This is a genomic window from Amycolatopsis sp. NPDC051071 (assembly GCF_040682875.1).
In the GTDB taxonomy this organism is placed as follows: Bacteria; Actinomycetota; Actinomycetes; order Mycobacteriales; family Pseudonocardiaceae; genus Amycolatopsis.
The window spans coordinates 57,153-106,398 of the sequence record NZ_JBFBBY010000008.1 but is presented as its reverse complement, the minus strand read 5'-3'; the positions used below and the strand labels follow the sequence as shown (position 1 = coordinate 106,398).

General features: G+C 68.0%; 50 protein-coding genes and 1 riboswitch (1 of these 51 running past the window's edge). Of the genes, 29 read left to right on the top strand and 21 right to left on the bottom strand.

What is annotated here, in order from left to right; all coding sequences use genetic code 11:
* Positions 1-212 precede the first annotated feature (212 nt).
* The 3 genes from AB0M65_RS04825 to AB0M65_RS04815 are packed head-to-tail and all read right to left on the bottom strand — an operon-like array spanning position 213 to position 2,157.
* On the bottom strand, positions 213-899 hold the full coding sequence (locus AB0M65_RS04825) for an ABC transporter permease (protein WP_364021455.1): 687 nt from the start codon (positions 897-899) through the stop codon (positions 213-215).
* Positions 896-1,783, bottom strand: coding sequence for an ABC transporter ATP-binding protein (locus tag AB0M65_RS04820; protein ID WP_364021453.1), 888 nt, complete (start codon positions 1,781-1,783; stop codon positions 896-898). The genes AB0M65_RS04825 and AB0M65_RS04820 overlap by 4 nt, the downstream gene beginning before the upstream one ends.
* Positions 1,780-2,157: a GntR family transcriptional regulator gene (locus AB0M65_RS04815; protein ID WP_364021450.1), complete on the bottom strand. Its 378-nt coding sequence runs from the start codon at positions 2,155-2,157 to the stop codon at positions 1,780-1,782. Before AB0M65_RS04815 ends, AB0M65_RS04820 begins: the two co-directional genes overlap by 4 nt.
* A 163-nt stretch (positions 2,158-2,320) precedes the next feature.
* Here AB0M65_RS04815 and AB0M65_RS04810 point away from each other — a divergent pair, with 163 nt between their 5' ends.
* Together AB0M65_RS04810 and AB0M65_RS04805 are read left to right on the top strand one after the other, a co-directional pair.
* A complete protein-coding gene (locus tag AB0M65_RS04810) occupies positions 2,321-2,644 on the top strand; it encodes a PadR family transcriptional regulator (RefSeq protein ID WP_364021447.1) in 324 nt (107 codons plus the stop codon).
* A complete protein-coding gene (locus AB0M65_RS04805) occupies positions 2,641-3,906 on the top strand; it encodes a hypothetical protein (protein WP_364021444.1) in 1,266 nt (421 codons plus the stop codon). The genes AB0M65_RS04810 and AB0M65_RS04805 overlap by 4 nt, the downstream gene beginning before the upstream one ends.
* Positions 3,907-4,016: 110 nt before the next feature.
* Here the strand turns inward: AB0M65_RS04805 and AB0M65_RS04800 are convergent, their stop codons facing one another.
* On the bottom strand, positions 4,017-4,541 hold the full coding sequence (locus AB0M65_RS04800; RefSeq protein ID WP_364021441.1) for a general stress protein: 525 nt from the start codon (positions 4,539-4,541) through the stop codon (positions 4,017-4,019).
* Positions 4,542-4,769: 228 nt separating this feature from the next.
* Here AB0M65_RS04800 and AB0M65_RS04795 point away from each other — a divergent pair, with 228 nt between their 5' ends.
* The 10 genes from AB0M65_RS04795 to AB0M65_RS04750 all read left to right on the top strand — a co-directional run bounded on the left by AB0M65_RS04795 (position 4,770) and on the right by AB0M65_RS04750 (position 17,397).
* Positions 4,770-6,134, top strand: a complete 1,365-nt coding sequence (locus AB0M65_RS04795; protein ID WP_364021438.1) for a glutamine synthetase family protein — start codon at positions 4,770-4,772, stop codon at positions 6,132-6,134.
* On the top strand, positions 6,115-6,828 hold the full coding sequence (locus tag AB0M65_RS04790; protein WP_364021435.1) for a gamma-glutamyl-gamma-aminobutyrate hydrolase family protein: 714 nt from the start codon (positions 6,115-6,117) through the stop codon (positions 6,826-6,828). The genes AB0M65_RS04795 and AB0M65_RS04790 overlap by 20 nt, the downstream gene beginning before the upstream one ends.
* A complete protein-coding gene (locus AB0M65_RS04785) occupies positions 6,825-8,228 on the top strand; it encodes an aldehyde dehydrogenase family protein (protein ID WP_364021432.1) in 1,404 nt (467 codons plus the stop codon). The genes AB0M65_RS04790 and AB0M65_RS04785 overlap by 4 nt, the downstream gene beginning before the upstream one ends.
* Positions 8,228-8,995, top strand: coding sequence for a 3-oxoacyl-ACP reductase (locus AB0M65_RS04780; protein WP_364021429.1), 768 nt, complete (start codon positions 8,228-8,230; stop codon positions 8,993-8,995). The genes AB0M65_RS04785 and AB0M65_RS04780 overlap by 1 nt, the downstream gene beginning before the upstream one ends.
* 269 nt (positions 8,996-9,264) lie before the next feature.
* A riboswitch (glycine riboswitch) is annotated at positions 9,265-9,367 on the top strand.
* Positions 9,368-9,410: 43 nt separating this feature from the next.
* Positions 9,411-12,242 carry an aminomethyl-transferring glycine dehydrogenase gene (gene gcvP / locus AB0M65_RS04775; RefSeq protein ID WP_364021426.1) on the top strand — a complete coding sequence of 944 codons (2,832 nt, stop codon included), beginning with the start codon at positions 9,411-9,413 and terminating at the stop codon, positions 12,240-12,242.
* An 8-nt stretch (positions 12,243-12,250) separates the two neighbouring features.
* Positions 12,251-13,342 carry a glycine cleavage system aminomethyltransferase GcvT gene (gcvT, locus tag AB0M65_RS04770; protein WP_364021423.1) on the top strand — a complete coding sequence of 364 codons (1,092 nt, stop codon included), beginning with the start codon at positions 12,251-12,253 and terminating at the stop codon, positions 13,340-13,342.
* Positions 13,343-13,359: 17 nt separating this feature from the next.
* Positions 13,360-13,737, top strand: coding sequence for a glycine cleavage system protein GcvH (gene gcvH / locus AB0M65_RS04765; protein WP_364021420.1), 378 nt, complete (start codon positions 13,360-13,362; stop codon positions 13,735-13,737).
* Between the two features lie 3 nt (positions 13,738-13,740).
* Positions 13,741-15,009, top strand: a complete 1,269-nt coding sequence (gene glyA, locus AB0M65_RS04760) for a serine hydroxymethyltransferase (protein ID WP_364021417.1) — start codon at positions 13,741-13,743, stop codon at positions 15,007-15,009.
* The gene (gene lipA / locus AB0M65_RS04755; protein WP_364021416.1) at positions 15,006-16,007 is read left to right on the top strand and encodes a lipoyl synthase; all 1,002 of its coding nucleotides are present in this window, start codon (positions 15,006-15,008) and stop codon (positions 16,005-16,007) included. Before glyA ends, lipA begins: the two co-directional genes overlap by 4 nt.
* Positions 16,008-16,023: 16 nt before the next feature.
* Entirely contained in the window at positions 16,024-17,397 is a 1,374-nt protein-coding gene (locus tag AB0M65_RS04750) for an L-serine ammonia-lyase (RefSeq protein WP_364021414.1), read from the top strand.
* Positions 17,398-17,496: 99 nt separating this feature from the next.
* Here the strand turns inward: AB0M65_RS04750 and AB0M65_RS04745 are convergent, their stop codons facing one another.
* Complete coding sequence (locus AB0M65_RS04745; RefSeq protein ID WP_364021411.1) at positions 17,497-17,871, bottom strand: hypothetical protein; 375 nt, start codon at positions 17,869-17,871, stop codon at positions 17,497-17,499.
* A gap of 22 nt (positions 17,872-17,893) precedes the next feature.
* The gene (locus AB0M65_RS04740) at positions 17,894-18,562 is read right to left on the bottom strand and encodes a DUF433 domain-containing protein (RefSeq protein ID WP_364021408.1); all 669 of its coding nucleotides are present in this window, start codon (positions 18,560-18,562) and stop codon (positions 17,894-17,896) included.
* 130 nt (positions 18,563-18,692) lie between these two features.
* On the opposite strand from AB0M65_RS04740, the gene AB0M65_RS04735 reads away from it, so the two are divergent.
* Positions 18,693-19,415, top strand: coding sequence for a GntR family transcriptional regulator (locus AB0M65_RS04735; protein WP_364021405.1), 723 nt, complete (start codon positions 18,693-18,695; stop codon positions 19,413-19,415).
* A 168-nt stretch (positions 19,416-19,583) separates the two neighbouring features.
* Positions 19,584-21,533 carry a transglycosylase domain-containing protein gene (locus AB0M65_RS04730; RefSeq protein WP_364021402.1) on the top strand — a complete coding sequence of 650 codons (1,950 nt, stop codon included), beginning with the start codon at positions 19,584-19,586 and terminating at the stop codon, positions 21,531-21,533.
* A gap of 93 nt (positions 21,534-21,626) precedes the next feature.
* Here AB0M65_RS04730 and AB0M65_RS04725 read toward each other — a convergent pair whose 3' ends face one another.
* From AB0M65_RS04725 to AB0M65_RS04715, 3 genes are all read right to left on the bottom strand, one after another.
* Positions 21,627-21,896 (bottom strand): hypothetical protein, encoded by a 270-nt coding sequence (locus tag AB0M65_RS04725; RefSeq protein ID WP_364021399.1) that lies wholly within the window; start codon positions 21,894-21,896, stop codon positions 21,627-21,629.
* A 233-nt stretch (positions 21,897-22,129) separates the two neighbouring features.
* Positions 22,130-22,786, bottom strand: a complete 657-nt coding sequence (locus tag AB0M65_RS04720) for an O-methyltransferase (protein WP_364021397.1) — start codon at positions 22,784-22,786, stop codon at positions 22,130-22,132.
* A gap of 28 nt (positions 22,787-22,814) precedes the next feature.
* Positions 22,815-23,642, bottom strand: a complete 828-nt coding sequence (locus AB0M65_RS04715; protein ID WP_364021394.1) for an ABC transporter ATP-binding protein — start codon at positions 23,640-23,642, stop codon at positions 22,815-22,817.
* Between the two features lie 128 nt (positions 23,643-23,770).
* Here AB0M65_RS04715 and AB0M65_RS04710 point away from each other — a divergent pair, with 128 nt between their 5' ends.
* Positions 23,771-25,099, top strand: coding sequence for a PLP-dependent aminotransferase family protein (locus tag AB0M65_RS04710; RefSeq protein ID WP_364021392.1), 1,329 nt, complete (start codon positions 23,771-23,773; stop codon positions 25,097-25,099).
* Here the strand turns inward: AB0M65_RS04710 and AB0M65_RS04705 are convergent.
* The 3 genes from AB0M65_RS04705 to AB0M65_RS04695 form a co-directional block, all read right to left on the bottom strand.
* Positions 25,096-26,904, bottom strand: a complete 1,809-nt coding sequence (locus tag AB0M65_RS04705) for a hypothetical protein (protein WP_364021389.1) — start codon at positions 26,902-26,904, stop codon at positions 25,096-25,098. The two genes, AB0M65_RS04710 and AB0M65_RS04705, sit on opposite strands and share 4 nt — an antisense overlap.
* A 110-nt stretch (positions 26,905-27,014) precedes the next feature.
* Positions 27,015-28,988, bottom strand: a complete 1,974-nt coding sequence (locus AB0M65_RS04700) for an SDR family oxidoreductase (RefSeq protein ID WP_364021386.1) — start codon at positions 28,986-28,988, stop codon at positions 27,015-27,017.
* A 58-nt stretch (positions 28,989-29,046) separates the two neighbouring features.
* Positions 29,047-29,265: a hypothetical protein gene (locus AB0M65_RS04695; RefSeq protein WP_364021461.1), complete on the bottom strand. Its 219-nt coding sequence runs from the start codon at positions 29,263-29,265 to the stop codon at positions 29,047-29,049.
* Positions 29,266-29,460: 195 nt separating this feature from the next.
* Here AB0M65_RS04695 and AB0M65_RS04690 point away from each other — a divergent pair, with 195 nt between their 5' ends.
* Positions 29,461-30,684 carry an FAD-dependent oxidoreductase gene (locus AB0M65_RS04690; protein ID WP_364021383.1) on the top strand — a complete coding sequence of 408 codons (1,224 nt, stop codon included), beginning with the start codon at positions 29,461-29,463 and terminating at the stop codon, positions 30,682-30,684.
* On the opposite strand, the gene AB0M65_RS04685 is transcribed toward AB0M65_RS04690, so the two are convergent.
* Positions 30,668-31,924, bottom strand: coding sequence for a Bcr/CflA family multidrug efflux MFS transporter (locus AB0M65_RS04685; protein WP_364021380.1), 1,257 nt, complete (start codon positions 31,922-31,924; stop codon positions 30,668-30,670). The genes AB0M65_RS04690 and AB0M65_RS04685 overlap by 17 nt on opposite strands.
* 241 nt (positions 31,925-32,165) lie before the next feature.
* Here AB0M65_RS04685 and AB0M65_RS04680 point away from each other — a divergent pair, with 241 nt between their 5' ends.
* From AB0M65_RS04680 to AB0M65_RS04655, 6 genes are read left to right on the top strand one after another with little or no spacing between them, the layout of a single operon-like run.
* Complete coding sequence (locus tag AB0M65_RS04680) at positions 32,166-33,026, top strand: fumarylacetoacetate hydrolase family protein (protein ID WP_364021377.1); 861 nt, start codon at positions 32,166-32,168, stop codon at positions 33,024-33,026.
* Complete coding sequence (locus AB0M65_RS04675; protein WP_364021375.1) at positions 33,026-34,330, top strand: enolase C-terminal domain-like protein; 1,305 nt, start codon at positions 33,026-33,028, stop codon at positions 34,328-34,330. Before AB0M65_RS04680 ends, AB0M65_RS04675 begins: the two co-directional genes overlap by 1 nt.
* On the top strand, positions 34,323-35,081 hold the full coding sequence (locus AB0M65_RS04670; RefSeq protein ID WP_364021372.1) for an SDR family oxidoreductase: 759 nt from the start codon (positions 34,323-34,325) through the stop codon (positions 35,079-35,081). The genes AB0M65_RS04675 and AB0M65_RS04670 overlap by 8 nt, the downstream gene beginning before the upstream one ends.
* Before the next feature lie 49 nt (positions 35,082-35,130).
* Entirely contained in the window at positions 35,131-36,162 is a 1,032-nt protein-coding gene (locus tag AB0M65_RS04665) for a sugar ABC transporter substrate-binding protein (protein ID WP_364021458.1), read from the top strand.
* A complete protein-coding gene (locus AB0M65_RS04660) occupies positions 36,159-37,685 on the top strand; it encodes a sugar ABC transporter ATP-binding protein (protein ID WP_364021369.1) in 1,527 nt (508 codons plus the stop codon). The genes AB0M65_RS04665 and AB0M65_RS04660 overlap by 4 nt, the downstream gene beginning before the upstream one ends.
* The gene (locus tag AB0M65_RS04655) at positions 37,678-38,697 is read left to right on the top strand and encodes an ABC transporter permease (protein ID WP_364021366.1); all 1,020 of its coding nucleotides are present in this window, start codon (positions 37,678-37,680) and stop codon (positions 38,695-38,697) included. The genes AB0M65_RS04660 and AB0M65_RS04655 overlap by 8 nt, the downstream gene beginning before the upstream one ends.
* A gap of 116 nt (positions 38,698-38,813) precedes the next feature.
* Here the strand turns inward: AB0M65_RS04655 and AB0M65_RS04650 are convergent, their stop codons facing one another.
* On the bottom strand, positions 38,814-39,524 hold the full coding sequence (locus tag AB0M65_RS04650) for a FadR/GntR family transcriptional regulator (RefSeq protein ID WP_364021363.1): 711 nt from the start codon (positions 39,522-39,524) through the stop codon (positions 38,814-38,816).
* Positions 39,525-39,630: 106 nt separating this feature from the next.
* Between AB0M65_RS04650 and AB0M65_RS04645 the strand changes: the two genes are divergently transcribed.
* The 4 genes from AB0M65_RS04645 to AB0M65_RS04630 are packed head-to-tail and all read left to right on the top strand — an operon-like array spanning position 39,631 to position 43,012.
* Positions 39,631-39,933: an L-rhamnose mutarotase gene (locus tag AB0M65_RS04645; protein WP_364021361.1), complete on the top strand. Its 303-nt coding sequence runs from the start codon at positions 39,631-39,633 to the stop codon at positions 39,931-39,933.
* Complete coding sequence (locus AB0M65_RS04640; protein WP_364021358.1) at positions 39,930-40,901, top strand: aldo/keto reductase; 972 nt, start codon at positions 39,930-39,932, stop codon at positions 40,899-40,901. The genes AB0M65_RS04645 and AB0M65_RS04640 overlap by 4 nt, the downstream gene beginning before the upstream one ends.
* Complete coding sequence (locus AB0M65_RS04635) at positions 40,898-41,731, top strand: amidohydrolase family protein (protein WP_364021356.1); 834 nt, start codon at positions 40,898-40,900, stop codon at positions 41,729-41,731. Before AB0M65_RS04640 ends, AB0M65_RS04635 begins: the two co-directional genes overlap by 4 nt.
* A gap of 42 nt (positions 41,732-41,773) precedes the next feature.
* On the top strand, positions 41,774-43,012 hold the full coding sequence (locus AB0M65_RS04630) for a DUF222 domain-containing protein (protein WP_364021353.1): 1,239 nt from the start codon (positions 41,774-41,776) through the stop codon (positions 43,010-43,012).
* A 156-nt stretch (positions 43,013-43,168) separates the two neighbouring features.
* On the opposite strand, the gene shbA is transcribed toward AB0M65_RS04630, so the two are convergent.
* From shbA to AB0M65_RS04610, 4 genes are all read right to left on the bottom strand, one after another.
* Positions 43,169-43,825 (bottom strand): RNA polymerase sigma factor ShbA, encoded by a 657-nt coding sequence (shbA, locus tag AB0M65_RS04625; protein ID WP_364021350.1) that lies wholly within the window; start codon positions 43,823-43,825, stop codon positions 43,169-43,171.
* 250 nt (positions 43,826-44,075) lie between these two features.
* The gene (locus tag AB0M65_RS04620) at positions 44,076-44,372 is read right to left on the bottom strand and encodes a hypothetical protein (RefSeq protein ID WP_364021347.1); all 297 of its coding nucleotides are present in this window, start codon (positions 44,370-44,372) and stop codon (positions 44,076-44,078) included.
* A 13-nt stretch (positions 44,373-44,385) separates the two neighbouring features.
* Complete coding sequence (locus AB0M65_RS04615; RefSeq protein WP_364021344.1) at positions 44,386-44,736, bottom strand: DUF202 domain-containing protein; 351 nt, start codon at positions 44,734-44,736, stop codon at positions 44,386-44,388.
* A gap of 10 nt (positions 44,737-44,746) precedes the next feature.
* Positions 44,747-45,202 (bottom strand): GtrA family protein, encoded by a 456-nt coding sequence (locus AB0M65_RS04610; RefSeq protein ID WP_364021341.1) that lies wholly within the window; start codon positions 45,200-45,202, stop codon positions 44,747-44,749.
* Positions 45,203-45,500: 298 nt separating this feature from the next.
* Between AB0M65_RS04610 and AB0M65_RS04605 the strand changes: the two genes are divergently transcribed.
* Entirely contained in the window at positions 45,501-45,812 is a 312-nt protein-coding gene (locus AB0M65_RS04605) for an iron-sulfur cluster biosynthesis protein (RefSeq protein ID WP_184893960.1), read from the top strand.
* A gap of 11 nt (positions 45,813-45,823) precedes the next feature.
* On the opposite strand, the gene AB0M65_RS04600 is transcribed toward AB0M65_RS04605, so the two are convergent.
* Both AB0M65_RS04600 and AB0M65_RS04595 read right to left on the bottom strand, forming a co-directional pair.
* The gene (locus tag AB0M65_RS04600) at positions 45,824-46,954 is read right to left on the bottom strand and encodes a glycerate kinase (protein WP_364021338.1); all 1,131 of its coding nucleotides are present in this window, start codon (positions 46,952-46,954) and stop codon (positions 45,824-45,826) included.
* Positions 46,951-47,916, bottom strand: a complete 966-nt coding sequence (locus tag AB0M65_RS04595; RefSeq protein ID WP_364021335.1) for a D-glycerate dehydrogenase — start codon at positions 47,914-47,916, stop codon at positions 46,951-46,953. The genes AB0M65_RS04600 and AB0M65_RS04595 overlap by 4 nt, the downstream gene beginning before the upstream one ends.
* A 164-nt stretch (positions 47,917-48,080) precedes the next feature.
* Here AB0M65_RS04595 and AB0M65_RS04590 point away from each other — a divergent pair, with 164 nt between their 5' ends.
* Positions 48,081-48,443 carry a hypothetical protein gene (locus AB0M65_RS04590; protein WP_364021332.1) on the top strand — a complete coding sequence of 121 codons (363 nt, stop codon included), beginning with the start codon at positions 48,081-48,083 and terminating at the stop codon, positions 48,441-48,443.
* Here the strand turns inward: AB0M65_RS04590 and AB0M65_RS04585 are convergent.
* Entirely contained in the window at positions 48,440-48,688 is a 249-nt protein-coding gene (locus tag AB0M65_RS04585; protein WP_364021329.1) for an alpha-galactosidase, read from the bottom strand. The two genes, AB0M65_RS04590 and AB0M65_RS04585, sit on opposite strands and share 4 nt — an antisense overlap.
* 297 nt (positions 48,689-48,985) lie before the next feature.
* On the opposite strand from AB0M65_RS04585, the gene AB0M65_RS04580 reads away from it, so the two are divergent.
* Positions 48,986-49,246: the 5' portion of a CoA transferase subunit A gene (locus tag AB0M65_RS04580; RefSeq protein ID WP_364021327.1), read on the top strand. Its footprint extends 549 nt past the window's final position; 261 of the gene's 810 nt are visible here — the first part of the coding sequence; the start codon lies at positions 48,986-48,988; the stop codon falls past the right edge of the window.

Here is a 49,246-nt window from a genome sequence, read left to right as displayed (position 1 = left end):
CTAGGGCGTGTCTGGCAAATCTGTTCGATGGGGTTCGTGATCCAGGTGGTTCCTGGTGGTGTGGGCCCTTCGGCCTCGTACTGGGCGTACTCGGTCGAAGGGCCCACGCCGCCAGGGGCCACCTGGGCGCGAAGACCGCGAACGAGATTTGCCAGACACGCCCTAGCTTGAGACGCGATCTTCGCCACCCCCAGACGGCGAAGATCGCGGGGTCAGACGGTGACGCGCCGCATCGTGGCGAAACCGCCGACACCGGCGAGGCAGACGAGGATCGCGAGCACCGCGGTCATCCCGCCAACGGTCAGCGTGCTGAAGAAGGTGCCGAGCTTCGACCAGGAGCCGGTCCAGGTGAGCAGGAGCACGATGCCCAGCAGTACCAGTACCTGTGCGGCGCTGAACAGGACCACCCCCACCACCGCGGCGCGCCGGTAGATCAGGCCGTACCACATGCCGTACATGAACATCAGCGTGAGCAGGACGAACGACGTGAGCAGGGTCAGATACCAGGGCCCGTTGAGCAGCCAGGGCACCCGGAAGTAGTTGAGGTTGAGCCCCCAGCCGCCGGTCGCCTCCTCGATCGCCTGTAATACGACGATCCCCACCGAGTACAGCGCGGACAACCCGGCGACCAGCAGGACCGTGCCCAGGTAGTACGACCGCCTCGACACGCCCAGCGCCAGGCCGAACGGCAGCGACTTCGTCATGCTCAAGGCCCCGCAGACGAGCATGAACACGAAGAGCGTGAACAGGCCGCCGGAGTAGTTCTGGTGGTCCTCTTGCAAAGTCGCGAAAATGGCGAGATTCACGCCGAAGGCGAAGAAGGTGACGCCGACCGGGAGTACCAGGAACTGAAGCCGGTCCACCAGGTGGTAGCGCGCGATAGTGACCAAAGTGTTCATGCGGACGCCTCCTCTGCGGTCTGTCCGTTGGAGGTGTGCACCATCAATTGCTGCAGTGACAACGGTTCCAGCTTCAAGTGCAGGGCCTGCGCCCGTGCCTTGGCCGCCGCGTCGAGCGCGTCGGCGACGGTGACGGAAGCCCGCGAACCGATCTTGCGGCGGTGCAGCACCCGGCGGCCGTCGACGAAGGTCTCCACCGCCGCGGCTGGTCCGGTGACGGTGGCGGCCGTGCCACGCAGTTCGTCCGCCGGGGCGTCGAGGACGACGCGGCCCTTGTCGATCATCACGACATGCTCCAGCAGGTCGGCCACCTCGTCGATCAGGTGCGTGGAAAGCAGCACCGTGCGCGGGTGGTTCGAGTAGTCGTCGAGCAGCCGGTCGTAGAACAGCTGCCGTGCGACGGCGTCGAGACCCGCGTACGGCTCGTCGAGCAGGGTGAGTTCCGCGCGCGCCGCCAGCCCGAGTGTGATCGACAGCGCCGAGCGCATCCCGCGTGAGAGCTTCTTGATCGGGCGCTTCAGCGGCAGGTCGAAGTCGCGGAGCAGGGTGTCGGCCAGTTCGGCGTCCCAGTTCGGGTAGAACCACGAGGCCGCGGCGAGCGCGTGCTTCACCTTGAAGTCCGGGAACTGCTGGTCCTCGCGGACGAGTACGAGACGCCGCAGCACCCGCTCGTTCTCCACCGGGTTCTCGCCGAACACTCCGACGGTGCCGCGGCTGGCGAACTCCTGGGCGGTGACGATGCGGAGAAAGGTGCTCTTGCCTGCCCCGTTGCGGCCCAGCAGGCCGGTGATCTTGCCTTCTTCGATGTCGATAGAGACGTCGTCGAGTGCGAGGTGGTCGCCGTAGCGCCGGGTCAGGCCGGTGGTGGAAATGGTCGGCGTCATGCGGCGGGTCCTCCGTTCTGATGTCCGTTCCCGCGGATGAGCGAGATCAGGGTTTCGTCGTTGATGCCGAGGCGCCTCGCTTCGGCCAGCATCGGCTCGAGGTACTGCTCGGCGAACCGTTTCCGCCGGTCGGTGAGCAGTTTTTCCCGTGCTCCGGCGGCGACGAACATGCCGATGCCCCGCCGTTTCTCCAGCAGGCCGTCGTCGGCCAGCACGTTGATCCCCTTGGCCGCCGTCGCCGGATTGATCCGGTAGAAGGCGGCGAGTTCGTTGGTTGACGGCACGCGTTCCCCCTCGGAAAGGCTTCCCTCGGCGATGTCGTCGGCGATCTGTTCGGCGATCTGCGCGAACAGGGGTGTTCCTTCGTCGAGCACGACACCTCCGTCCCCAGAGTCGTGCACCTGAAGTCAGGTGCGGTGGTTCATTACTGGACTAAGTAACCCATGAACCTTCGCCGTACGCAAGTCGCCTCTGCCGTGCGCACTACTGTGCAATGCGTGGTACCTTCTGTTGCGTAAGACTGGGAGGGACGCGACTGTGGAGATCAGTCAGCTACTTAAAGGCGTGCTGGACCTCGCCGTTCTCGCGGTGCTTCGCGGAGAGGACGGCTACGGCTACGACGTACTCCGAAGACTCCGGATCGCGGGGTTGCAGGAGGTGGGCGACGCATCGGTGTACGGGACGCTCCGGCGGCTGTACAAGGCAGGCCTGCTGACGTCGTACGTGGTGCCGAGCGAGGAAGGCCCGCACCGGAAGTACTACAGCCTCAACGAACCGGGTCGCCAACGCCTCGAAGAATCGGGGCAGACCTGGCGGACTTTCGCTTCGACAATGAACAGCCTGTTGGGAGAGGCAGCATGAGCACGCAGAATCCGACCGCCGTGCGGGTGTATCTGGCGAGGGTCAGGAGCGCGCTCGCCGACCTGCCCGAAAGCGAAGTCGAGGAAATCCTCGAAGACGTCCGTCCCCATCTCGCCGAAATGGAAGCGGAACTGGGGGAGAACGCCAAAGTCGACGCGCTCATCGAGCGACTGGGCAGCCCCGAAAGCTACGCCGCCGAACTGCGGGCGTCCGGCGGCTATCCGGCTCGTCCGGCCGACGCGGGTGACAAGACCACCGTGGTGAAGGTGAAGACCGGGATCGGCGGGGCGCGTTTCGCGTTCTGGGGACTGATGTTCTCGGTGGGCGGGTTCGCGCTGTTCGGCTTCACGGCCGCGGTGTGGGTCCGGGTGGAACCGTTGGTGGGCGTGCTTCTGGTGGCCCCCGTGTTCGCTATCAGCGTCGCGTACGTGGTCCGCAAGGGCGTCGGGCCGATCGCGGAACTACCCGAGGTCGTCAAGTTTCGCGAGACCGCGACGTCGTTCCAGGCCAACCGGAACGGCAAGGGGCTGACTTACTTCCGCTCGCTCAAGCCGGCGTGGTGGATCCTGTGCGCCGCGGTGCTGGTCATATTCGGCCTGCTGCTCGTGGTTCGCGACACCGGGGCCGTGCTGCTGCTGCCGCTGATGCTGCTGGCGGCCATCGCGGTGGTCTGGGCTGGCCCGAAGCTGAAGGCCGACCGACGGCTGCTGTGGCTGGCCTTGCCGATCTCCGCGTTCGTCATCGGCAGCATGCTCGGCGGTGCCGGCGCGGCGGTCGACCTGATCGCGAAACGGTCGTACGGCAGCGGTTCGTACGACGGCTACCCGCCGAATTACAACGACACCTACGGCAATCCGCAGCTGATGTACGGAAATCAGGGCGTGGACAACATCTACGCGTTCGACGCCGAGGGCAAGCCGCTGACCGAGATCTACCTCTACGACGAGAACGGCCGTCCGCTCAGCACGACGCGCTACGCCTGCGAGAAGAGCTCCGGTGAGAAGCGGACGGCCGGTAACGACAACCGGTATCCGCGGCCGCGGCTCGAGCGAGGCGTGCAGGACAACTACGGGAACCTCAACGGCTACAACGGAAACCGCTCCTACTGCGAGGAGAAGACCGACGTCCCGTTCAGCGCGGCGATCCCGAAGGGTTCACCCGTGACGCCGTCCGCCACGCCGCAGGCACCGCCTTCCACGCCGCAGGCACCGCCTTCGTCTTCCGCGGTGCCGCCGTCGAGCCCCACCCAGCCGACGCGCTAGGTGGCCGGGGCGGGGGCGGACCGTCGGGGGCCGTCCCCTTCCTCAGTACATGAAGGCCCCCTTCCTTGCGTCTAGCGCAAGTAAGGGGGCCTTCATGTACTTCAGGCGGTTCAGTGGAGGAACGCGCTCCTGGCTGCCAGGTCGGCCAGCAGGGCGCGGCCCTTCTCGGCGTTGCGTGGCTGGGCCAGGACGTCGTAGCGCCGGGCGACCAGCTGGCTCTGCGAGATGAAGCCGCGCTTGTTCTTCGAAGCCGCGTACCCCAACGCCCCGAACAGCAGGTTGAAGCCGATACCGCCGACGAGGCCGACGAGGATCGGCACCAGTCCGGCGCCCGGGTTCAGCAGGCTTAGCACGAGGCCGAGGAACATACCGAACATCGCGCCGGACAGTGCCGAGCTGGTCAGCACCTTGCTCCAGCCCATCCGCCCGGCGATCCGCTCGACCAGCATCGGTTCGACCCCGACGATGGTGACGTCGGTGATCGGGAAGTCCGTCCCCGCGAGGTGGTCGACCGCACGCTGCGCATCGGAGTACGACTCGTAGGAGCCGATCGGCCACCCGCTGGGCAGCGTCGGAAGCTGAGCCCGTCCCTGGGACTCGGTGAACGTGGACTGCTGCGTGAATGCCTGTGTCATTCCTTCTCACCTCTCTTGATCCGTACAACGTTCCGGAGGTGCGGATCTCCTCCCGGTCCGGCGGGATTCACAGCATCTTCTCAGCCGGGCAACACAGACAATCCGCCCAGGGATCAACTACAGTCCGCAATGGATAGCGAACTAGACCATTGGCCAAGTTGACCGGCTCCAGTCGACCCGGTAGGAAGAAGCCGTAAAGGTACCGCTTCGAACCTTTAGGTGAGGCTGATGGCGAACAGGCGCGGCATGCTCACACTGGCTCGGCTCCGGGAACTCGTCGAGGACGGCACCGTCGACACGGTGCTGGTGGCCATCACCGACATGCAGGGCAGGCTGCAGGGCAAACGCTGCGCCGCCGAGTACTTCCTCAACGAGGTCGTCGAGCACGCCACCGAAGCGTGCAACTACCTGCTCGCGGTCGACGTCGACATGAACACCGTCGACGGCTACGAGATGTCGTCTTGGGAGACCGGCTACGGCGACTTCGTCCTGCGCCCGGACTTCGACACACTGCGCTTGCTGCCGTGGCAGGAGGGCACCGCGCTCGTCCTCGCCGACCTCGAACGGGTGCAGGGCGGTGCGGTGGCCCCGTCGCCCCGTCAGATCCTGCGCGGGCAGCTCGATCGGCTGGCCGCGCTCGGTCTCGGTGCCCACGTGGGCACCGAGCTGGAGTTCATCGTCTTCGACGACACCTTCGAGTCGGCATGGGACAAGCGCTACCAGGGTCTCCGCCCGGCCAACCAGTACAACGTCGACTACTCGATGCTCGGCACTTCGCGGATCGAACCGCTGTTGCGCCGGATCCGCAACGACATGGGCGGCGCCGGGTTGTACGTCGAGTCGGCCAAGGGCGAATGCAACCCCGGCCAGCACGAGATCGCGTTCCGCTACGCCGACGCGCTGACCACCTGCGACAACCACAGTATCTACAAGACCGGCTCCAAGGAGATCGCCGCGCAGGAGGGCAAGAGCCTCACGTTCATGGCGAAGTACAACGAACGCGAGGGCAACTCCTGCCATATCCACCTCAGCCTGCGCTCCACCTCGGGCGAGGCCGTGCTGGCGGGCGACGGCCCCGGCGGGTTCTCGCCGCTGATGGAGCACTTCCTCGCCGGTCAGCTCGCCGGGCTACGCGAACTCACCTACTTCCTCGCGCCGAACATCAACTCGTACAAACGTTTCGTCCCCGGCAGCTTCGCGCCGACCGCGGTCGCGTGGGGTACCGACAACCGCACGTGCGCGCTCCGCGTCGTCGGGCACGGCGAATCACTGCGCACCGAGAACCGTGTCCCGGGCGGCGACGTGAACCCGTATCTCGCGGTCGCCGCGCTGATCGCCTCCGGGTTGCACGGCATCGAGAACGAACTCAAGCTGGAGCCGGAGTTCCATGGCAACGCCTACGGCTCCGGCAAGCCGACCGTGCCGACGACGCTGAGGGAGGCCGCGGCGCTGCTCGACCAGAGTGAACTCGCCAGGACGGCGTTCGGGGACGAGGTCGTCGACCACTATCTGAACGCGGCGAAGGTCGAGAACGCCGCGTACGACGCCGCCGTCACCGACTGGGAGAGGATCCGTGGGTTCGAAAGGCTCTGACCCTCTGATCGGGCTCACCTGCTACCTGGAGCCCGCGAAGTTCCTGGTGTGGGAGACCGAAGCCGCGTTGCTGCACCGCGTCTACGTGGACGGTATCGCCGCGGCGGGCGGTGTCCCCGTGCTGTTGCCGCCGGTGAGTGACGCGCACGACCGGCTGGTGTCCGCCGTGGACGGTCTGGTGCTGGTCGGCGGCGCCGACATCGAGCCTGCGCGTTACGGCCAGGAGCAGCACGCGACGACGTACACCCGGCCGAACCGGGACGCCTTCGAGTTCGGGCTGCTCAAGTCCGCTTTGGCCGCGCGCAAGCCGGTTTTGGGGGTATGCCGGGGGTTGCAGGTGCTCAGCGTCGCGCTGGGCGGGACGCTCGCCCAGCATCTGCCGGACACTTTGGACAGTGCGGATCACCAGCCCGCGCCCGCGACCTTCGGCACCACGACGGTGACCCTCGCCGAGGGCAGCCGGGCCGCGTCGATCCTCGGCACCGAGGTCAAGGTGCCGTGTTACCACCATCAGGCGATCGACAAGCTCGGTGACGGGCTGGTCGCGACGGGCTGGGCCGCCGACGGGACCATCGAGGCGGCCGAGCTGCCCGGTGACGATTTCGTACTCGGCGTCCAATGGCATCCCGAACAGAATCCTGACGAAGCAAGGCTTTTCGAGGCACTCGTAACAGCTGCGAAGGAGCGCGCATGACCGAGTACGACGCCGCCTCCGAGGGAGGGAACACGTCGGCGGTGTACGAGGTGATCAACCCCGCCACCGAGGACGTGGTGAGGTCGGTCGCGCTGACCTCGGCCGAGGAGACCGACGCGGCGATCACCCGCGCTCAGGCGGCCTACCCGGCCTGGCGTGCGGTATCCCCCGGAGACCGGGCGCGGCTGCTGCGCCGGTTCGCCGACGCCGTCGACGCCGACATCGAGAACCTCGCCCAGCTGGAGGTCGCCAACTCCGGGCATACGATCGGCAACGCGCGCTGGGAAGCAGGCAACGTCCGCGACGTGCTGACGTACTACTCCGCGTCGCCCGAACGGCTGAACGGCACGCAGATCCCGGTATCCGGCGGGGTGAACATGACGTTCCACGAGCCACTCGGCGTGGTCGGCGTGATCGTGCCGTGGAACTTCCCGATGCCGATCGCGGGCTGGGGCTTCGCACCCGCACTGGCCGCGGGCAACACCGTCGTGCTCAAACCCGCGGAACTCACCCCGCTGACCGCGATCCGCCTCGGCGAACTCGCGCGCGAGGCCGGGATCCCCTCGGACGTCTTCCAGGTGCTCCCGGGTAAGGGATCCGTGGTGGGACAGCGGTTCGTGGACCATCCGGCGGTACGGAAGGTGGTCTTCACCGGCTCCACCGAGGTCGGCAAGCAGATCATGGCGGGCTGCGCCGCGCAGGTGAAGCGGGTGACGCTGGAGCTGGGCGGCAAGAACGCGAACATCGTCTTCGCCGACGCCGACCTGGAGAAGGCCGCGGCCACGGCGCCGTACGGCGTGTTCGACAACGCCGGTCAGGATTGCTGCGCACGGTCGCTGATCCTGGTGCAGACGAGTGTGTACGACCGGTTCATGGAGTTGCTGGAGCCCGCCGTGCGGGGCGTCGTCGTCGGGGATCCGCGGCTCGAAGTGACCGAGATGGGGCCGTTGATCTCCGCCGGGCACCACGCGAAGGTGTCGTCCTATGTGGACGACAGCACGCCGGTGGCGTTCCGGGGCAGCGCGCCCGCCGGTCCCGGCTACTGGTTCGCGCCGACCGTCGTCACCCCGCCGGACCTGCGGCATCCGCTGGCCTCGGACGAGATCTTCGGCCCGGTCGTCGCGGTGGTCCCGTTCGCCGACGAGGCGGACGCGGTGACCATGGCGAACCACACCGAGTACGGGCTTTCCGGTTCGATCTGGACCCGCGACGTCGGCCGCGCCTTCCGCGTCGCACGCGGCGTCGAAGCGGGGAACCTGTCGGTGAACTCGCACTCGTCCGTCCGGTACTGGACGCCGTTCGGCGGATTCAAGCAGTCCGGGCTCGGCCGCGAACTCGGCCCGGACGCCCTCGACGCCTTCACCGAGACCAAGAACGTCTTCATCAGTACGGAGGAATAATGGTTCAGCGTTTCGAGGGCCGCGTCGCGGTCATCACCGGCGGCAGCAGCGGTATCGGGCTCGCGACCGCGCGGCGTCTGGCGAGCGAAGGCGCGAAGGTCGTCATCGGCGACATCTCGGCCGAGGCGGGCAAGGCCGCGGCCGAGGAGGTCGGCGGCCTGTTCATCCAGGCGGACGTCACCGACGCGGACCAGGTCGAGGCCCTGTTCCAGACCACAGTGGACGAATTCGGCTCGGTCGACGTCGCGTTCAACAACGCCGGCATCTCCCCGCCCGAGGACGACTCGATCCTGACCACCGGCATCGACGCGTGGGAGAAGGTGCAGAAGGTCAACCTGACCTCGGTGTACCTGTGCTGCAAGGCCGTGTTGCCGCAGATGCGACGGCAGGGGAAGGGCTCGATCATCAACACGGCGTCGTTCGTCGCGGTGATGGGCGCGGCGACGTCGCAGATCTCCTACACCGCGTCCAAGGGCGGGGTGCTGGCGATGAGCCGGGAACTGGGCGTGCAGTTCGCGCGGGAGAACATCCGGGTCAACGCGCTGTGCCCGGGGCCGGTGAACACGCCGCTGCTGAAGGAACTGTTCGCGAAGGACCCCGAGCGGGCCGCGCGCCGCCTGGTGCACGTGCCCGTCGGGCGGTTCGCCGAACCGGAGGAGATCGCGGGCGCGGTCGCCTTCCTGGCCAGCGACGACGCCTCGTTCATCACGGCTTCGCAGTTCCTGGTGGACGGCGGTATCTCCGGGGCCTACGTCACCCCGCTGTAATCCACGAGTTCCGCCTCCAAGCACGCGTGTCACGCCTTCAAGCACGCGAGTCGCGCCTTCAAGCACGCGTGTGCGGCATCCCGTCCGGCCGGACGGGACAAAAGTGACGTGCCCGTCCTGAAGTAGACGCGTGCCGAACGCGGCAGGTACGGTATGCGCACAACTGCAGACAGGGCCGTTGAGCTGGAGCGGGAGAGCCCCCACGAACGTGGTGGGGCACCGAAGGAGCAAACTCCCCGGAATCTCTCAGGTACCCACTACCGCTTCCGCGAGGCCACTCTGGAAAGCAGGCGCGCAAGTGCGCCTCACCCAAGGTGAAAGTCGTCCTCCACGGGCGGTGAAACTCTCAGGTGCCATGACAGAGGGGGAGTTCCCAGCGCACCGGTCTATCCGGCGCCTGAGTAAAGGAGCTCCCTTGACCAGTACGTCCTTCGACGACCGGCACATCGGCCCCTCGGAGTCCGAGCAGGCCAAGATGCTCGCCGAGGTCGGCTACAGCAGCCTCGACGCCTTGGTGCAGGCCGCCGTCCCGTCCGCGATCCGGGTCACCCGTGACCTCGAACTTCCCCCGGCCGCGTCCGAAGAAGACGCCATCGCCGAGCTTCGCGCGCTCGCCGCGCTGAACAAGCCGATGACGCAGATGATCGGTCTCGGCTTCCACGACACGGTCACCCCGGCGGTCATCCGCCGCAACGTGCTGGAGAACCCGGCCTGGTACACGGCGTACACGCCCTACCAGCCGGAGATCTCGCAGGGCCGTCTCGAAGCCCTCCTCAATTTCCAGACCATGGTCTCCGAGCTGGCCGGTCTCGCCACCGCGAACGCCTCCCTGCTCGACGAGTCCACCGCGGTCGCCGAGGCCGTCATGCTGATGCGCCGCGTGTCGAAGGCGAAGTCGAACAAGGTCGTCCTCGACGCCGAATGCCTGCCGCAGACGATCGCCGTCGTGCGCACCCGCGCCGAGGCGATGGGTGTCGAGGTCGAGGTCCGCGACCTGCTCACGGGCCTGCCGGAGGAGTTCTTCGGCGTCGTCGTCCAGTACCCGGGTGCTTCCGGCGTACTGCGCGGCGCGGGCTTCTACTCCGCCATCTCCGAGACCGCGAAGGCCGCCGGTGCGCTGTACACGGTCGCCGCCGACCTGCTCGCCCTCACGCTGGTCACCGCGCCGGGCGAGTTCGGCGCGGACATCGCGGCCGGTTCCACCCAGCGTTTCGGTGTCCCGCTTGGCTACGGCGGACCGCACGCCGGGTACATGGCCGTCCGCGCCGGCCTCGAGCGTTCGCTGCCCGGCCGCCTCGTCGGTGTCTCGGTCGACGCCGACGGCAACCCCGCGTACCGCCTCGCGCTGCAGACCCGTGAGCAGCACATCCGCCGCGAGAAGGCGACCTCGAACATCTGCACCGCGCAGGTGCTGCCCGCCGTGCTCGCCGCGATGTACGCGGTCTACCACGGCCCGGACGGCCTCAAGCGCATCGCCACCCGTGTCCACGAACTCGCCGCCGGGCTGGCGGACGCCCTCCGCACCGGCGGTGTCGAGGTCGTCCACGAGGGCTTCTTCGACACCGTCCTCGCCCGCATGCCCGGGCAGGCCGAAGCCGTCGTCGCCGTGGCCCGCGAAAACGGGATCAACCTCGGCCCGGTCGACGCCGACCACGTCCGCATCGCCGTCGACGAGGTCACCACGCCGGTGATCATCGCGAAGGTGCTCAACGCCTTCGGCATCGACGCCCCGGCTGCCGGGACGAGCGCGTTGCCCGCCGGGCTGAACCGCGAGAGCGAGTACCTCACCCACGAGGTCTTCCACTCGCACCGTTCCGAAACCGCGATGCTGCGCTACCTGCGCGGCCTGTCGGATCTGGACTACGCGCTCGACCGCGGCATGATCCCGCTCGGCTCCTGCACGATGAAGCTCAACGCCACCACCGAGATGGAGCCGATCAGCTGGCGCGAGTTCGCGGGGATCCACCCGTTCGCCCCGGCCGGGGACGCCGAGGGCTACCACGTCCTGATCGAGCAGCTCGCCGGCTGGCTGGCCGAGGTCACCGGCTACGACAAGGTGTCGCTGCAGCCGAACGCGGGCAGCCAGGGTGAACTCGCGGGCCTGCTCGCGATCCGCGCCTACCACCACGCGAACGGCCAGACCGAGCGCGAGGTCTGCCTGATCCCGTCGTCCGCGCACGGCACGAACGCGGCTTCCGCGGTCATGGCCGGGATGCGTGTCGTCGTGGTCAAGTGCACCGACGAGGGCAATGTCGACCTCGAAGACCTGCGCGCCAAGGTCGAGGCCAACCGCGACAGTTTGTCAGCCATTATGGTTACATATCCGTCCACGCACGGCGTGTACGAGCACGGCATCGACGAGCTGGCCAAGATCGTCCACGACGCGGGCGGCCAGGTCTACGTCGACGGCGCGAACCTCAATGCCCTGCTCGGCCTGGCGAAGCCGGGTGAGTTCGGCGGCGACGTCTCGCATCTGAACCTGCACAAGACCTTCTGCATCCCGCACGGTGGCGGTGGCCCCGGCGTCGGCCCGGTCGCGGTGCGCGCGCACCTCGCGCCGTACCTGCCGAATCACCCGCTGCTGGAGAAGGCCGGCCCCTCGACCGGTGTCGGCCCGATCAGCGCCGCCCCGTTCGGTTCGGCGTCGATCCTGCCGATCTCGTGGGCGTATGTCCGCATGATGGGCGCGGGCGGGCTCACCGCCGCGACGCAGGTCGCCGTCCTCGCGGCGAACTACGTGGCCAAGCGCCTCAACCAGCACTACCCGGTGCTTTACACCGGTCAGGACGGCCTGGTCGCGCACGAGTGCATCCTCGACCTGCGCGGGCTCACCAAGGAGACCGGCGTCAGCGTGGACGACGTCGCGAAGCGCCTGATCGACTACGGTTTCCACGCCCCGACCATGTCGTTCCCGGTCGCGGGCACGCTGATGGTCGAGCCGACCGAATCCGAGGACCTCGGCGAGATCGACCGGTTCATCGAGGCGATGATCGCCATCCGCGCGGAGATCGACGCCGTCGCGCAGGGCCGCTGGACCGCGGACAACAGCCCGCTGCGCAACGCGCCGCATACGGCCGAAACCCTGGTCGGCGAATGGTATCTGCCGTATGACCGCGAGCTCGCGGTGTACCCCGCCGGAGTGAACCGCAAGGCCAAGTACTGGCCCCCGGTGCGCCGCATCGACGGTGCGCGCGGGGACCGTAACCTCGTCTGCTCCTGCCCGCCGCTCAACGCCTACGAGAACTGAGGCACTTGATGTCGAAAGAGACGTCCCTGCACGGAGTCCACAAAGGACTGGGTGCGTTGTTCACCGACTTCGCGGGCTGGTCGATGCCGATCCGCTATTCGAGCGAACTGGCGGAGCACAAGGCGGTCCGTGAGACGGCCGGGCTGTTCGACCTCTCCCATATGGCCGAAATCGAGGTGAAGGGCCCGCAGGCGGCCGAGACCCTCGACTTCGCGCTGGTCGGCAACCTGTCCGGCGTCAAGCCGGGCCGGGCGCGCTACACGATGATCTGCGACGAGAACGGCGGCGTGCTCGACGACCTGGTCGTCTACCGCCTCGAAGACGAGAAGTTCCTGGTCGTCGCCAACGCGGGTAACGCCGCCGTGGTCGCGGAAGCACTGGCCGAGCGGGTCTCCGGATTCGACGCGGTCGTCGACAACAAGTCGGAGGACGTCGCGCTGATCGCCGTCCAGGGCCCGAAGGCCGTCGAGATCCTCGGCGCCGTCACCGACGCCGACCTCGGCGCGCTCAAGTACTACGCGAGCGTCCCGGCCGTCGTGAAGGGCCATGACGTCCTGCTCGCCCGCACCGGCTACACCGGCGAGGACGGCTTCGAGCTGTACGTCCCGGCCGGCGAGGCACCCGCCGTCTGGCGCATCCTCACCGAGGCCGGCGAGCCGCACGGGCTGCTCCCAGCCGGTCTCGCCTGCCGCGACACGCTTCGTCTCGAAGCCGGGATGCCGTTGTACGGCAACGAACTCAGCCTCCAGCTGAGCCCGTTCGAGGCCGGTCTCGGCCGTGTCGTCAAGTTCGAGAAGCCGGGTGACTTCGTCGGCAAGGCCGCGCTGGAGGAACTGTCCAAGAAGGACGTTCCCCGCGTTCGCGTCGGACTCAAGGGCTCCGGTCGCCGCGCGCCGCGACACGGCTACACCGTCCTGTCCGGCGAGACCGAGATCGGCGAGGTCACCAGCGGCGCCCTGTCGCCGACCCTGGGCTACCCGATCGCCATGGCCTACGTGGACCGGGAACACGCCGAACCCGGCACCGAGCTTTCCGTCGACATCCGGGGCCGTATCGAGCCCGTCGAGGTCGTCGCCCTGCCCTTCTACTCCCGCGCCTGAAAGGCCCTTTCGCAACCATGAGCATCCCCCAGGACCTGAAGTACACGAAGGAACACGAGTGGCTGAACGTCGTCGACGGCGTCGCCACCGTGGGCATCACCGCCTTCGCCGCCGAGTCGCTCGGTGACATCGTGTTCGTCCAGCTTCCCTCGGTCGGTGACACCGTCACCGCCGGTGAGGTGTTCGGCGAGGTCGAGTCGACCAAGTCGGTCAGCGAGCTGTACGCCCCCGTGGACGGCGAGGTCGTCGAGGTGAACGAAGCCACAACGGACACCCCCGAGCTGATCAACTCGGACCCTTACACCGAAGGATGGCTCCTGAAGGTGCGTCTGTCCGGCGACGTGCCCGCCCTGCTCGACGCCCAGGCCTACGCCGTGCTCACCCAGGAGAGCTGATCCATGTTCAACGCAAGCTTGTCCGAAGTGGACCCCGAGGTCGCCGCGGCCGTCGCCGCCGAACTCGACCGCCAGCAGTCGACCCTGGAAATGATCGCGTCGGAGAACTTCGCCCCGGTTGGCGTGCTCGAAGCGCAGGGTTCGGTGCTGACCAACAAGTACGCCGAGGGTTACCCCGGCCGCCGCTACTACGGCGGTTGCGAGCACGTCGACGTCATCGAGCAGCTGGCGATCGACCGCGCGAAGGCCCTCTTCGGCGCCGAGCACGCCAACGTCCAGCCGCATTCGGGCGCGCAGGCCAACGCCGCCGCCATGGTCGCCGTACTCAACCCCGGCGACACCATCCTCGGTCTCGACCTCGCCCACGGCGGTCACCTGACCCACGGGATGAAGATCAACTTTTCCGGCAAGCTCTACAACGTCGTCGCCTACCACGTCGACAAGGAGACCGGGATCGTCGACGTCGAGGAGATCGAGCGCCTTGCCAAGGAGCACAAGCCGAAGCTGATCATCGCCGGCTGGTCGGCGTACCCGCGTCAGCTCGACTTCGCCGAGTTCCGCCGCATCGCCGACGAGGTCGGTGCGAAGGTCATGGTCGACATGGCGCACTTCGCCGGTCTCGTCGCCGCGGGGCTGCACCCGAGCCCAGTGCCCTACGCGGACATCGTCACCACGACCACGCACAAGACCCTCGGCGGTCCGCGTGGCGGCATCATCCTTTGCCGCCAGGAACTCGCCAAGAAGATCAACTCGGCGGTGTTCCCCGGCCAGCAGGGCGGTCCGCTGGAGCACGTCATCGCCGCCAAGGCCGTCGCGCTGAAGGTCGCCGCGAGCGAGGAGTTCCGCGAACGCCAGCAGCGTGTCCTCGAAGGCGCGAAGATCCTGGCCGACCGCCTTTCGCGCACGGACTGCGCCGAAGCGGGCGTCCGGGTGCTGACCGGCGGCACCGACGTGCACCTGGTGCTCGTCGACCTGGTCAACTCCACCTTGGACGGCCAGCAGGCCGAGGACCGGCTGCACTCGGTGGGGATCACGGTCAACCGCAACGCCGTCCCGTTCGACCCGCGTCCGCCGATGATCACCTCAGGCCTGCGGATCGGCACCCCGGCGCTCGCGACCCGCGGCTTCGGCGCCGACGACTTCACCGAAGTCGCCGACATCATCGCCGAGGCGCTGCGCCCGGACTTCGACGAGGCGCTGAGCCAGTCGCTGTCCGCCCGGGTCGAACTGCTGGCGAAGAAGCACCCGCTGTACGCGGATCTCAACCGATGAGCGCTGTGCCCGAGGGCCGCAAACTTCTCCGTCTCGAAGTCCGCAACGCGCAGACTCCGATCGAGAAGAAGCCGCCGTGGATCAAGACGCGGGCGCGGATGGGGCCGGAGTTCACCGAACTCAAGGGACTCGTCAAGCGTGAAGGCCTCCACACCGTGTGTGAGGAGGCCGGTTGTCCCAACATCTATGAGTGCTGGGAAGACCGTGAGGCCACGTTCCTGATCGGTGGCGATCAGTGCACGCGTCGGTGTGACTTCTGTCAGATCGACACCGGCAAACCTGCCGCGCTGGACACGACCGAGCCGCGCAAGGTGGCGGAGTCGGTGCAGGCCATGGGGTTGCGCTATTCGACGGTGACCGGTGTCGCCCGCGACGATCTGGAAGACGGCGGCGCGTGGCTGTACGCCGAAACCGTGCGTCAGATCCACGCGTTGAACCCGGGTACCGGGGTGGAGTTGCTGATCCCGGACTTCAACGCCGATCCGGGGCAACTGGCCGAGGTGTTCGGTTCGCGGCCTGAGGTGCTGGCGCACAACGTGGAGACGGTGCCGCGCATCTTCAAGCGCATCCGTCCCGGTTTCCGGTACGCGCGATCGCTGAAAGTCATCACGCGGGCTCGTGAGGCCGGTCTGGTGACGAAGTCGAACCTCATCCTGGGCATGGGCGAGACGCCGGAGGAGGTGGCTCCGGCGATGAAGGACCTGGTCGACGCGGGCTGCGAAATCCTCACGATCACCCAGTACCTGCGGCCTTCTCCCCGGCATCACCCGGTGGACCGGTGGGTCAAGCCCGAGGAGTTCGTCGAGCATTCGAACGCAGCCGAAGCGATGGGTTTCGCTGGTGTGATGGCCGGGCCGCTCGTACGCTCGTCGTATCGGGCCGGGCGCTTGTTCGCGCAGACGAAGGCTCACCGCGGCGAAGCGCTGTCGGAGAACTTGGCCCATCTTGCCGCCGAAGGGCCCGCGGCCCAAGAAGCCAGCTCACTGCTGGCCAGATAGGAAGGAGGGCAGATCAATGGCGATCAGCGTCTTCGACCTGTTTTCGATCGGCATCGGCCCCTCCAGCTCCCATACGGTGGGCCCGATGCGTGCCGCACTGACCTTTGTGGACGGTCTCGCCGACGACGGCGACCTGCCAGCCACGACGCGTGTCCAAGCCGAACTGTTCGGTTCGCTGGGCGCGACCGGGTTCGGGCACGGCAGCGACAAGGCCGTCCTGCTGGGGCTGTCCGGGGAGCGTCCGGAGGAGATCGACACCGACACCGTGGCGGGCAAGGTCGCGGAAATCCGCGAATCCTGCCTGCTGAAGGTGCGTGGTGAGCACGAGATCGTGTTCACCGAGGACACCGATCTGACCATGCACCGGCGGAAGTCGTTGCCCGCGCATCCGAACGGGATGATCTTCCGTGCGTTCGACGCCGATGGGAAAGTGCTGCGCGAGCGCACCTACTACTCGGTCGGCGGTGGCTTCGTGCGCGACGAGTCCTACGAGACCGACACTGTCGTCGTCGAGGATTCGACGAGTTTGGAATTCCCGTTCCGCACCGGCGCGGACCTGCTGAAGCACTGTGCGGACACCGGACTGCCGATCAGCGAGATCATGCTGCGCAACGAACTCTCGTGGCGTACGCGCGAGGAGGTCCGTGAAGGCCTGCTGGAGATCTGGCAGGTCATGGTGGAATGCGTGCACAACGGCTGTGAGCACGAAGGCGTCCTGCCCGGTGGGCTGAAGGTGCCGCGCCGGGCGAAGGCGTTGCACGAGAAGCTGCTCGCCGAAGACGGCGTCGGCGATCCGCTGTACGCCATGGACTGGGTGAGCCTGTACGCGCTGGCGGTCAACGAGGAGAACGCCGCGGGCGGCCGTGTCGTCACCGCGCCGACCAACGGCGCCGCCGGGATCATCCCGGCGGTCCTGCACTACTACCAGCGGTTCATCCGCGGCTCTTCCGACGACGGCATCGTGACGTTCATGCTCACCGCGGGCGCGATCGGCTCGATCCTCAAGCAGACCGGCTCGATCTCCGGGGCCGAGGTCGGCTGCCAGGGCGAGGTCGGCTCGGCCAGCGCGATGGCCGCCGCCGGGATGACCGAAGTCCTCGGCGGCTCGCCGGCGCAGGTGGAGAACGCCGCCGAGATCGGCGTCGAACACCACCTGGGGCTGACCTGCGACCCGGTCGGCGGGCTGGTGCAGATTCCGTGCATCGAGCGCAACGCCGTCGGCGCGTCGAAGGCGATCCACGCCGCGCGGATGGCGATGCGCGGCGACGGGTCGCATATCGTGACGCTGGACAAGGCGATCAAGACCATGCGTGAGACCGGCGCCGACATGAGCGTGAAGTACAAGGAGACCTCGCGCGGCGGCCTCGCCGTCAACGTCATCGAGTGCTGACACCCCCCGCGTTTCGTCCTCTTGTTGCGGTACATGCGTGTGCAAGTACCGCAACCAGAGGACGACTTGCGGGCGGCCTAAACTCGAAGGGTGGACCCCTCAGCCACGTCGTTTCTTCAGGGGAAATCGCTCGACACCACGCGCGGTGATTTTCCAGACATCAGGATTCCGGTTGGCCGCATGCGTGATTACGTCTTGGAGATTCACCGCCACCAAGTGAAGGAGAAGTTCTCGGGTAGCTTCCCCGGGTAGGTAGAACATGTGGACCTTCGCGGCGCGGTATGCGCTCAGCTCGTGAGGTCGTTCCATGATCTTGGCATCGCGATTGAGTACTACCCAACCAGTGTTGGCGATCTTCCCGAGCCACTCGGTATCCGCCGCCCCAAGGGATTCTGCCCGCGTGCCGAAGACCTCTGGCGGCTTGTGGCATGGATATCCAAGGCCTACGAGAAAACGCCGGACTGATCGAGTCACGGCGTTCTCGTCAAGGTAGAACTCAGGCGGCGCGGCCCAGGAGGACGCGTGCGGCGGCTCGGACGGCCTCGATGCCGATTCCGTGCTCTTCGGCGACGATGGCAGGTTCTTCACCCGCTCTCAGCATTGCTGCGACGTTCGAAACCCGTGCACCGGAGCCGACGAACACAGGTTGACCTGATGACCGATAGGGGTCAATGGCGACTTTTGACGGCTCGAAGACCTTGAGCTTGAGGTTGTTGGGGAGGTTGTCGGCGCCGAATCCGACATACGTCAGGTAGTCCTGCACGATTTCGCGAATCACAGTCTGGCCCGACCGGCCCTCGATCAGGCCGGCGCCCGCCTCTGTTTTGGAGAAGTCCCACAGTACTGAGATACCGTCAGTTACGAGGGCGGGCGACACGAGTACGTACTCTCGCCCGAACTCGCGTTGGAGTTGCACCAGTGCGGGGCGTATCCGTTGGGGCCGAACTCCTGCTTGGCGCAGTCCTTCAAGTACCCATGCCTCGGCGAGTGCGATAAACGGAACACTTGCCTGCCGGATACTTTCCGTGGCGGAGATGTGCAGCAGCGGACCGCCGTGCGGGTAGCCACGTGCCCAGCGGTGGAAGGTCTGCTGGGGAACACCCAGATGGCGAGCTGCATCTGTCATGCTCATGAGGGCTTGGGTAAACCTCACGTCTTTGTCCACGTCGTCCTCCTCTCCAGGAGACCATATCCGCTCTCTGGCTTCGTGTGATCGACAGACACCCCGGTTGCGGTACATGCGTGTGCAAGTACCGCAACCAGAGGACGACTTGCAGGCGGCCTAAACTCGAAGGGTGGAGTCGAGCACGGTCGCGAACGCGGGTGACGCGCTGTTCCGCCCGGTGCGCGCGGGCAATGCCTTCGAGGAGACCGTCGAAAGGCTGCTCCAGGCGATCCGGCTCGGAGTGGTCGGCGCGGGGGAGCGGCTGCCTTCGGAGCGCGAGCTCGCCGAGCGGCTCGGGGTCAGCCGCGTGACGTTGCGGGAGGCGATCCGCGCGCTGGCCGACGCCGGGTACGTCGAGTCGCGACGCGGGCGCTACGGCGGCACGTTCGTCAACGACGTCCTGCCCGATCCGCCGGCCGCCGACGGGCGCGAAGTCGACAACGCCACCGTGGAGGACGCGCTCGGCCTGCGGCACGTCCTGGAGACCGGCGCCGCCGAGATGGCGGCGTCGCGTTCGCTCACCCCGGCCGACCGGCAACACCTGACCAGCACGCTCGCCGAGGCCGCCGCGGCCGACCTCGGCGACTACCGGCGCAAGGACTCACGACTGCATCTGGCGATCGCCGAGGTCACCGCGTCCGGTTCGCTGACCACGGCGATGGCCGACGCGCGGATGCGGGTCAACCAGCTGCTCGACATGATCCCGCTGCTGGAGCCGAACCTGGAGCATTCCAACGCCCAGCACGAGGCCATCGTCGACGCGATCCTCGCCGGGGACTCCGAGGCGGCCCGCCGGGCGATGGCTGAGCACGTCGAAGGCACCGCTTCGCTGCTTCGCGCCTTTCTCGCTTGAGCGCCTCCCCGGTCGCCCCGCGCGCTCGCAAGTAGTCCTCTGGTTGCGGTGGTTCGCATTGCCAACTACCGCCACTAGAGGACTAATTGCGGCGGGGGGGTACACGGCGATGACACGATTCGGTGATTTTCCCACAACCTTTTCACTCGTTCGGGCGTCTCTAGTGTCGTGGAAAACCCGGATGACGAAACCGCACCCGAGTCGGAAACCACGGCCACCCCGGAGCCGGAGCGGAAGAGACGCGGGTGGCGGCGAGTACGCCGGATCGGTGCCTGGTCACTCGGCCTCCTGATCGGCATCCCGGTGATCGCGTTCGGGGTCGCGTACCTCCTGCTCGACGTCCGCAGCCCACAAGAGGTGCTCGCCGATCTCGACAAGACCGTCGTCCTCCAGAACGCGGACGGCTCCGAGCTGCTCAAGGTGATCCCACCCGGCGGAGATCGGCTGTTCGTGCCTTACGACGCCATCCCCGCGAAGCTGCGCGACGCGATCGTCGCGACCGAGGACCCGACCTTCTGGGACAACGAGGGCTTCGACCTCACCGGCCTCGGCCGGGCGCTGGTGACCGGCGTCGGCGGCGGATCCGGGATCACCCAGCAGTACATCAAGAAGTCCACCGGCAACGAGGACGCCACCCTCGTCCGCAAGTTCTCCGAACTAGTGCTCGCCACGAAGATCACGCAGCAGCAGACCAAGAAGGAGATCTTCGAGAGCTACGTCAACATCATCTCCTTCGGACGCGGCACCTATGGCCCGGCGTCGGCGATGAACGCCTACTTCGGCCGCACGCTCGACGACTCGATGACGTGGAGCGAAGCGGCCTTTCTCGCCGGGATGATCCAGTCGCCGTCGGTGCACGACCCGTACGCCTCGACGCACGAGCACGCCGGGAAGCGCTGGTCGTACGTGATGAACAAGCTGGTCGTCCGCGGCTACGTCAGTCAGGCCGAGTCGGTCACGGCGGCCTATCCGGAGGCCGCGATCCAGGCGCCGTCGGAGACCAGGGCGGGCCGCGTCACCTACGAGAAGTACCACATCAAACAGCAGGTCCTCGCCGAACTCGAACAGGTCGGCTACCCGCTGGACCGGCTCCGCGGCGGCGCGATGAAGGTCGAGACGACCATCGATCCGCGCGCGCAGGCCGAGGCGGAGAAGGTGGTCAAGGAACGGCTGCAGGGTCAGCCCGAGCAGTTCCGGGCAGGGCTGGTCGCCGTCGAACCCGGGACAGGCGCGATCCGCGCGTACAACGGCGGCGGCTGGAGCGTGCACGACTACGCCGGCACCCCGTACGGCACCGGTGCGGCCTTCCATCCGTTCACGCTGGCCGCCGGTCTGCGACAGGGCGTCAACGTGGATGAGCCTGTGAAGCTGCCGAAGGAGGCCTCCTTTCTCGGCGAGAAGTTCAAGTTCGACGACCAGTGCGGTGAGGCCGGGAAGTGCACGCTGCGCGAGGCGCTCGGGCGTGGCGCGCAGGGGCCCTTCGTCGACTTGGCGAAGAAACTCGGCGCCGAAGCCGTCCGGAACGGGGCCCGCGCGGCAGGCGTTCCCGAGACCGTCGACGGCGCGGTGACGCTGCGCGAGAAGGACGGGTTCCTGATCGGCCCCGGGATCGCGGTCGGCCGGTACCCGTTGCGGGCCATCGACATGGCAGGCGCCTACGCGACCTTCGCCGCCGAAGGCATGCGCGCCACACCGCATCTGGTGTCGAAGATCCGCGACGAACACGGCGAGGTCGTCTGGGAACGCCCTTCGGACAAGGCACCCGCGTTCGACGACGACCAGGCGCTGAGCCGCCGGATCGCCGGTACGGTGAGCCGCGTGCTGGCCACCGGGCTGAAGGACCGTCCGGCGGCACTGAAGACCGGCGACTTCGGGTATCTGGAGACCGACGACAACGCGGGTGGCTGGGCGGTCGGGTACACGCCGCAACTCGCGACGGCGGTCTGGGTCGGGTCCGACGAGCCGCGCCGGATGAGGGACGCCGCCGGGGGGAAGCTGACCGGCAAGACGATCCCGGCCGAGATGTGGCAGCGCTTCATGAGCGGTTACCACCAGGGACTGCCGGTGCGGTGGCCGGAATCCGTCGACGTTCAGCCGGTTCCAGCACCGACTCGGTGACTCAGATGAGCGAGGTTTGCGCGATCGTCCAGAAGTCCTCGCGTGCGTGCCACGGAGCGGGCCAGTCGGTGCGCTGGGTGAGGAGGATCCCGGTCAGCCCCGTGACCGGATCGCCGCCCAAGACGTGCCGAGCCCGCCGTCCCAGCCGTAGCGGCCCTTGGTCGCGAGCCCGTCGTTCCTGTTCACCACGGCGAGCCCGAATCCCCAGCCGCTCACCGCCTTGGGTTCCCCCGGACAGCAGCAGAACGGCACCGGAGCGCTCCACTGACCGTCGGGGGCGTCGTAGACCTGGAGTTCACCGGTCTCTCCGTCCACCTGATACGACGTCGTGAAGCGGTGCGACTGGTCATCGGGGGACGACAAAGCCGGTGTCCTTCATGCCCAGCGGGCCGAAAATCCGCTCGGCGCGGCACGCGGCGATCGGCGAGTTCTGGACGAACCGGTCGACGAACTGCTGCCCGATTCCCCAAGGCGTTCACGTGGATCTCGTCGCCGACGGCCACCAGGGACACCGGCCCGGGTACCTCGCCGCGGGGCCACATAACCGGAAAGGACGCGTCGCGACCGCTCGAGCGCGGCCGGATCGAATCGGCCCATCAGGGCTTCACCAGTGCGATGGTCAGGCCGTCGTAGCCCTTCGCGCCGACGGTCTGGAACGCCGTCGCGTCGACACGCGGCTCGGCGGCGATCATCTCGTGCAACCGCCGGATCCCCTGGATGTTCGGGTCCTTGCTGTCGGCGTCGGCGACCGCGCCACCGCGGACGACGTTGTCGACCACGATCACACCACCGGGCCGGACGAGCTTCAGCGACGCCTCGAAGTAGGCGGGGTTATTGACTTTGTCGGCGTCGATGAACGCCAGGTCGATCGGGCCTTCGACGGCAGGCAGCAGGTCCAGCGCCTTGCCGACGCGGACGTCGACCAGCCCGCCAAGCCCTGCCGCGTCGATGTTGCCGCGGGCGACGGTGGCGTGCTTCGGGTCGAATTCGAGCGTGACGAGCCTGCCCTGCGGCGGCAGGGCACGTGCGAGCCAGATCGTGCTGTAGCCGCCGAGCGTGCCGATCTCCAGGATGGAGCGGGCGCCGATCATCCTGGCGATCAGGTTGAGCAGTTTGCCTTGGTTCGGCGCGACGGCGATCGAGGGCAGCCCGGCCTCGCGCGAGGCGAGCAGCGCGGCTTCGAGGGCGGGATCGGACGGGACGAGCACCCCGGCGAGGTAGTCGTCCACTTCGGACCACAGTTGCTGTGACATGGCACCTCCGCCGTCAACCTACTCGGACTCAGGCGGCGCGGCGGCTCGCTTTCGGGATCACGAGCGGCGTCCCGGTTTCGGGGCACGGCATGACCCGGCACGGCAACTCGAAGATCTTCTCGACGTTCTCCGCGGTGACGACCTCTTCGGGCGTGCCTGTCGCCAGGACCTCCCCGTCCCGCATCGCGATCATGTGCGTGGCGTAGCGCGCCGCTTGGTTGAGGTCGTGCAGCACCGCGACCAGCGTCCGCCCCTGCTCCTCGTGCAGTCGCGCGCACAGGTCGAGGATGTCCATCTGGTGCGCGATGTCCAGGTAGGTCGTCGGCTCGTCGAGCAGGAGCAGATCGGTCTCCTGCGCGAGCGCCATCGCCATCCACACCCGCTGCCGCTGTCCACCGGACAATTCGTCGACCAGCCGCTCGGCGAGGTCGTCGACCCCGGTGGCGCGCATGGACTCGGTGACGACGGTGGCGTCCTCACGGGACCATTGACGCAGCAGGCGCTGATGCGGGTACCGGCCGCGTGCGACCAGGTCGGCGACGGTGATGCCGTCGGGTGCGATCGAACTCTGCGGCAGCAGGCCGAGCCGTCGCGCGACCTCCTTGGCGGGGAAGGCGGTGATCACCTGGCCGTCGAGGTACACCGAACCCGTGCGGGGCTTGAGCATCCGCGCGAGCGCACGCAGCAGGGTCGTCTTCCCGCAGGCGTTGGGGCCGACGATGACGGTGAACGACCGGTCGGGGATGACCACCCCGAGATCTTCGGCCACGGTCCGGCCGTCATAGGCGAGCGTCAGCGCGTCCGCGTGCAGGCGGGACGTCGTGCTCTGCTCGGTGAGGGTTTCCACGGTCTCCACGCAGGTTAGGCTAACCTAGCGAATCGCCGTTGTGGTGTTCCGTGGGTCGCAGTCGTCCCACACCGGTTCTCGGTGGCACTATCCGAGTGCGATCCCGCGAGCGGGCTCGGTGCGATCGAGGTGAGGTCATGGAGGACTACCGGATAGTCGCGGGCGAAATCGCCGCCGACGTCGAGGCCGGCAGGCTCCGTCCCGGCGACCGGCTGCCGCCGCAGCGACGCTTCGCCCGCGATCGCGGCATCGCGAACTCGACCGCCGCCAGGGTGTACGGCGAGCTCGTGCGCCGAGGCGTCGTCGTCGGCGAGGTCGGCCGGGGCACGTTCATCCGCGCCGCGAAGCCGCCGTTGGAGACCGCGCTCGCCGAGCCGGGCGGCGCGACGATCGACCTCGAACTGAACTTCGCCGTCCTCCCGGAGCAATCCGCGCTCGTCGGCAAGGCACTGGAGCCACTCCTGCGCGAAGACGTCCTGACAGCGGCGCTGCGGCCGGGGAGCGTCAGCGGCTCGAAGCAGGCCAGGGACGCCGTCGCCGGACTGTTCGCGAAGGACGGTTGGACGCCCGAAGTCCTCTTCGCGGGAAGTGGCCGCGAAGCCATCGCTGCCGCCATCGCCACCTTCGTGCCGATGGGGGAACGACTCGCCGTCGAGGCCATCACGTATCCCGTGGTCAAGGCACTCGCCGGACGGCTCGGCGTCCAGCTGGCGCCCATCGAGACCGACGACCAGGGCCTCGTGCCCGAAGCACTCGAAGCCGCCCACGCCGCCGCACCCGTACGCGCGCTGTACGTCCAGCCGACGCTGCACAACCCGCTGGGGTCCACAATGGACGAGGAGCGCCGCCGGGAACTCGCGGAAACCGTGCGCCGCATGGACATCCCGGTGATCGAAGACGGGATCTACACCTTCCTCCGGCCCGAGATCCGTCCGTTCGCGACGTTCGCGCCGGAACGCACGGTATTCACCGACAGTATGTCCAAACGCCTGGCACCCGGGCTGACCACCGGGTTTCTCGCCGTCCCGGCGGAATGGACGGAGCGGCTGGCGGCCTCGGTGCGTTCGGGCGGCTGGGTCGCGCCCCGGTTCGCCCTCGAAGCGGCCACCCGGTGGATCACCGGGGGCACGCTGGAAACCGTCGAACGGGCGAAACGCCTCGACGCCGCGGAACGCCAGCGGGTGACGGCGGCGCGGCTGGCCGGGTTCACCCTGCGCGCGGATCCCCAGGCGTATCACTGCTGGTGGGAACTCCCGGAGCACTGGCGCGCGGAAACCTTCGTCGCCGCGGCCGCGCGCCGGGGGATCGCGGTCACCCCCGCCGCCGCGTTCGCCGTCGTCCCGGGACACGCGCCGAACGCCGTGCGGCTCGCGGTGTCGTCGCCGCCCATCGAGGTGCTGGCGGCCGCTTTGGACGTCCTCGCCGGACTGGCCGCCGGACGCCCCGAAGACGCGGGGGTCGACTAGCGCGCCGGTGCCCATTTCCCGATGAAGCTGCCGCAGATGACGGTCTGCCCGGTCAGCCGCGACCGAAGGGCCTTCTCCATCCCCAGATAGTCGAAGATCGGCGTATCCGGCGTGACCTCGGCGGGTACGGGCCCGCCCCTGGTCAGCGTCGGCATGTCCACGGTCTGGAACAGCACCAGGTAGTCGCCGTCGCGGTTGAGCCCGTCCGCGGTCGCGAGCATCCGTTGCGGTGCGTCGGCGACGATCTCCAGCGGCAGCGGCCATTCCAGCGGGAACGGGTTGCGCAGCCCGAAAGCGGGATAGGCGAACGGGTTGTCGGGCAGGACCGCCGTGCGCGCGGCGGGGAACCGCGTGACGCAGTCCCGGATCTGGGAGACGTAGGTGAAGGTGCCCGGATTCGTCCGGATGCCGCGCATCGACGGCGTCACCGTGCCGAGGTCCCCGGTCAGCTTTTCGCGTGCCATGTCGAGGTACGCGGCTTCGTCGTGGTGCGCGATCACGGCCCAGCCCGACGCCAGCACCGCGACCAGGCCCATCGCCGTCGCGCCGGTCAGGCCTGCCCAGCGAGGCGGCGCGGGCACCGGCGGCAGCGCGTCAGCCAGCAGCAGGATCGCGGTCAGTGCCAGTGTTCCGGTGAACAGTGTCGGGGTGTCGTTCCCCCAGGACAAACTGGTCATGAACCCGGTCGCGAAGACCAGCGTGCCCATCCTCGGGAACCGCCGCGTCGACATCCAGTTCACCAGCAACGCGACACCGAGGATCCACCAGAGGACGTCCGCCCAGCGCGACGCGCCGGTGAAATGCCCGTCGACGACGGTGCCGACCACCACCGCGACCCCGGCCAGTAGCAGCAGCCGCGCGAAGATCGCGCCGGCGAGGCCCGCCCGTTCGCGGAAGATCCCCGCCAAAGCGAGGAATACGCCCGCGACCGCGAAAAGAGTCAGGCCTCGTACCGGTGGCTCTGTGAGGGTTTCGGGATTCTCCAGCCACAGCCCGAGAAGCCGTTGGCCGTAGGCGGGCAGGCCGCCGGTGAGTTGTTCTGCCATCGCGCCGAGCCCGCCGTCGAGCGCGACGATTCCGAGGTAGAGCACGAGAAAGGCGCCGAGCGCCAGCAGATCCCATGCCAGCCGTCCCCACCAGCGGCCGGTGCGGAACGCGCCTTCCCGCGTCGAAGGGTGCAGTAGCAGCCAAACCAGCGCGATCACCGGAGCCGGCGCGAAGCTCTGCTTGACGAACACGGCGGCACCCAGCAGGACCAGCCCGAGCCGTCGCGGCCACGCCTTCCCGTTGCGCAGCCCGGAATCCAGTGCCCAGGCACCGCAGGCGGTCAGGAAGATCCCGTCGATCGTGTGCCAAGCCATCAGCGGGAACGCGTTGAGGTTCAGCAGCGCCGCGGCCGCCGTCAGCCCGGTGAGTCCGGGCCCCCAGTCGCGGACGCGACGCCGGGTGACCAGTACCGCGAACGCGATGGTCGCCAGGATGATCTCCACCATGCTGAGCACGCTGGAGACGAAGAACAGTGGTCCGGGCAGGACGAAGTCGACGATGTGCAGGAACGCCGAACCCAGCGGCCGCGCGGAGATGATGTCGGAATGCGGCACTTCGCCGTGCAGCACGCGCCACGCCTGGGCGAGGATGAAACCCTGATCCGACGGGTGGAAACCGAAGCGTCCCACCCGGAGTTCGGTGGCGACGGCGAGCGCGAGTACCCAGGCCGCGTGCAGGGAAAGCCGCAGCACTGTCCTGGACGGACGTACCACCGCGGCGTCCGGCCCGGTCGACAGCGGGGGACTGGCGACGTCCACACTGCCCCTCCCGCTCGTCCTACCTCGGCCCGTGCCCGCCGACCCCGGCGTATCGGAAACCGATGGTAGCGGCCGGGGGCGTCCCCCGATCGAGCCCGGCCGCGAGGACGTCAGGGACGGCGGCGCCAGACCAGCCGGGTGACCGCGCCCGCCACCGAGGCGAGTGGGGCCTTCCGTGCCAGGCCACGGGTTTCCGGTGCGGATTCCGGCATCGCCCGGTAGACGAGGTGAGCGAAGAACCGCGCCGTCTTGGGTGCGACGAGCGTCACCAGTTCGGCGGCCTTACCCTCCGGCAGGTTCAAGATCTCCGGCCGTTCTTCCAATGCCTTGACGACGAGTCCGGCGGCGCGCTCGGGTGAACTCGCCGGCATGCCGCGGTAGGAGCCGGTCGGCGCGATCATGTCGGTGCGCACCAGCGGCATCCGCACCGAGGTGAAGGTGATCCCGTCGGAAAGCGTTTCCCGTCCGGCGGTCAGCCCGAACTTCTCCAGCGCGGCCTTCGAGGCCAGGTAAGCGGAAAACCGCGGTGTGTCGGTCTGCAGTCCTTGTGTGGTCACGTTGACGACATGGCCGAATCCGCGTTCGGTCATCGAGGGCAGCAGGCCGAGGATCAGCCGCACCGGGCCGAAGTAGTTGATCGCCATCGTGCGCTCGAAATCGTGGAACCGTTCGGTGGACAGCGAAAGCGAGCGGCGGATCGAACGGCCCGCGTTGTTGACCAGCATGTCGACCGCGCCGTGCGCGGCGAGCACGTCCTTGACCAGCGCGTCGACGGCGTCGCCGTCGGTGAGGTCGCACGGGTACGCGGACGCCTTGCCACCCGCCGCGACGATCTGCTCGCGGACGTCTTCGAGTTCGTCGGTGCGCCTGGCCACGAGGATCACTTCGCCGCCCTTCGCGGCGACGGCCAGCGCGGACGAGCGCCCGATGCCCGACGAGGCGCCGGTGATCAGCACCTTGCGGCCGCTCAACGGTTCCGGCCCCGGGCGGCGGCGGCCGCGATCGGGGTCCAGGTGTTCGAGCCAGTAGCGGTACAGCGGACCGGCGTACTCCTTCAACGGGGGCAAGGAGATTCCGCTGCCTTCGAGTGCCGCGGTGGTCGCGGCGGTGTCGAAGTCGACCTCCATGCTCAGATGCGGCAGGACTTCGAGCGGGATGCCGAGTTCCTTCAGCACCGCCGCGCGGGCGGAACGTCCGCCGGGAACGCGGTCGAACCCGGCCGCCGCGGACCTCGCCAAGCGGGTTCCGGCGCGTTTCAGCGCTCCGGACGGCCGGGCGGGGAGGACGGCGGAGATCTTCGGCCCGCCCGCGACCCGCGCGAAGGCGTTGTAGACCTCATGTAGCGGCTGAGGCCGCGGCGACGCGAGGTGATAGGTGCTGCCACTCGGCGCGTCGGCGTGCATGAGGTGCTCGATCGCTTCGACGACGTAGTCGACCGGGACGAGGTTCGTCGCACCGAGATCGGGAGCCGCCAGCGGGAAGCGGCGGGGCAGCGTGGCGAGGCGCGAGATCGCGGGGAGGAAGTAGTACGGGCCGTCGATCTTGTCCATCTCGCCGGTGCGCGAATCGCCGGCGACGGCGGACGGCCGGTACACCCGGAACGGCGTTTTCCCGTGGCGGCGCACGAGTTTCTCGGCCTCGAACTTCGTCGCGTGGTACGGCGACGCGAAGCTCTGGCCGAGGTCGAAATCGGCTTCGGTGAAGCGGCCGGCGTATCGGCCCGCCACCGCGATGGAGGAGACGTGGTGCAGGAGCCCGGCGTTCGCGGCGGCGGCGAACTCCAGGACGTTGCGGGTGCCGTCGACGTTGGCCGCGCGGTTGGCGGCTTCGCTCGCGGTGAGGTCGTAGATCGCGCCGAGGTGAACGACGTGGTCGAGGGGTCCCACTTCGGCCGGGTCGACACCCAGCGTGGGTTCGGTCAGATCGCCGGTGACGGGAACGAGCTTCTCGTGGCTCGGGAGCTTCCCGCGCGAGGTCTCCCTCACGAGTACATGGACGGCTACGGTCTCGGGTCGCCGCAGTAGGCGCGCGACCAGGCGTTTACCCAGAAAGCCCGTCGCGCCCGTCACGAAGTAGGTGGTCATGGCCGGCTCCTTCCCTCGGAGCCGACTCTAACTTACTCAGGAGTAGGAACGGTAGTTGTCATGCACTGTGATCCGGATGTCGTGCCACCGCGACCACGGCGTCGCGGAGCGCGGCGCGCAGGCGCCCGACGTCCAGCGGCCCGAGAACGGCGGCTTCCCCGGGTGGCGCCACGAGCACGATCTTGTCGCTGCTCACGAACACCGTCACGTCCCTGCGCCTGCCTGCCAGATCCCGGCAGCCGACCGACCATTCGTCCCGGGGTGCCAAGGTCCTCATCCTTCCAGTGCTCATGGTCTCCCTTTCTTGTCCGTGGCTGGGACGGGCCGGTTTCCGGGCCGTGACGCGGGTTATCCGACATTCCTGCTGATGGGTTAACCGAGCGAGCTGTTCGTGATCGACATCCGCTTCCACTGGGCCGGATGGGGCTGAACCGGAGTAGCGTCCGGAGCGGGACTGCTTGGGAGGTCACGAATGTCCGAACCCAGGAAGATCGTCATCGTCGGTGCCGGCCTGGCCGGGGCGACGGCCGCCGGGGCGCTGCGAGAACGCGGCTACGCGGGTGAGATCCTACTGCTCGGTTCTGATACCCATCCCCCGTACGAGCTGCCGCCGTTGTCCAAGGGCCTTCTGCTGGGCAACACCGACGAACCCGATTGGGTGCACGACGCCGGTTTCTACGAAGCGAAGGACATCGAGTACAAACCCGGGGCGACCGCGACCAGGATCGAACTCGGTACCCGGCTCGTACTCGACGACGTCGCCGGTGAGCACCGCTTCGACCGGCTCGTCCTCGCCACCGGATCGCAGCCGCGGCCGCTTCCGGTGCCCGGCGGCGACCTGCCGGGGATGCACACTTTGCGCACCCTCGACGACGCGCTGGCCCTGCGTTCGGCGTTCAAGGACGCCGGACGGGTGGTGATCGTCGGTGCCGGCTGGATCGGGACCGAGGCCGCGGCGGCCGCCAGGGAACACGGCGCCGAGGTGACCGTGGTCGACCAGGTCGGCTCGCCACTGCTGGCGGTACTGGGTGAACAGGTGTCCGGCGTGTTCAAGAATCTCCACACCGAGCACGGCGTGAACTGGCGGCTGGGTGAAGGCGTCGCCGAGTTCACCGGAGGACTCGACGGGGTGACCGGTGTCCGCCTGCGGAACGGCGAGGAACTGCGCGCCGACGTCGTCCTGGTGGCCGTCGGCGCCGCACCGCGGGTCGACCTGGCGCACGCCGCCGGACTGGAACTGTCCGACGATGGCGGTGTCTGCGCCGACGCCGGACTGCGGACCGCCGCTCCCGACGTCTACGCGATCGGCGACATCGCCGCGCAATTCCATCCCCGCTACGGAAAACGCGTCCGTGTCGAGCACTGGTCGAACGCGAAGTGGCAGGGTGAGCATGTCGCCGGGAACCTGCTCGGGGAGAACGAGCCGTACCTGCGGAGCCCGTATTTCTTTTCGGACCAATACGACCTGGGCTGCGAATACCGCGGCCTCGCCGACCCCGAAAGCGACGAACTCGTCGTCCGCGGGGACCTCGCGGCGCGGGACTTCACGGCGTTCTGGTTACGGGACGGACAGGTGACGGCCGCGATGAACGTCAACCAGTGGGATGACGGGGACGCGTTGAAGGCCCTGGTCGAGGGACGGGCGACGGTGACGGCGGATCAGCTGCAGACGGCGGACCTCAAGTCTCTTGGGTGACCGGCTCCGGCGCCACGAGCCGTGCGGGCCGCGTCATGGTCACGAAGGCCAGCAGCGCCAAAACCCCGAAGCCCGCCATCGTGATCCCCATCGGGACCGCGGTCCCCGCGCCACCCAGCCCGACCAGCGGCGTCGCGAGCCCGCCGACGACGAACTGCAGCACGCCCAGCAGCGCCGAAGCCGAACCGGCGGACCGCGCCTGCTCGGCCAGTGCGAGCGAACTCGCGTTCGGGGCGACCATGCCGATGCTCGACACCAGGATGAACAGCGGGATCAGCAGCCCGACCAGGCTGAGGCCCATCGCCACCGCGATCAGCACGCCGAATCCGGCGACGGCCGCGACGATCAGGCCGACAGTCAGCAGTGTCCGTTCCGGGAAGCGTCCGACGATCCGGCCGTTCAGCTGGCCGACGAGCACGATGCCGATGCCGTTGAGCCCGAACACCAGGCTGTAGTCCTGCGGGCTGAGGCCGTAGACGCCCTGCAACGCGAAGGACGAGCCGGAGATATAGGCGAACAGGCTGCCGAACATGAGCCCGGACGCCAGCGCGTAGCCGAGAAAACTCCGGTCGGCGAGCAGGCTCGCGTACGTCCGCATCACCGAGCCGAAGCGCGCCGGCGTGCGGCGTTCCTCCGGCAGGGGTTCCGGCAGCAGGAAGAAGACGACGGCGAGCAGGATCGCGCCGAACACGGTCAGGCAGACGAACACACCGCGCCAGGACGTCCAGTTCAGGATCTGGCCGCCGATGATCGGCGCCAGGATCGGGGCGAGCCCGTTGACCAGCATGAGCAGCGAGAAGAACTTCGTCATCGCGGTGCCGGAGTAGAGGTCGCGCACGGTCGCCCTGGCGATCACGATGCCGGCCGCGGCGCCGAACGCCTGGACGGCACGGGCGGCGATGAGCAGGTCGGCGCTCGGGGCGAGGGCGCACAGCACCGAACCGACCAGGTAGAGCGCGAGGCCGGCGACGAGCGGCTTGCGGCGGCCGATCGCGTCGGACAGTGGTCCGAGGATCAGCTGGCCGAGGGCGAGCCCGATGATGAACGCGCTCAGCGTCAGCTGGACGGTCGAGTCCGTGGCGCGCAGTTCACCCGCCATCTGCGGCAGTGCGGGCAGGTACATGTCGATCGACAGGGGCCCGAAGGCGGACAGGCCGCCGAGGATCAGGACGAACCGGGCACGCCCGGTCGTACTCGGTCGTGTGACGATTTCTTCCACTCGCTCGGGCGCGATGGTCATGCTCTTCCTTCCCCCGGACATGGTTCCGAAGCCAACAACTTGCTTAGAGTAGGTAACTATTCCTGATGTGATTCATGCCACGAGGGAAATTGCCGGTTCGCCGTCCACTGATCCGATCAATTTTCCACCCAAATCCGGACGACCTCTAGATCTTGCCGGAGGTAGTCGGGTATACATCGGATGTCTGTTCGTTGCTGTTGGAGCCGTCGATTCCTGACGGTTCGGCCGGAAAGGAAAATCCGTGCAGCTGTTGCGTCTCGGGGAGCCGGGAAGTGAGCGTCCGTTCGTACGTGCCGGGGATGGCACGCTGCGCGACCTCGCGGGACTGACCGCCGACATCGATGGCAGCTTCTTCGCGAGCGACGGTGTCGCCAGGGTCGCGGCCGCGCTCGCCGCCGGTGAGCTGCCGGAAGCCGGTCCCGGATTCGCCGAAGCCAGGGTCGGCGCGCCGATCGCCCGGCCCGGCAAGGTCGTCTGCATCGGCCTCAACTACCGGCAGCACGCCGAGGAGTCCGGCGCCGCCGTGCCGACCGAGCCGATCGTCTTCATGAAGGCCTCCGACGTCGTCGTCGGCCCGGAAGACGACGTGCTCGTGCCGCGTGGCTCGACCAAGACCGACTGGGAGGTCGAGCTCGGCATCGTCATCGGCAAGACCGCGCGCTACCTCGACAGCGTGGAAGAAGCCCTCGAGTACGTCGCCGGGTACACCGTCTCGAACGACGTGTCCGAGCGTGAGTTCCAGCTCGAACGCGGCGGCCAGTGGGACAAGGGCAAGTCGTGCGAGAACTTCAACCCGCTCGGCCCGTGGCTGGTCACCGCCGACGAGGTGCCCGACCCGCAGGACCTCGGCCTGCGGTTGTGGGTCAACGGCGAGAAGAAGCAGGACTCGTCCACCAAGGACATGATCTTCACGGTCGCCGAAATCGTGCACTACCTGAGCCGGTTCATGGTGCTGCGTCCCGGAGACCTCATCAACACCGGCACTCCGCAGGGTGTCGCGCTCGGACAGCCCGATCCCAAACCGTACCTGCGGGAGGGTGACGTCATCGAGCTTGAGATCGACGGCCTCGGTCGCCAGCGCCAGACCGTCAGGCAGGCGTGATGGCCAAGATCGTGGGCATGGAGGTGCTCGACGTCCGGTTCCCCACCTCGCGGGATCTGGACGGTTCGGACGCCATGAACCCGGACCCGGACTACTCGGCCGCGTACGTCGTGCTCCACACCGACGGTGGCCCTGACGGGTACGGGCTCGCCTTCACCATCGGACGCGGCAACGACGTCCAGGCCGCCGCCATCCGCGCGCTCGAGCCGCATGTCGTCGGCCGCGACGTCCCCACGGACGCGGCCGCACTCGGCGACCTGTCCCGGACCCTGGTCGGCGACTCGCAACTGCGCTGGCTCGGCCCGGAAAAGGGGGTCGCGCATATGGCGATCGGCGCGGTGGTCAACGCCGCGTGGGATCTCGCCGCACGCGTCGCGGGCCTGCCGGTGTGGCGGTTCGCCGCCGAGATGTCGCCCGAGGACCTGGTCTCCCTCGTCGACTTTCGCTACCTTTCCGACGCATTGACGGAGAACGAGGCCCTGGAGCTGCTGCGCGCCGCCGAACCCGGCCGCGCCGAGCGGATCGCCCGTATCGAACGTGACGGGTACCGCGCGTACAGCACGTCCCCCGGCTGGCTCGGCTACTCCGACACGAAACTCGTCCGTCTCGCCGAGCAGGCGGTCGCGGACGGCTTCGAGATGATCAAACTGAAGGTCGGCGGCAACCTGGGGGACGACGTCCGCCGGATGAAGCTCGCCCGCGAGACCGTCGGCCCGGACATCCACGTCGCCGTCGACGCGAACCAGCGCTGGGACGTCTCGGCCGCGATCACCTGGATGACCGCGCTGGCGCCGTACGACCCGTACTGGATCGAGGAGCCGACCTCGCCGGACGACGTCCTCGGGCACGCCGCGATCGCCAAGGCGCTCTCCCCGATCCGCGTGGCCACCGGCGAGCACGTCCAGAACCGCGTGGTGTTCAAGCAGCTGCTGCAGGCGGGCGCGATCTCGGTGCTGCAACTGGACGCCGCCCGGGTCGGCGGGTTCAACGAGAACCTGGCGATCCTGTTGCTGGCGGCCAAATTCGGAATCCCGGTGTGCCCGCACGCCGGCGGCGTGGGCCTGTGCGAACTCGTGCGTCACCTGTCGATGTTCGACTTCGTGGCGGTCTCCGGATCGGACGCCGACCGGTCCATCGAATGGGTCGACCACCTCCACGAGCATTTCACCGACCCGGCCGTCGTGACCGGTGGGCGGTACCTTGCCCCGTCCGCGCCGGGATTCTCCGCGCGGATGCACGACGCGACCCTGCGCCGGTTCCGGTTCCCCGACGGTCCAGAGTGGACGGAGACTGCAAGTGAGTGAATTCGAAGGCCTCGTCGCCGCCGTCACCGGTGGCGCCTCCGGGATCGGCCGGGCCACCGCCGACCTGCTCGCCTCGCGAGGGGCGACGGTCGCGGTGCTTGACCTGAAGCCGGACGACCTCCCCGCGGGCCTCACCGGATTCCGGTGCGACGTCGGCTCCGACAAGGAGGTGCGTTCGGCGATCGACGCTGTCGCCGAACGCTTCGGCAGGCTCGACATCCTGGTCAACAACGCCGGGATCGGGGCCCAAGGCGACGTCGCCGCCAACGACGACGACGAATGGCACCGCGTGCTCGACATCAACGTCGTCGGCATGGTGCGGCTGGCGCGTGCCGCGTTGCCGCAGCTGAGGAAGTCACCGTCGGCGGCGATCGTCAACACCTGCTCGATCGCCGCGTGGGCAGGCCTGCCGAACCGCGCGCTGTACTCGGCCAGCAAGGGCGCGGTGCTCTCGCTGACCCTGGCGATGGCGACCGACCACCTTGCCGACGAGATCCGCGTCAACTGCGTCTGCCCCGGCACCGCGGACACCCCGTGGGTGGGCAGGCTGCTCGACTCCGCCACCGATCCGGCGGCCGAGCGGGCCGCGCTGGCCGCCCGGCAGCCGATGGGCAGGCTGGTCACCGCGGACGAGGTCGCGAACGCCGTCGCGTACCTCGCCAGTCCGCTTTCGGCTTCGACCACCGGCACGGCACTCGCCGTGGACGGCGGGATGTACGGGCTGCGCCCGCGCGGTCCGGTGCAGAAGTAGGTCCCTACCTGGTTTCGCTGTCATCAAGGAGGATGCGGTGCGTACGAGGGTGATCAAAATGGCCGCGGCGGCCACCGCGCTCGGGCTGGCCCTGTCGGCCTGTGGTTCCACGAAGGACAACGCGCCCACCGCGAGTGGCGGCGGGGCCCAAGGCGGCAAGGTCGGTGCGACGATCCCGTTGCTGACCTCGCCGTTCTGGCAGGCCTACAACAACTATGTGCCGCTGAAGGCGAAGGAGCAGGGCGTCGACGCGCTGCCCACCGTCAACGCGGACAGCGATTCGGCGAAACAGATCACCGACATCAACACCCTGCTCAACCAGGGCGTCAAAGGGCTCGTCGTGACGCCGCTCGACTCGGCCGCGGTGGTGGCGGGGCTGAAGGCCGCGGAGAACAAGGGCGTCCCGGTGGTCGCCGTCGACGTCGCCCCGGAGAGCGGCAAGGTCGCGATGGTGGTGCGCGCGGACAACAAGGCGTACGGCACCAAGGCCTGCGAGGCGATCGGCGCGAAGGTCACGTCGGGCAAGGTCGTGCAGGTCATGGGTGACCTGGCCTCGGTCAACGGCCGCGACCGCTCCGAGGCGTTCCGGCAATGCATGAAGACGAAGTTCGGAGGCGTCCAGGTGCTGGAGGTCGCCGCCGAGTGGAAAGCGGACAAGGCCTCCTCCGGCCTGGACAGCCTGCTGACCGCCAACCCGGACATCAAGGCCGTCTACATGCAGGCGGGCGGGGTCTACCTGGCGCCGACGCAGCAGGCGCTCAAGCGCAAGAACCTGTACTTCCCGGTCGGCGACCCCAAGCATGTGGTGCTGGTCAGCAACGACGGGATCCCGCAGGAACTGGCCGCGATCCGCGCGGGCGAACTCGACGCGACCGTGTCCCAGCCCGCCGACGACTACGCCAAGTTCGGCATGTACTGGGTCAAGAAGGCGATGGCGGGAGAGACCTTCAAGGCAGGCTCGACCGACCACGGCAGCACCGTCGTCGAGGTCCGGCCCGGCATCCTGGAGGACCAGCTGCCCGCGCCCGTCGTCACCAAGGACAACGTGGACGACAAGGCCCTCTGGGGGAACAACCTGTGAGCGCGCTGCCCGCCGGCTCCGCCGCCGTACCGGTGGTCAGCGCACAGGGCGTCGGTAAACGCTACGGGCCCACCGTGGCGTTGTCCGACGTCAGCATCACCGTCCACCCCGGCGAGTCGCACGCGCTCGTCGGCCGCAACGGCGCGGGGAAGTCGACGCTGGTCTCCATCCTCACCGGGTTGTCCAAGACGGACACCGGGCGGGTCGAGTTCGGCGGCGTCCCGGCGCCACCGCTGTCCAGACAGGACGACTGGAAACGCGCGGTCGCCTGCGTCTACCAGCACGCGATGGTCGTCCCGCAGCTGACCGTCGCGGAGAACCTGTTCCTGAATCGCCAGTCCGGCAAGGGATTCGCGATCGGCTGGCAGCGGTTGCGCCGTCACGCACGGGACCTGCTCGACTCCTGGGACGTCCGTGTCGACGTCGACACCCCGGCCGGGGAGCTTTCGGTCGAAGACCGGCAGTTCGTCGAGATCGCGCGGGCGCTCTCCTACGGTGCCCGGTTCATCGTCCTCGACGAACCGACCGCGCAGCTGGACAGCCAGGCGATCGAGCGTCTCTTCGACCGGATGCGCCAGATGCAGGCGAACGGGGTGACGTTCCTGTTCATCTCGCACCACCTGCACGAGGTATACGAGGTCTGCCAGGCGGTCACTGTGCTTCGCGACGCGAAGCACATCCTGACCGGACCGGTTTCCGAAGTCGGCCGCGCCGAGTTGATCGACGCGATGACCGGGGAACAGGGCGGCCTTTCCGTCCGCGACGCGACGACTCGCGATGCCTTGGCTCCCGACGCGGACGAGGTACTGACCGTCGACGGCCTTTCCGGCGACGGCTTCCGCGACGTGACTTTCCGGGTCCACCGCGGCGAGGTGATCGGGCTCGCGGGCAGCAACGCCAGCGGCAAGCACCAGGTCGCCGAAACCGTGTACGGACTGCGCTCCCCGTCCTCAGGGACGGTACGGGTCGAAGGCGACCCGCTGAAGCCGGGCGACATCCCGGCCGCGATCCGCGCCGGAATCGGCTGCGTTCCGCGGGATCGGCACCACGAAGGCCTGGTGTTGGACCACTCGATCATGGACAACGCCACGCTGTCGATTTTGGACCGGATGGGAAAGGCCGGCATCGCCTCGCCGGGCGCCCGGTACGAGCGGGCGTCGAAGGCGCTGAAGGATTACGACATCGTCGCGGCCGACGCCGACCAGCCGGTATCCGACCTTTCCGGCGGAAACCAGCAGAAGGTCGTCCTGGCCCGTGCGCTGGCCGGTGATCCGCGGCTGGTCGTGCTGATCAACCCGACCGCGGGCGTGGACGTGAAGTCAAAGGAAGCCCTGCTCGCGGTCGTCGACCGAGTGCGGGCCGATGGCAAGGCGGTCCTGCTCGTCAGCGACGAACTGGACGACCTTCGCCTGAGCGACCGGGTACTGGTGCTGCGAGCCGGCGCCGTGGTCGCCGAACATCAGGCGGGCTGGTCCGACGGCGATCTGGTGGCCGACATCGAAGGAGTCGAGCGCGGTGACTGAAGTGATGACCGATCCGAAGGCGTCGTCGTTCGCGGCACCACCGCCGAAACGCCGGAAGTTCCGCTGGCTGCGTGAACTCGCCCTGGTGCCGGCACTCATCGTGGTGCTGATCATCGGAGGACTGATCAGTGACACGTTCCTGACCTTCGGCAGCATCGTCGGCATCCTGTCCGCCTCGGCGGCGCTGTCGATGGTGGTGCTGGGCGAATCACTCGTGCTGCTGACCGGGAAGTTCGACCTGTCACTGGAATCCACCATGGGCATGGCACCCGCGCTGGGTGCGATGCTGGTGATCCCGGTGGCGTCTTCGGGCTTCGGTACCGAGATCCCCGGGTTCGCGGGCATCCTCGCGGTGCTGGTGGCCGGTGCCGCCGTCGGCTTCGTGAACGGGTTCCTGATCGTCAAGCTGAAGTTGAACGCCTTCATCGTCACGCTGGCGATGCTCACCGTGCTGCGCGGTACGCAGATCGGGTCCACGCAGGGAAAGACGCTGTTCGACCAGTTGGACGTGTTCACCGCCATGGCGACGACCACGTTCATCGGGCTGCCGATGTCGGTGTGGCTCGCCGCCGCGTTGTTCACCGTATTCGGGCTGGGCTTGCGGTATCACCGGATCGGCCGGTCGCTGTACGCCATCGGTGGTAACCGGGAAGCCGCGCGGGCCGCGGGTATCCGGGTCGACCGCATCTCGTGGGGCGTGTTCGTCGTGGCCGGTGTGCTGGCCGCGATCGGCGGCCTCGCGTACACGGGCTACGTCGGCGCGCTCGGCGCCGATCAGGGCGACGGGCTGATCCTGCAGGTGTTCGCCGCCGCGGTGATCGGCGGTGTCTCCCTCGATGGCGGGAAGGGCACGCTGGTCGGAGCGCTCACCGGCGTACTGCTCCTGCAGACGGTCACCAACCTGCTGCAGGTGGCGCAGGTGCCGCCGGAGTGGCTGAAGGCGATCTACGGCGTGATCATCCTGGTCGCGTTGATCATTTCCCGCTATGCGGGCGGGAAAGCCCAGACTTAGTGGTTGGTTTCGGAAGTGCCTTTCGGTCGTACGTCCAGCGGGAAGCTGGGCCGTCGAGACCCCGAAGGACTTCCGAAACCGACCACTTAATACAGAAGTCCGTGGAGGGTGCTGTGTCAGGAAGCTTCGGCGGCCACGGTCGGGTCGTCGGCCGTGCCGAGGGCGTTGCGGAGCCACTGCTCGACCCCGGCCACGTGCACGGTGGCCCAGGAACGCGCCAATTCGGGTTCGCGGGCCGCGATGGCCTCGTAGATCGCCGAATGCTGCTCGCGGGTCTTCGCGACCGCACCCTCCTGCGTCAGCCCGCGCCAGATGCGGGCGCGCGCGGTGGGGCCGGAGAGGCTGTCCAGCAGGGAGCACAGCACCGGATTGCCGGAGCCGTCGGCGATCTTGCGGTGGAACTGCAGGTCGTTCGCGACCAGCGCCTCCACCGTCGGCGAGTCGGCGAGCTCGTCGAGCAGGCGGCCTAGCTCCGCGATGTCCTCGTCGCTCATGTGCATCGCGGCCATCGCCGTCGCCGCCGGTTCGAGGATCCGGCGGACGGCGAGGAAGTCGAGCACGGTGTCGTCGCGGTGGAAGTCCACCACGAACGTCATCGCGTCGAGGAGGAGATTCGGTTCGAGGCTGGTGACGTACGTGCCGTCGCCCTGGCGGACGTCGAGCACGCGGATCAGGCACAACGCCTTCACCGCTTCGCGCAGCGAACTGCGGGACAGGCCGAGCCGCTGGGCCAGTTCTGCCTCCTTCGGCAGCCTGTCGCCCGGAGCAAGCTCACCGGAGATGATCATGTCCTTGATCTTGTCGATCGCGACATCGGTGACCGGCATGTTCCACCGCCCTCCCCGAAGACCTCGGATGTTTGAGTGTTAGTTGACAGAGTGCCATGTTTCGAACTGAGGAGGCGCGGTGACCCACGGTGTCGCACTACAAAGAGTGGCACTCCACACCCGGCTGAAGCCGGGTAAAGAGGCTGAATACGAGTCGGTCCATGCCGTCATCCCAGCCGATCTCGACGAGGCGCTGCGGGCCGCGGGGGTGCGTTCGTGGCGGATCTGGCGTGACGGTCTCGACCTGTTCCACCTGGTCGAAGTCGAGGACTACGCCGGGATGCGGGCGATTCTGCGCGATCATCCGGCCAACATTCCGTGGCAGGCACGGATGTCGGAACTCCTCGACGTCGAGGACGACTACTCGGGTAACGATTCGGGCCTCGGCCTGGTTTGGGAGCTTCCGTGAAGATCTCCCTGTCCCCGCTCGGTCTCGGCTGCGCGCAGCTGGGCAACCTGTACCACGCCATCGCCGACGAAACGGCCGAAGAGACCGTCCGGCAGGCGTGGGACGAAGGGATCCGGTACTTCGACACCGCCCCGCATTACGGTCTCGGCTTGTCCGAACGGCGGCTGGGTGCGGCACTTTCGGCGTATTCCCGTGCGGACTACGTGGTGTCGACCAAGGTCGGTCGCGTGCTGGAGCCCGATCCGGACGGCGCCTCACGCACGGACGAGCAGGGTTTCGTCGTTCCCGCGGCCTACAAACGCCGCTGGGACTTCAGCCGTGACGGGATCCTCCGGTCGCTTGACGACAGTCTGGCGCGGCTCGGCTTGGACCGGGTCGACGTCGTCTATGTGCACGATCCGGACGAACACTTCGAAGACACCGTCAATGGCGCGTTCCCCGCCCTGCTCGAACTGCGGGAGCAGGGTGTCGTCGCCGCCATCGGGGCCGGGATGAACCAGGCGCCGATGCTGGCGGAGTTTGTCCGCCGGTTCGATCTCGACGTGATCCTGCTGGCGGGGCGGTACACCCTGCTGAACCAGCCCGCTCTCGACGATCTTTTGCCGTTGTGCCAGGAACGCGGGGTCGACGTCGTGGCAGGGGGTGCGTTCAACGCGGGGATCCTCGCCACGGCGTCGCCGGGCACGATGTACGACTACGCCGAGGCGCCCGCCGACCTGGTGGATCGCGCCCAGCGGATCGCCGAAGTCTGTGAGCGGCACGGCGTCGAGCTGCCACAGGCCGCGTTGGCGTTGCCCGCCGCGCATCCTTCGGTGGTCTCCGTCGTCGTCGGCGCGCACGATCCGGGGCAGGTCCGGCTCAACGCCGCACGATTCCGCCGTCCGGTGCCACGCGAGTTGTGGACGGAACTGATCCGTGAGGGACTGTTGCGGGAGGACACCGTCCTGCGACCGGAGGGACAGTCATGATCGATGCGCACCACCATCTTTGGGACCCTTCGCGACGGCAATACCCGTGGATGACGGGCACGGCGCTTGATCCGATCCGCCGTCCTTACACAGTGGACGATCTCCGCGCCGTGACCAAGGCCGCGGGTGTGAAAGGGACAGTGCTGGTGCAGACGGTTTCTTCGGAAGAAGAGACGCGAGAGTTCCTTTCATACGCTTCAGCCGAGCCCTTGGTCGCCGGTGTCGTCGGCTGGGTCGACCTCACCGCTCCCGATGTGGCTGACCGCCTTGCCGCTTTTTCCGGGCCACTGGTGGGGATCCGGCATCAGGTGGAAGACGAGCCGGACCCCGCGTGGCTCACCCGATCGGATGTTCTGCGCGGTCTCGCCGCCGTCGGTGAAGCAGGGTTGGCGTACGACTTGTTGGTGAAGCCGGCGCAGCTTCCCGCCGCCTTGGCGGCCGTTTCGGCGTTGCCTGATCAGGTTTTCGTTCTCGACCATGCGGGAAAACCGCCGATCGCTTCCGGGGAATGGCAGCCATGGGCCGAGGGAATCGCGGCTTTGGGCGCCCTGGACAACGTGTACTGCAAGCTTTCGGGCTTGGTCACCGAAGCGGACTGGGCACAGTGGAAGCTCGGGCAGCTGACTCGGTGGGCGGAGCACGTCCTGGAGTCCTTCGGGGCTTCGCGGCTGATGTTCGGCTCCGACTGGCCTGTCTGTGAATTGGCTGCCGCCTACGAGGTCGTCGTGGACACCGCGCTCTCGCTGACCGGCTCGCTGAGCGACTCGGAGCGGCTGGAGTTCTTCGATCGCACCGCGCGGCGTTCTTATCGTCTTTCTGTTGCTGTGTAAGGGATTTCTGTTTTTGTCGGTGGTTCGTTGTAGCTTCGCCGCATGACCGATTCTGGAGCCGCGGTCGTCGCGGCACTAAGAGACCTGTCCGATCCGGATCTTCTGGAGGTGATCAACGATGCTTTGAGTTCCCTGGATGACAAGGATTCCCTGCTTGTCGCCAAAGAAGTCGGAGCTTCGCTCGCAAGGTTGGAGGCCGTGCGGTACCGAGCCCTGTCGCAGTTGAGCATGCTGCGCGACGGGGCGAGGAGTGTGACACAGGAGGTGGCCCTCGGGTTGTCTCTTGTGGATGGTGCAGCGGGTTCGTTGGTGGCGACAGGGGTCGCGTTGACGTCGCGGCTGCCGAGGACGTTGTCGTTGATGGACCGCGGGTTGCTGAGCGGCTTGGGTGCGCAGAAGGTCGCTGAGGCGACGTCGTGGCTTTCCGTCGAGGATTCCCTGAAGGCCGATGTGGTGCTGGAATCGCGGCTGCCGAACAAGAACAGTATTCAGGTGCGCCGGGCCGCGAACTACGTCGCGACGAAAACCGATCCTGCCGGTGCCGTTCGCCGGACCACCGAACGCCGGAAGCGCCGTCGGCTGTCAGTCGTGCAGGGCGGCGCCGGCGTCGCGTCCATCGAAGTCGTGGATGGTCCGGCGGAAAAGATCACCGCGGCGTATCAGCGGATCAACCGGGAAGCGTGGGCGCTGCGCAAGCAGGGTGAAGCGCGGACGATGGACCAGTTGCGGGCCGACGTCGCGGTGGATCTCCTGCTCGGTGGCGAAGGCGGGGTTTCGGAGCGGACCGAGGTGTTCCTCTACATGGACCTGTTCACGTACCTGGGGTTGAACGACGATCCGGTGGAAATGGCCGGGCACGGCCACATCCCGGCCGACCTGGCCCGCCATATCGCCACCGGACCCGACACCGTCCTGCGGCGGATCATCACCGATCCGGTGGGCGGGCAGATCCAGGATCTCAGCCGGACACGATATCGCCCGGACGCGGCGACAGCCGAGTTCGTCCGGGTGCGGGATCGCGAATGCCGAAGACCGGGGTGCTCCCGCGCCGCCCAGGATTGCGAGCTGGACCACTCGATCCCGTGGCAGTTCCAAGGCGAAACCAACGTCGCCGACCTGGTCACGTATTGCAGGCGTGACCATCGGCTGAAGGACGAGCCTGGGTGGGTTTACCGGCTTGAGCCAGACGGGACCTTGAGGGTCACCACGCCCACCGGGCAGACCTACTTCAGCAAGCCGCCGCCCTTGCACGACCCGCGGGCGGAACCGCCGGCGGCCTAGGGATTGTCGCCGCCACTCCGCAGCACCACGACCCCACCGAACCCATCGGAAGGCATGACAAAGAGCCGGCACAAAGCCGGGGGGAAGAAGGTGGGCGGCGCGGGGTCTGGGCGCCTGAGAGCCGCCGATCAACGACCTACGGCAGGGGAAGAAAGATCAGAACTCGTCCTGATTGACCATCGTCCGCAGGCGGGCCAGTGCGCGGTGCTGCGTCACACGCACGTTGCCGGCGGAGATGCCCAGTGCTTCGGCGGTTTCGGCGGCGGAGAGGCCGACGGCGATGCGAAGGGCGAGGATTTCCTGCTGCACTCGCGGAAGAGTGGAGAGCAGACGGCTGAGCCGGGCGCCGAGATCCAGGTGCAGGGCGTGCGTTTCCGGCTCGTTGTCGGCGAAGGGCCGCTCCGGCAGTTCCGGTACCGGCTCCGACCGGTCGCGGGAGACCGCGCGGTAGGCGTCGGCGACCTTGTTGGCGGCGATCGCGTGCACGAGATAAAGGAACGAACCGCCGCGGTCCTGGTAACCGGGCAGTGCCTTGAGCACGGCCATGCACACTTCCTGCGCGACGTCGTCCGCCGACAGGTAGGACAGGTCGCGGCCGCCCATTCTGGCGCGGCAGTACCGCACCACGACGGGGCCGATCATCCGCAGCAGCGATTGGATCGCCGCCGGATTCCCGTCACCCGCGTCCCTGACAAGGGGATCGAGATCCTCCTTCGTCAACCGTCCGCCCGGTCGAGGCAGGTTCTCCGGAGTCGTATATCCGGGGACCGCATCGGGGGTGACGGTTCTGGACGCGTGGGAAAGTGCTTGCATGGTCGTCCTCCCCGGCCGACCCTGCGACCGTCGCTGTCGAGGGGCCAACACTCCGTAACGATTTAGGCCGGCAGATGCTCCGTAAGATCAGAATCACCTGCCGCCGTTGCGACGCAGCGTAATCGTAGGCGCCGATCGGACGGCAGTAAAGATTTCAACTAGAGATAGCCCATTAGACGGAGTCGGCTTAATACAACCGAGACTCTGCGTCAGGAAAACCGCGGTCGAGATCGCAGGACGTGCGCGGCCTCTAGCGCACTGCGATCAACGCGGCCGCCGTCGCTACGACGAGTGCCGATGTGGTGACAGCAAAGGCGGGGTTAAGAGATTTCGGGGTTTCCGTCCCGCGCAGTGCCCGTTCACGAATGGACCCGATGGCGACCAGGACGACCACCGTGGCTCCGGCGAACGCCACCGGAATGACCGCCGTTCCCCAGCCTCGCCGCGCGGCCATGTGCAGTAACAGGAGTGTGCAGGCAGTAGCCGCGAGCGCGGTCCGCCGCCAGGCGAGGCCGGTCCGTTGCGCTTGCGCTCCGTGATCGCTCACGTGCTGATCACAGTCATGAGAACACCACCAAGGCCGCGGCCGTCAGTGTGATCGCCAGAATCCCGGCGGTCAGCACCAGCAGCATTCCGCTCTTCGGCAGCGGCCGCCCCGCGCGCATCGCGGACTGCACCTGTCGCCAGCGCGGATACGCGGTCGCCGCGAGTACGGCGGCCAGTACGACGCACAATCCGGCGAGGACGGTGCTCAGCGCGGACGGGTCCGGCACCAGCTGGTGTACCGCCACGCCGCCGGCGAGCAGACCCAGCGCCGTCCTCAGCCAGGCGAGGAAGGTCCGCTCGTTGGCGAGCGTGAATCGGTAGTCGGGTTCCGCCCCGCCGTCGTGCGGTCCGTTGATCTCTGCCACGCGTCGAACACTAGGCCTTCTGGCGAGGGAAGACCCACCAGCGAAGGACCGCGAAGCGCGCGGTACCGCCGACGACGCTGGCAGCGAGCAGGGCGCCCGTCTGCTCGAGCGCGGTCGGTTCGGTGATCACCGCGTCGAGTGACGCGAGCACGATCGAGCCGTACGCCGCGTAGAAGGCGAACGTCACGAGGTCCTGGAAGTGCCGCTTGCCCGGATGACTCTTCCGGTTGGCGAAGGTGACCCGGCGGTGGAATTCGGTGTTCCCGATCGTCGTGACCGCGAGCGCGACCAGATTGGCTACCTGTGGACCCAGTGCCGGCTGTAGTACAAGGAACAGAATTGCCTGCAGGCCGGTGGCGACCACTCCGGCGACCACGTACCAAGCGGCGTGATGGCCCAATTCGTGGTGTCGCTCCGGCGCGCGCCGGATGATCCGGTGCCCTGGCGCCCACCTAGTGGTGGTCATACCGACGACGCTACTCCTTGTTTCACAAACTTGTGAAGCTCGTAAAGCTGCTGGGAACTGTGATCCCGGCGACAGGGGGCCGTTTGACCTGGGTGGACGTCGGGTAAGCCACAGTGGCCGGGCCGAGTACAGCACGGCCCGGTCAGTGCCCGGCGAGGCGGGAGAGACGACGCGATAGCGGAGCCGGAAACGTCGCCCCACGTCGGCGTAAAAATGATCTTCACTCAGACGGCACACCCTGACGGGACCCCCTAGCGTGGTCCGTCAAGTGCAAGACCGCGACGAAGGAAGGCCGAAGATGCTTACTGTCACCGAAGCCGCCGCCGAGGCGATCACCGCACTGACCGGGCAGGAAAACGGGCAAGACGGAGGCGGGCTGCGTTTCGCGATGCATTCCCAGCAGGGGGACAGTCCCCAGCTCGCGGTCTCCGTCGCTCCTGAGCCGGAAAGTGGCGACAGGGTGCTCGGTGCGGATGGCGGCCCGAAGGTGTTCCTCGAACCCGAAGCCGCCGCGCTGCTCGACGACAAGGTGCTCGACGTTCAGCAGGACGAGACCGGCGAAGTCGCCTTCGCCGTACTCCCGCAGGCTCAGCCCCAGCCCGGCAGCTGAGCCCGCAGGGATCAGGAACCTGACCTGACCCAGGTGCGGACCAGCTCGCCGGCCCGCTCGCGCAGTAGTTCCGCCGCGTGCGCACGCGCGTGGTCGAGCGAAGGCGCGTGGTCGATGAGGGCAGCGCTGCCCACGACACCGAGACCGGCGAGCTGGCTCTCGTCCAGCTGAATCCGTCCGGCGAGCACCATCAGCGGCACGGCGTGCTCCTGTGCGCGGGCCGCGATGCCCGCCGGGGCCTTGCCGTCGAGGCTCTGCTCGTCCAGCGAGCCCTCGCCTGTGATGACCAGATCTGCCCGTTCGATCGCGTCGGCGACGCCGGTGAGCCCGGCGATGAGCTGGAACCCGGATTCGACACGCGCGCCGAGTCCCGCGATCGCACCGGCGGCCACCCCGCCGCCCGCGCCTGCCCCAGGGATACCGGAGACGTCCGGGGTCCCGGCGTTCAGCAGCGCTTGTGCCCAGCGGGTCAGCGATTCGTCCAGTTGTCCGACCTCACGCGGTCCCGCGCCCTTCTGCGGACCGAAGATCGCGGCCGCGCCACGTGGGCCGAGCAGCGGGTTCGTCACGTCGGTGGCGACGGCGACCTCCACGGAGCCAAGCCGGTAGCGCACCGGGCCGAGTTCGGCCGAAGCGACCCGGCCCAGCGGGCCACCGCCCAGTCCGACGGGCGCGCCGAACGCGTCGAACACCCCGGCACCCAGCGCGGCCAGCATTCCGGCGCCGCCGTCGGTGCTCGCGGTGCCGCCGACGGTCAGCACCAGCCGACGCGCACCGTTGTCGAGTGCGTGCGCGAGGAGTTCGCCGACACCCCACGTGTGCGCGGCCACTGCCACTTCCGGACTCGGTTCGACAAACTCGATCCCGCAGGCGCGGGCCGATTCGATGTAGGCCGTTCCGTCGAGCATCACGTAGCGCGCCTCGACGGTGTCTTCGAGGGGACCCCGGACCGGAAGTTCCACGAGTCGGCCGCCCGCCGCGACGAGGACGTCGAGCGTTCCTTCGCCGCCGTCGGCCACCGGGCAGGACGAGACCTCGGCCTCGGGCAACGCGTCGCGGACGCCGTGGGCGATCGCTTCCGCGGCCTCGACCGCGGTCAAGCTTCCCTTGAACTTGTCGGGCGCGATGACCACGCGAGTCATGGACGAACCTCCGTCAGCGGGTTCCCGCCGGTGAGTACCGACGCGACGTTTTCGGCCGCGAGCACGGCCATGGCGGTACGGGTCTCGACCGTCGCCGATCCGAGGTGCGGCGTCAAGACGACGTTTTCGAGAGACAGGAGCCGCGGTTCGACCTCGGGCTCGGCTTCGAATACGTCGAGACCGGCTCCGGCGATCTCCCCGGCTTCGAGCGCGTCCGCCAGCGCGGCCTCGTGGACGACCGGCCCGCGCGTGGTGTTGACCAAGTAGGCGCCCGGTTTCATCGTCTTCAGCGCGTCCGCGTCGATGAGGTACCGCGTCTCCCGCGTCAGCGGGCAGTGCAGCGAAACGACGTCGGAGCGCTCCAGCAGTTCGTCGAGGGTCACGTACTCGGCGCCCAAGGCCTTCTCGACCTCTTTACCGGCGCGCGATCGTCCTGAGTAGACGACCCGCATGCCGAACCCCAGCGCCCGGCGTGCGACAGCCTGCCCGATCTGGCCGAGCCCGACGACGCCGAGCGTCTTGTCCTGGAGGCCGGAGCCGAGCAGGAAACCGAGGTGGAACGACCACGGCGTACGCGAGCGGATCAGCCGTTCGCCCTCGCCGAGCCGTCGCGTGACCGCGAGGAGTAGCCCGAACGCCAGATCCGCGGTGGCGTCGGTGAGTACGCCGGGGGTGTTGGTGACGGTGATCCCGCGGCCGGCCAGCGCCGGGACGTCGAGGTTGTCGTATCCGACGGCCACGTTCGCGACGACCTTCAGGCCAGGGCCCGCCGCGTCGGCGACTTCGCCGTCGATCCGGTCGTGCAGCATGCCGACGATCGCGGACGCACCTTGGACGAACTCGCGCAGCTCGTCCGGCGTGAGCGGCCGGTCGGCGCGGGACAGTTTCACCTCACCGACCTCGGCGAGCACCTTCAGCGCTTCGTCGGGAATCCACCGGGTCACCGCGATCGTCGAGGGCACACCGTCAGCCTAGTGTGCGGCGATTGGCATCCCAAACGCCGCGAATCCCCGCTATGAGGGATGCGCTTCCCCTGCGCGGGGGAGCCGGTGAGGCGGATCAGCGCGCTCGCGTAGTCCTTTCCGTACAGCCCCGGATCGAACTCGTGTAAGAGCAGGACGGCGCCGTGGTGGATCTCGCCGGTGTCGTCGCGGTACCGCGCGTCCGGGTCCAGCCCGGCGAGCGGACGGCCGTACTCCGACGGCCGTTGCCGGATCAGCACCACGCGGTCTTCGAGCAGGTACGGGCCGCGGTCAGCGGGGAGCCGCCCGGTTCGCCGAGCCGATACCGCGCGCCGTGCTGGACGACCGTGCGGATCTCCTTGTGCAGCGCCACAAGCGCGGCGGCCCTCGCGCACTCTTCGAACGTCCACAGTGGAAGCTACTCGCCGAAGCCGGGATGGTCCGCCCGCAGCTGGTCCATCACCGCGTACACCGCGCGGACGTGGTCAATCCACAGCCCGGACGCGTCCTCACCACGCTCCGGCTAACCCGCCTCGGTGAACGCACGGTTCATGTCCCCTTTGAGGAAGCCGATCTCGTGCGCGCCCACGAGGCTGTCTAGCCATTTGTGCGCCCAGTCCGCGACTTCTGGCCGCGCGATGTTGAGCACGAGCTGGTTGCGCAACGTCGTCCGTTCGCGGTCGCCCATCTGTAGCAACCAATCCGGATGCGCAGGGTAGAGAGCACTGTCCGGGTTCACCATCTCCGGCTCGACCCAGATTCCGAACCGCATGCCGAGCCAGTGGACCTCGTCGATGAGCGGGCCGAGCCCGTGCGGAAGCGTTCGGGGCCGTGGCGGTCTATAACCCGGGGTCTTCGCCCGCCGACATCACGGTGGAGTGGGATGACGTCGGCCCGCGGGGAAGGCGAAGTGCGGGCTCTGGTCGCGCGGACCGAGCTGGGGAAGGCCCGAGACCTGACCCACCACCCATAGCCACCTTCCTTCCACTTCCGCCCCCACACCCGGCCGAACCGTGATATGTTCAGATGAAGAACAAGTGTGCGCGATACGAACAATCCGGGAGTGGGGATGGCGGAGCTGCTGTCGTTGAAGGAGGCCGTGGCGCGGCTGGTGCACGACGGGGACACCGTCGCGCTCGAGGGCTTCACGCACCTCATCCCGGTGGCCGCCGGTCACGAGATCATCCGTCAGCGCCGTACCGGCCTGACGCTGGTCCGCATGACCCCGGACATCGTCTACGACCAGCTCATCGGCGCGGGCTGCGCGAGCAAGCTGATCTTCTCGTGGGGCGGCAATCCCGGCGTCGGTTCGTTGCACCGGTTTCGCGAC

Coding starts and splice junctions, on each gene's coding strand:
- AB0M65_RS04610 (WP_364021341.1), bottom strand. CDS start 45,202: ATGACCACCACTAGGTGGGCGCCAGGGCACCGGATCATCCGGCGCGCG.
- AB0M65_RS04675 (WP_364021375.1), top strand. CDS start 33,026: ATGGCCAAGATCGTGGGCATGGAGGTGCTCGACGTCCGGTTCCCCACC.
- AB0M65_RS04780 (WP_364021429.1), top strand. CDS start 8,228: ATGGTTCAGCGTTTCGAGGGCCGCGTCGCGGTCATCACCGGCGGCAGC.
- AB0M65_RS04720 (WP_364021397.1), bottom strand. CDS start 22,786: ATGTCACAGCAACTGTGGTCCGAAGTGGACGACTACCTCGCCGGGGTG.
- lipA (WP_364021416.1), top strand. CDS start 15,006: ATGAGCGCTGTGCCCGAGGGCCGCAAACTTCTCCGTCTCGAAGTCCGC.
- AB0M65_RS04635 (WP_364021356.1), top strand. CDS start 40,898: ATGATCGATGCGCACCACCATCTTTGGGACCCTTCGCGACGGCAATAC.
- AB0M65_RS04605 (WP_184893960.1), top strand. CDS start 45,501: ATGCTTACTGTCACCGAAGCCGCCGCCGAGGCGATCACCGCACTGACC.
- AB0M65_RS04630 (WP_364021353.1), top strand. CDS start 41,774: ATGACCGATTCTGGAGCCGCGGTCGTCGCGGCACTAAGAGACCTGTCC.
- AB0M65_RS04650 (WP_364021363.1), bottom strand. CDS start 39,524: ATGCCGGTCACCGATGTCGCGATCGACAAGATCAAGGACATGATCATC.
- AB0M65_RS04750 (WP_364021414.1), top strand. CDS start 16,024: ATGGCGATCAGCGTCTTCGACCTGTTTTCGATCGGCATCGGCCCCTCC.
- AB0M65_RS04795 (WP_364021438.1), top strand. CDS start 4,770: ATGGCGAACAGGCGCGGCATGCTCACACTGGCTCGGCTCCGGGAACTC.
- AB0M65_RS04800 (WP_364021441.1), bottom strand. CDS start 4,541: ATGACACAGGCATTCACGCAGCAGTCCACGTTCACCGAGTCCCAGGGA.
- AB0M65_RS04785 (WP_364021432.1), top strand. CDS start 6,825: ATGACCGAGTACGACGCCGCCTCCGAGGGAGGGAACACGTCGGCGGTG.
- AB0M65_RS04820 (WP_364021453.1), bottom strand. CDS start 1,783: ATGACGCCGACCATTTCCACCACCGGCCTGACCCGGCGCTACGGCGAC.
- AB0M65_RS04695 (WP_364021461.1), bottom strand. CDS start 29,265: ATGAGGACCTTGGCACCCCGGGACGAATGGTCGGTCGGCTGCCGGGAT.
- AB0M65_RS04600 (WP_364021338.1), bottom strand. CDS start 46,954: ATGACTCGCGTGGTCATCGCGCCCGACAAGTTCAAGGGAAGCTTGACC.
- gcvT (WP_364021423.1), top strand. CDS start 12,251: ATGTCGAAAGAGACGTCCCTGCACGGAGTCCACAAAGGACTGGGTGCG.
- AB0M65_RS04690 (WP_364021383.1), top strand. CDS start 29,461: ATGTCCGAACCCAGGAAGATCGTCATCGTCGGTGCCGGCCTGGCCGGG.
- shbA (WP_364021350.1), bottom strand. CDS start 43,825: ATGCAAGCACTTTCCCACGCGTCCAGAACCGTCACCCCCGATGCGGTC.
- gcvH (WP_364021420.1), top strand. CDS start 13,360: ATGAGCATCCCCCAGGACCTGAAGTACACGAAGGAACACGAGTGGCTG.
- AB0M65_RS04805 (WP_364021444.1), top strand. CDS start 2,641: ATGAGCACGCAGAATCCGACCGCCGTGCGGGTGTATCTGGCGAGGGTC.
- AB0M65_RS04685 (WP_364021380.1), bottom strand. CDS start 31,924: ATGACCATCGCGCCCGAGCGAGTGGAAGAAATCGTCACACGACCGAGT.
- AB0M65_RS04710 (WP_364021392.1), top strand. CDS start 23,771: ATGGAGGACTACCGGATAGTCGCGGGCGAAATCGCCGCCGACGTCGAG.
- AB0M65_RS04585 (WP_364021329.1), bottom strand. CDS start 48,688: ATGCGGTTCGGAATCTGGGTCGAGCCGGAGATGGTGAACCCGGACAGT.
- AB0M65_RS04825 (WP_364021455.1), bottom strand. CDS start 899: ATGAACACTTTGGTCACTATCGCGCGCTACCACCTGGTGGACCGGCTT.
- AB0M65_RS04700 (WP_364021386.1), bottom strand. CDS start 28,988: ATGACCACCTACTTCGTGACGGGCGCGACGGGCTTTCTGGGTAAACGC.
- glyA (WP_364021417.1), top strand. CDS start 13,741: ATGTTCAACGCAAGCTTGTCCGAAGTGGACCCCGAGGTCGCCGCGGCC.